We start from the raw sequence: 57,671 nt of genomic DNA, 5'->3' as shown, positions 1-57,671 counted from the left end.
ATATCTAAGGCTTGCCATGGAGTTAAAACTTCAATTTCGCCTTCTAGCTTAGTAATTTGGCCTTCTATAGCGTGAAGCTCATCTTCCTTTTCCTTAACCTTGTTGTAAATTTCAAGCCAGTTAATTTTATTAACTGCATTTTCTAATTCCTCAATAGTTAAGTCTTCCTTGTCATCCTCTAATGCTTTTAAACCTGACTTTTTAGGCATATAGCTATTTAAAAAGTCTAGAGTCATTTTAGCCTTTGATAAATCTTCTTCATACTTTGCTATGTTTGAATCTACTTCATCTTTTGAAAGTGATTTTAAATATTCGTTAGCTTCTAGTAAATTCTCATCTTGTAGATTTATAAATTCTACATTTGAAAATCCTTGTAATCTTTGAAGTAACTCTTCTTTCTTTGATTCAAAGGTTAGCAAAGTGAATTTGTTCATCTTAACTATTGCCATGAATCTTCACTATCCTCTCAACAACTATATTAATAGCATTATCTTTTATTTCTTGAGACATATTTTTTATAGCCTCAATTTCTTTTTCACCCATCTCTAAGATAGGTTTAGCTTTGTTGTTTCCTTCTTCTAAAGCAGCATTTAATAAATCATTTGCTTTTGTTTTTGCAACGCTTATTATTTCATCATATTTAATGTTTGCTTCTTTAGTAGCTTCATTTACAACTTCTTTAGCTTTTTGATTTGCTTCAGAGATCATTTCTTCTGCTTTCTTTTCAGCCTCTTTTATCTCATTAATTGCTTCTAATGCCAAAGTCTCACCACCTTTACTGTAACAACTTGGATAATATAAATATTAATACTTTATATAGTATTAATTACTTTTTATCTCTTTTTATTATACACGGTTTTAACAATTTTTCAACTTTTTTTTGTTAACATTTCCTAAACAATATTTTATTTTTATAAATATTACTATTTTGTGAATATTTTTCTCTTATATTTTTTTGCTGTTATTCCCATTGGATTTTACTTACTTTATTTGTTATATCTATGATATCGCCCTCATATCCTATTAAGAAATAACTTCTATTTTTATTAATAACCTCTTCATCAATAAACTTATTGATATCTACACAAAAACTTTCTATGTAATAATCCTTAAAAGAATACTCCTCTCTAAATATTTCTTTAATTTTATGTTCCTTTTCTTTTTCAATATCGCTTTTTAAGAAATCTGGCATCCCTCTTCTCTTATTAAATTTTAAGTAGTCATATTTTATTATGTCACGTAAAATATTACTATCTAACTTTGTTATTTCACTATTAAAATCTAAAAATACCTTGTAATATTCACTATTTCCTATGTTTCTATCAAAATACCCCTTTAAATCAAAGTAGTTTCCTAGCGCTAAATAAAAATCATACGGAGTGTCAAAGGATTTAATTAAGTATTTAATTATATTATTAAACTTTTGAGAATTATAATACTTATCTACCATATGTTCTACTTTTTTTAATACTAACAATTCATCATAAGATACATCTTTTGTTTCTAAAATTTCATATGGTGGAAATGGTGAGTATTTCATTCCATATTCCTCAGCCTCTTCTCTCATAGAAGATCCTCTAAGTAATTTTAAAAATCCTAATTGAATTTCTTCTGGTTCAATACTGTAAACATCATTAAAAGATTTTTTAAAAGATACTATATCCTCACCTGGAAGTCCTGCAATTAAATCTAAGTGTTGTTTAATATTTCTTATTTCAAGTAACTCAACAACTTTTTCCTTTATATCGCTAAAGTTAACAAATCTATTAATCCTACTAAGTACATCATCATTAGTTGTTTGAACTCCAACTTCAAACTGAAATCTATCCTTTGGCGCTTTTCTTAAAAGCTCTAATTCTTGCGGCTTTAGTATATCTGCTGATATTTCAAAATGAAATTGAGTTTTAGTATCTGCATTTATTAAAAACTCCCATATTGCCATAGAGAATTTAAAATTACAATTAAAAGTTCTGTCAACAAATTTAACTAACTTAACTTTTTTATCAATAAAGAACTGTAGCTCTTTCTTAACTCTATCAATATCTAAGAACCTTACACCATGAGTAGTTGAAGATAAACAATATTTACAATTAAATGGACATCCCCTAGACCCTTCATAATAAACTATTTTATTATCTAAATTTTCATCTTCCTTGTAAGGAAATACTATTTCATTCATATTCATAAGAGGTCTATTACCATTAGCTATAACTTCGTCATTTTCTTTAAAGTATAGACCTCTAATATCTTGAATATTTCCTTTACCTAATTTATATTCAATAAATTCCCTATAAGTTTTTTCACCTTCTCCACAAATAATATAATCACCTTCAAGTTCTTTTAATATATTTAAACTATCATATGATACTTCAGGCCCACCATAAAGTATTTCTATATTCTTATTAACTATTTTAATAAGTGAAGATAATCTTTTTACCATTTCTATATTCCAAATATAAGTTGAAAAGGCTACTACATCAGGTTTTTCTTTAATTATCTCTTCTAAAACTTTTTCATCTCTATCATTTATAGAAAACTCTCTTAAAGTACAGTCATAATTAAGATCTTCTGTAAATGCTTTTAAATATCTTATAGCTAAATTGCTATGAATAAATTTAGAATTTATTGCTGTTAATAAAACTTTCATTTTTCTTCCCCTTGTTAAATAATTTTTTCTGCTTTTATAAAAAATATATCCTCCCATACTTTTTCCTCTTTTATCTCATATATTGGACTTATTATTTTCTTTGTATCCTCTATATTCGACTTGACTATAGGATTTAAATTTTTAAACTCAAATTCTTTTATCTTGCCTCTAGGCAATACTGCCATTACATTACTACTAAAAACTTCCCCCATTTCTTTATTGATATCCCAAATTAAAATTTCTCCACCTTTCTTAACATATTTACTAACTTCTTTAACTAGGTTCGCTCTTTCTCCTTCTCTCCATATGCTACTTAAAGAAAAAAACATAGTACAGGTGTCATATTGTTCTACCATTTTACTTTCTTTAATTTCACATTCCACATAATCTACACAAACCTCTTCTATTACATCTTCAGAAATGTTATATATAACTCCATAGCTTTCCCCAACATCTAAAATATCACCTTTTACTCTAACATCTGTAAGATTTAATATTATTGTTTTTCCCATAAGATTCTCCTTTACATAATATAAATTTTTCATTCTTTATTGTTCAATATAGAACTACTATAAATTTATTATGTAATGAGTAAAATTATGTTATTTTTATTTAACTCCTCTTAAATTTCTCATATTCACATATTACAATACTTCTCCAATATAATGCAAAATTTTTTAATTTTTATATAAAAATTTTACAGCTATGTTTTAACACTATTTACACAGCTGTAAAATCCTTACTAAATCTCTATTATATATTTTTCTTATTTCTTACTTCTTTTGTATTTATACAATAAACATATCAAAATTATTATAAGAAAATTAATTAAAAATATTAGCATAAATTTAGGTATATTAAATCCAGTATTATTATTTGCAACTTCTACTTTATATACACACCCTATGTTATTATCTAATATATAAATACTAGATTTATAATATTTTATCTTTTTTATATTACAATTATCATTTAATGCTATTATTTCCCTAACATATCCATCTTTATCTTTTGCATAAACAATATTTTTCTTACTATCTGCAAAAATAACTGTGTCTTTAACTAAAAAGTTACCATCATCATCTATAGCTAATCCTCTTAGAGATGAAACTGAAGTATGCTGATACATAGGTCCTAATGTAACTTCAGTAGGATGATTTGCTATAACAAAGGAAAGTTTACTATCTTCATCTGCAAATCTAGGTGAAATAATTGGATCTCCACCACTAAAATCTGGCCATCCATACCATGCCTTCTCTTTTATTTCATAAATATAATCAAAGTCATCCTTTACTGGTCTAACACCACTATCCTCCATTCCACCAACTATTGCTATCATCTTTCCCGAACTATCAAAGTCTAATCCTTCTATATTTCTAAGTCCTGTTGAGTAAGTAATTATTTCATTTGATATCAAGTTATATTTTAAAATCGATGCATTACTTAAAGCTTCTTCTTTAATTTTTTCTCCTTCATTTATAATTTTACCAAACTCACTAAATGCACTCGTTTTAGTATTACCATAACTAACACCAGTTGATATCCATTCAAAAGAAGCTTTATCAACCTCTCCACCTTTTTGTTCTACTACTCCTGAGTTAGTATTAGATCCAATTGTAATGTACAAATCATCATTATTTATTATTATTTTAGTTTCTTTATTCAATCCTTTATTCGGCATATTTTCCACTAACTGAATTAACTTTTTATCATCTTTATAATACCTTAAAATATCATTTCCTGTTGCTATTATAATATCTCCTTTATAGCAGGCAATATCATAAATATTAAAGCTATCTTGCTTTAATAAAACTTCTTCCTTGTTATCTTTAATTACCTTTATATAATCTTTATAAGCTATATATATATTACCTTCATTATCAAAATCAAAAGAGACAGCATCTATGCAATCTTTTATATTTATTGACCATTCTATATTTGAATAAATTAAATTTAAATTATATTTATTACTGAATTCATATATACCAAAAGCTAAAGTTATAACTACTGTAGCTAAACATAAAAATTTCAAAAATCTTTTCATCTCAACTCCCCCTCTTTATTAATAATTTATATTTTTAACATATGAATTATTACTTAATACAAAAATTTATATTAATCATATTCCTTTATTTTACTGAATAAGTATTAATGTAATTTAACATAAATATCATTTATATGTATATTACTTATTAAATATAGTTAATTAAGCTTGTATACTCACTTAAGAATTATCTTTTTAAAACTTAAGTTTCATTAACAAGGCTATAATTTAAAATCTTACTTAGGGGGGAATCTATTTGGAAAAGGATAATTTCTTTAAAAACTCATTTTTTTTAACCGCATCAAATATTACCACTGGTATTTTAGGCTTTATTTTTTCTATTTATTTATCAAAGATTAGTGGACCTGAAGGTGTGGCACTTTACGGTTTAGTAATGCCTATATATAACCTTTTTATATGTCTTATGACTGCTGGCGTGATTGCTGCTATCTCTCAACGTTCTGCAATATATTCATCTAAAGGCGAATATAATAATTTATTTAAAACAATACGTACAGTAGCTTCCTTTAATATAATCTGGGCAGTTATAATAGGTATTCTAGTATTTATATTATCTCCTTACATAAGTAAATACGGAATACAAGATACCCGTACATTAAACGCTATTAGAGTTACTTGTCCTGCAATGATATTTATAGCTCTTTCCAACATATTAAAAGGATATTTTTATGGTATATCAAAAATAGTAGTTCCTGCTTTTGTTGACATCTTTGAAAAAGCTATGAGAATAATTATTATAAGCTTATTAGTTTATGTATTTAAAGCACAAACACTTTCTTCTTTAGTTACATTAGCGTACGTTTCACTAGCACTTGGTGAGTTGCAAAGTTTACTTTTGCTTTATGCTTATTATAAAAAAATATCAAAACAACTTCCTAAAAGCTATGAAAAAACAGAAAGTAGAGCTCAATTACTTTTTAATGTTTTAGTAATTTCACTTCCACTTTGTTTAAATGGTTTTTTATCTAATGGCTTTTCAACTATTTCAACACTAATAGTACCACGTCAATTGGTTGCTTCTGGTATTGATTATAGCGCGGCTCTAAATTTAATAGGAAAATTTTCTGGTATGGCTCTTACTATAGTTACTTTTCCCCTAATAGTTGTTAATTCTATAAATTCACTTTTAGTTCCTGATTTATCTAAAAGTATAAGTGAAGGAGATTATTATAATGCTACACAAAGAATTAAAACAGTTTTAAAGATAGCCTTTTTACTAGGAATGGCAACTACTATTATTTGCTTGGTAATACCTGATTCTTTAGGTATGATGTTTTTCGGAAGAGATGACTTAGGACTTTATATAAAACTTTCTTCATTATCAGCACCAATTTTTTTCACCGCTAATACAATGTTTGGTATTTTAAATGGTCTAAATAGACAAAGTATAATCCTTAGAAATTCTATTATAGTATCTGTAGTCGAAGTTATTTGCCTTTATACATTAACTGCTATTCCTAGCATAAATATTTTTTCTTATGCAATAACTATATGTATTACCTCATCCATTAGCTTAATAATAAATTTACATGAAGTAAAAAAGCATATCGATCTAAATATATGCACGGCTAACATTATTATCTTCTTTCTTACAGGAGTTTTAGTATTTCTTATGATAAGATTATTTGCTAACAGACTCTTAGGCGATTTATTTATTACTAAAAACATAATAATTTTAGTTTTAACTTATGGAATTTTTGCTTATTTAAGTAGATTTGGTATAGACGAAGATTTTTAAAAAATTTCCTAGGAAATCTTTTAATCATAAGATTTTATTTCACAAAAAAGAGTTTGTAGTTAATTTCTACAAACTCTTTTTATTATTTAAAATATTACATTTTTTTACGTAAAAATCTTGGTAATAATGTAAATAGCTTAGGTGAAAACCCATCTAAGTCCTTTTTAGTTATTCCACCTAAGAAAATAGAAATTAATAAATATACAATTCCTCCTATAGCAACTAAAAATAATACCATAAAAGTAATTGAAAGCCTTCCACCTTCAAATATATTTATTAATCTATTAAGTGGCATTCTTATACTATAAATAACTATCCCCATTACACAAGATGATATAAAAGGAATTATGGCAAGTCTTATTACAGGAATTTTAATTCTAAATATTCTTCTTAATCTATTTTGATTTATTATTGCTGGAATTAAAAATGTAAAGAAAGTTGCTATTACAGCACCTAAAATATTTATTTCCTTAATACCAACAAGTAAAGATTCTATGACTAATTTAATTACAACACCTATAAAAGCTGTTGTTAATACTAAATATAGCTTATTTATACCCTGTAATATTGTATTTTGAATAGTTGTAATAGACATTAAAATTAATACTACTGACCCATACATTAGTAAATTATATCCATTTGTAGATCCAAATATCATGATATATATTTCTTTACTTAATATAGCAAGACCAAATGCAGATGGAATTGTTATTAAATAAGTTAATTTATAAGTATATGCAATTTGTACTTTTAACTCTTTTCTATTCCTACTTGTAAATGCCTGAATTATTTTTGGGAATACAGCAGAGCTTAATGCAGTTACTATGGCTAATGGAACGTATAATAACGTATTATAAAATACTAAAACTGCATATCTAATACTAGCCTCACTCTCCGTAAAACCTGAATCTAATAATTTCCCTTTTACAACTATAGCATCAACTAATGAACTTGCATTTTGCATACCTGCCACTAATATAATTGGTAATCCATATGCGATAAGCTTTTTTAATATTTTTTTATCACTTAATTGCTTATCACTATTATCATTTTCTATAGCCTCATCTTCATAATCATATTTATTATATATATATATTATGTATACTACAGCTATAATGGCCCCTACAGTAGTTCCTACAGTTCCTCCTGCGCTTCCCCATTCAATACTTACCTTAATTAGTAAAAATGCAAAAACTAAACTTATTACTATATTTGCTATTTGTTCTATAACTTGAGATACTGCTAAATTTTTCATATCTTCAATTCCTTGAAGGTATCCTCTATAAGCTGCTAATATACAGCTAAACAGTATAGTAGGTGCCAAAAATATAAGAGATAACGATGCTCTTTCCCAATCAGTTGCTTTTGCAAGAGGCTTTGCTATCAATATAAATATTACTGTTATGGCTCCACCTATTATAATTAAATATTTTCTTGCAATTTTCATAGCTCTTAATGCATCTTTATGATGTCCCATTGCTCTAAGTTCAGAAACAACTTTAGTAACTGCTGGTTGTGCTCCAAGACTTGTTATCGCCAGTATAAATACAAAATAAGTATAACTTGCTTGATATATTCCTATTGCATCGTCTCCAATAATTGCCTTTAGTACCGGAACATACGCAGCTGATAATATTTTAACTAATATTCCCGCTACAGATAATATAAGAAAACTACGACCCAATGATTTCTCTTCCATAACTTACCCCTTTTATGTTATATAGTTACCCTAAATACATCCTTTCTAATCTTTTTAAACATTGGAGGTAGAGATTCTGCTATTGTCTTATTCTTTAAATATTCAAGCTTTCCTTCTCCACCTTTAAATATAAGTTTATATGCATAAAGGTATTGATAATTTAATCCAAACTTATTATCAAAGAATGAATTAAGTTTTTTATCACCATATTTAAAATCACCTATAATTGGATTTCCTAAATGAGCTAAATGAGCTCTTATTTGATGACTTCTACCAGTTATTAAATCAATCTCTAAAAGTGAAAAACTTCCACAAGTTTGTACTGTTTTAACTTCCATAGCAATTTCTTTTGTATTAGGTTTCTTTTCATCATAAACTTTAGATATATTTTCATTTTCATCCTTAGAAATATATCCTTTATATAATCCGTCTTTAATTTTGCCTTTAACTAACGCATTATAATATTTCTTTACTTTTCCTTCTCTTATCATTTCATTCATAGTTCTTAATGCTTCGAAATTTTTACCAAATATTACAACACCTGATGTATTTCTATCTAATCTATTACAAGGTGCTGGAGTAAATGTTTTTTCTCTTTCTGGTATATAATCCCCTTTATTATTTAGGTAAGATAATACATAATCTGTAAGTGAAGGCTCTGCTCCCTTTTGATCTGGATGAACTAAAACTCCAGGCCATTTTTCAACTATTAATATATTATCATCTTCATAGGTAATCATTAGCCCACTTGCATTAACTTTTATAAATGTATCTACTTTCTTTTCTTGCTTACTTTGAAGATATTTGATTTCGATAACATCACCTAATTCTAAAGAGTAATTTTCTTTCTTTTTAAGCCCATTTACTCTTACATCACCTTTTCTTAAAGCTTTAAAAATTGCACTTAATGGTACATCCTTTAAATACTTTCTTAAAAATTTATCAAGTCTTTGACCTGCTTCATTTGTTCCTATTTCAATTTTCAAAAAATCAACTCCTATAACTTATCTACTTGTATATATTTTCCCCATTGTAATAGATTAATATTATTTTCTCATCTTGTCAAATAATCCACAACAAATTCACATTGTATAGCTACCCCTAAAGATAAACATTCTTCGTCTATATCAAATAAACTATTATGTGCTGGATGAATTATTCCTTTAGTTTCATTCCTACATCCTAAGAAATAAAATACAGCCGGAACTTCATTTGCAAAATATGCAAAACTTTCAACTCCCATTTTAGGATTTTCTTGAACCTTAACTCCTTCTTCTCCTAATACTTTCTTAGCTGAACTTTCTAATAAAGAAACCATAGTATCATCATTATATAAGCAAGGATAAGAATCTTCTATTTCAATCTCAGCTTTAGCTCTAAAAGTCAAACAAATGCCATCAACTATTTCCTTTAATCTTTTTTTTGCAAACTCTCTATCAGTCATACTCATAGTTCTTATAATTCCACTTAAAGTAACTTCTCCTGGAATTATATTAGGAGCTGTTCCCCCATGAATACTTCCTATTGTCACTACTGCTGGATTTAAAGGATTTATTTCCCTACTTACTATATCTTGAAGAGAAGTTATTATATGCCCTGCTATTACAATTGGATCTACTGTATCTTTTGGATATGCCCCATGTCCACCTGATCCTATAATTTTTATGCTAAAAGGATTGGATGCTGCATTAACAGTTCCTCGTCTTACTTTAATTTCTCCAGAATTAAAACATTCATCTACATGAAGACCACAAATAGCATCAACATTTGGATTCTTTAACACACCTTCTTCTATCATATTTTTGGCTCCACCTGTAGTTTCTTCTGCTGGTTCAAAAATTAACTTAACAGTTCCACCAAAAAGTTCTTTATGCTTATTTAACAAAATACTAACTCCTAATAATATAGCAGTATGTCCATCATGACCACATGCGTGCATTTTTCCACTTATCCTAGATGAATATTTACAACTCTTTTTATCTTCAATAGGTAGGGCATCTATATCTGCTCTCAATGCAACAACCTTTTCATTCTCTAATTTCTTTTCACCTCTTATTATTCCACATACTCCTGTTTTAGCAAATTCTTTATACTCTATTCCTTCTCTTGTCAATATTTCTTTTATATATCTAGAAGTGTTTTCCTCTTCAAATCCTAACTCTGGATGTTGGTGTAAATACCTCCTTATACTTATTAACTCTTTTTCCATGCTTATTGCTTCATTCTTAAAATTCATATTGTATCCCCCAATTTAAATAAGATAAAATTGTGTCAAATTATAAATTATATATATTATTTATATTTAAAATTGTATATTATGATAAATTTGACACAATCTACTAAAATTATATATTATCAGATATTATTTTTCAATTAATTGCTTATTTTAGTAACTTTTCCAATTGATAAAGTCTAAGCCTATCACTTTGTTCAAAATTTTCACTAGACCTTCTTTTCTCTAATAACTTCATATATTCATCATATTGCGCATCACCAAGTTTTTCTCTTATTACATTTAATTCACACTCTCTAATATACTCTCTTTCTTCTTGAGAAATCACTTCATAATTATCTAATTTTTCAATTATACCTTCTAAGTTCTTCTTATTTTCATTAGTTAAAAGGCTTTCATTTTTTTCAATAAAATTTTTTATTTTTTCAGCCTCCTTTGGAGATGCATAAGCTCCAATTGTAAATATATTTAAAGTTAGTACTAATGAAATTATAACTAAAATAAATTTATTAGTGTTTTTTCTATTCATAACAAACTCTCCATATCTTTATTTTATAATAATTATTAAATTATTTTCCATTAGTATTCTTAATGAAAAACTTCTAGGAATATCATTTTTAAAATCTAATGTAATTCTATCACCTTCAATATTTTTTACTTTAGCATCACCATATTGCCTATGATATACAAAATCTCCTTTTTTAATTCCATAGTTAGTAACATTACTTTCCTCCTCTAGTTTACTTTCAAAAATAAATCTAGACACATCACTAAATTTTCCTCTAATATTCTTTGGCGTAAATACATACAGATTTTCAATCGCTCTTGTCATCCCTACATAAAATAACCTTCTTTCTTCTTCTATATTAGTATCCATTGAAGATTTATGTGGTATAGTTTCTTCATCACAATTTATTATAAATACATTTTTAAATTCCATACCTTTTACACCAGGAATATATATCTTTGAATAGCTACAATACTGATTATTACTATATTTCCATGGTTCTTAGCTTAAATTACTCCATACACTATATTAAATTATTATTCACAAAATTAGCTTGTTTTAAACAAAAAAGCTAATGCTCGTAAACATCAACTTCTCTATTCAACATTTTACTACTTTTGTATCTCTTTAAAAATAATTTTAGGATATTCACCATAACAATTTCTATTCAATACATCTTGTCCTACAATCCTAACCATATTAGCTATTTTATCTGCATAATCATCTTTATCATAATAAAAAATAGTTGTCTTAGTACTCGGAAACTCTATTAATTCCTTTAATATATCTTTATCAGTAATATCTAACGAATGACCATAAATGTAAAGGTTATTACAATATCTATATTCACCTTCACCATTCAATTCCATTATTTCATTATTTTTATTATCAACACAATATTCCCTTTCCTTTTCTAACCAAATCCTATATAAACATTTTGTTTCTTTGTATATTCTTTGAAAATATTTTTTAAATTTAATAAATTCTATTCTTGTATCTCTATCTTCTTTTAAATATTCGTCTATCCCTAATACCATGTTATTATCTATTTTATCCCTATTTATATCTATATTTCCATGAACATAATCATAATCACAATTTCTATTATTATCATATATTTTTTCATAAGTATTAGTATAATTAAAACTAATCACTTTATCTATTTTAGGTATAATTTCAATATCACTCAACCTTTTTTCAACCTTTACTTTTCCTACAAATTCTCCTAGATATATTTCTAAACATCTAATAAGATTATTTAATTCATTATAGAGTTCATCTATTATAACCTTAGCATCTTCTCTATAAAAATCACTTGCATGAAATTTGTCATTATGATCCTTAATATTCTTATTTTTCATTTTATCAAGAAATTCATCTGCTATATTATACCTTAATGCATTATCTATCTGAACTTTACCTGTTCTCTGTTTATCACTAGTTAATTTAAGTAAATAATCTAAACTTTTAATAATTTCTGATATTTCAAATTCAAAATCAATCCACCCTTTATTTTGCAAATCAAATCTATCCTCAAAATATTCTATAAATATATTATTCCTAACTAAATTATCAAACTCTTTTAGAATATTTGTGTGATTTGAAAAATTAAAAACTTCATCACTTAATAAATATTCTTTAATATTTTCATTCAATTTACAAAAAACAGGATACTTTTCTACTTTTTCACGTGTATTTTCTTTCAAATACTTAAATACTAATACAAATTCCATAAACTCCCAATACTTTGTTGGTAATCCATGTGCTAAATCAAATCCATTTCCTATTACTAATATATTCATAACATATCTCCTTAAAAATACTATTATGTAATATATTATACTATTCTTTTTCTATTTTCCTAATACTTCTAAAAAAGAATCAAAACCTGCTTTTTTTAATTTATTCTGTCGAGCCAAAGCATTATTTCTGTCTTTATAACTGCCACAAATAACTCTAAAGTAAATATCATCAGTTGTATTGTTATTTGTAGTTAACTCTTTACCTATTTGTTTCAAACAACCTCTTGCTATACCTTGTGCTATAGCTTCAAACTTGCTATCAAATAATCTATTATCTGAACTATTATCAATAAATCCCACTTCGATTAATACTGCAGGATTTTTAGTTTCCCTTAATACATGAAAATTAGATACTTTAACTTTCCTATCAACAAATCCAACATTAACTAATTCTAAATTTACTTTATTAGCTAATTGTTCAGCAGCATTACCCTTACTATAAATATGTGTTTCTATTCCTTTAGCCGCCTCTGGTTGATAAGCATTTCTATGAATACTTACAAAATAATCGCATCCATTTTTATTTTCAAATGCACTTCTTTCTGATAAACTTACTGCTTTATCCGATTCTCTTGTATATAATACAGTCTGCCCATTTTTCTTTAACAATTCACCTACTCTTAAAGCTAATCTTAAAACATCGTTAGACTCTTTTCTTCTATTATAAGTTGCACCAGAATCACTTCCACCATGACCTGCATCAATAATAAATTTTGCCATAATATAACCTCCTATGATTAAAGATATGAATTATATAAAAGAAGCAGCCATTTCTGACTGCGAGAGATATGTTGATTATGAATAGAATAATATTTAGAGGATAATATAAAATAAGAGAGAAAAATAACTTTATTCTATCAATTCCTTTTCTCACCATAATATATATACTGTTTAACGCTCTTTGTGTACCTATATATTAGAATTTTTTTCCCCTTTATCTTTTAATACATATATAGCATTAATAATCGTTTCTGGAAATGGTACACCTATCTGCCCTAAGTTTTCAACAATACTTGTCCCTTCATTAGCTATCAAACAGAATAATAAAGCCGATCTTAAAGCACCAGTATCGCCAATAAGTCTATCTAATTGAACTGCAAGAATTACAGCTAACATATATCCACATTTCTTCCATAAGCCTTTCCTAAATAATTTACTTTGGTATTCACCTTTATAATAATACTTAAACATTCCTGTAAATGTATCTAAAACAAGAATTATGCAGAAGACTTCAAGTAAAGTATCTAATCCTCCAAATAAATATCCAATTACAGCACCACTGGCCGCAAAAATAATATTAAATTTTTCATTCATGTTTTGTCACCTTTTATACACGCTTTAATGTGTATATCCTTTTTTAGATTACAACTAAGCTAACAAGTAATCCTCTATTTACATATTTAAAAGTATTTATTATGGCAAGTTGTTTATTTCTATATTTACCTAATAAAACTCTTCCATTTTTATCAATTGTATATTCTTTCTTATCTAATAAACTTTTATATTCAACTGTATCTAAATACAAGCAATATAATGGATCATCTTCCATTATTTCTGCCCCCATATGTTCTTCTTTTATATCTTTTGACATGCTCTCTTTTAATAACCCTTGAGAGATATCCTTTTTAGTTGGTTTAACAATTATTTTCTTATTGTCTTTATCCATTTTATTATATCCTCCGTTAAGTTATTGCCTTGTAGAATTTATAGTAAACATTCTATTATATAAGCTCAAGAAACCATGTTGTACATTATAATCACTATTAATTTCTCTAATTCCTTCAATTATAGAATATGTTTTACTAGCATTACTTGTTTTGCTATAAATAATATTACCTAATAACATATTCGTCACAAGTTGTTGTCCTCTATAACATTCAGTTACTCCAGTAAACATTCTCAAAGCATTTCTAGTATTTCCATCATCACTCACTCTTAACTCTTCTATATGAGTTCTTTTTTCAGTCTCTGACCATTCATCCATAACATTACTAGTAATACATGTAGATATATCCATACTGCATAAATACGCATATTTTTGAGGTGTTAAACTTCTTTCTATTCCTACTACCTTACCCGTTGAACTAATATACATAGGAACAAAAGGTTTAAAGTTAGATACTGAACTACCATTACTAATTACTGTAAGATCATTAGAAGAATTAATATCATATCTGAATATTTTTCTTACATTAGTATAAACTCTTCCAATATAGTTACCTTCTGTATAGTTTCTTGTGTCATAATAAGTTGAATAAATATATCCACCTTTAGCACTCATTCTAAATGTATTAAAATTATAATCATTAAGCTTTATATCTCTACCTACATATAAATCTGCAACATGAGTAACTTTATTATTATATACAAGGTTAGTATAACATTTGTAACTATAGTTAGATGCTGTATTTGGATAAGCATATATAAATTTACCTCTACCTATAGGAAGTCTTATAACATCTTCTCCCATAAAGCCCCACTCTTCTGTAAATAACATATTATCACTTGTAGCATCTGTTTCAGATATTCCTCCTACTATTATGCTACCTTGTGTACATTCTACTTTCATTGATGTTATTGTATTCCATATGTTTATTGACCAATATTCTGCTCCACCACTTTTTGTAGTATCATACGTATAAGAGGTGCTGCCCGTTTTAGTATATAAAGTTACTTTAACTTGAGAAGATGAAGATGAAGCATTAAAGAACTCAAAATAAGCATTTTGATAGTATTTAGTAAAGCCTTTAATATCTACAGATTCACCTTTGTTGAACTGTATACCATCATCAGTTAATGTACCACCATCAAATAATAAATAATCATCAGTAGACTTCTTGATGTAATTATCTCCTAACCCTCTATCAATAGGAGTAGTATTAGCTAGAGTAGGCTTAAAAGTACTATCAGAAGAGTTGTAGTTATCTTCAACGAATAGTTTTAAGTCAACATCTCTATCAGTTTCTTTATTATAACCAAAAGCCATAAAGTTGTTATTAAAATCATTATATTCATTTTTATCGTATACAAATCCTTGGATAACATATTTACTAGCAATAGTTATTTCACCAAAACATTCAAAAGTAGAATTTAATGAATCATACCATATAGCTAAGATACAATCCCTACTATTCTTTCTGCATAATATAAAGAAGTATTCTGGTCTTCTTTCGCCCCAGAATCTATCATTATAACTTAAATACCCTCTTCTATGCATAATTAAACTTTCATTAGTATAAGGATTAGAGTATATTTCTTCTATACCACTTGTATTAGATACAGTTTGAGATATTTGTCCAGTAAAGTCTTCTGAATAGAAGGTAAAGTTTAATTTACCACTAACAACATCAACTTTAAAATGCTTCCATTCTCTATTGAATATATTAATAGCTTGATAAGAAGAATAAAAACCTGCTTTAGTATCTGACATCTTCTTAATGAAACATGTATTAGTATTAGTAGTTGTTAACTTTTCTTTAGCAATACTATCTCCAACATTCCAACCAGTGGGATTATCTGATTCAAGTCTACCAGTAACCCCAAAAATGGTTTTACCTTTTTTAATATAAGCTGCAGGATCTTCTACTCCAAAGCCTTTAAGTATTAATGATGTGTAACCACCTTTAGGAATAACTACATCCATATAACCAGTAGGATAAACAGTAGTTTCACCATTACTAGGCATAGCCCCTTGTTCAGCAACTCCATATTTTGTATACATTTTAGAAGTAGAAATAAAATCTTCTTTAGTAGCAGTAGCATCTTTAAATTTAAGATTATTAATAGCTTCGGTTACATCATCAATAGAAGATGTAGAATCAAGTTTATTAGTAGAAAATAAAGGTGCATTATTTAAGTTATTAATGACTTTTGTTCTAGCTTTAGAAAAATCATCTTCTATTTCATTAACTCTTCTATCTGGATTGTTAAAACCGTCTGTAGTTTTGCCAATAGAGTTAACAATCCAATCTATCTTTCTATTGGCAACGGGAAAAACCTCTTTTACAGCATCTTCAATATTAGTAGCTGAGAGACCCGTATCATAATTACTGAACTTAACATCAGTAGCTTGAATCTTTGCTGAATTAATACCATTATGAGTATGTGTAGATGCTTCATGTAAAGCAGTATCAATTAATAAATTATTTCCATTGAACAATTCATTGTCTGGCCTATCTCCTCTTTCAAATAAAGTCAAACCAATATTAGGTGTTTTATTTGCCATACATTTGTCCTCCTAAATTTATTTTAAGAGTAAAAAATTTGCACTCTTCATATTTACATATATATACTATTAGCCAATAATCTTATAACTTTCTCCCAGGTTTTCTATTTGCCACTCAAATAAGGTATCGCCCTTATTGTAAGTAGAATCTACTGTAGTTAGTGTTCCAGTTACTCCAAATATTATTTTTCCTTTTTGAATGTTTTCTGCTTTTAATTCTGGCTCCTTCGCTACAACATAATCCCTTTCTAAACATATATTATTGATTGAAGTTCCATTAGGATACTTATAAATGTTATTATAGAATTCACTAGGGCTGTATGTTTCCATGGTTCCTACTACCTTTTCTAATCCATTATAAGTCTTTTTATATGCTACCTTACCTTTTACTAAATATTGTGGCAAATCACCTGTAGTAGCTGTATCTAAGCTTACATTAGTTAAATTAGCAGTAGAATCTACAATATCTACAAAGGAGTTATCTACAGTAGCTCCACTATTCATAGCAGCATGGTTCTTAGTTGATTTTGCTAACTTATTCTTACTATCAACAAAGTTATTAATAACTAAATCAATAGATTCATTATCATAGCTTCTACCATTAGTAATAGTCGTAAGCTTATTTCTCTTTTTATCTGTTAATAGCATAGTATTTAACGTTTTGAACTGACTATTAATATCAGAAGTATTACTAAAGCCTAAAGAACTACTCCATACTAAATTCCCATCTATAACTCTATTATCTGATTCAATATCATCATGTAGATTATTTACTATAAGTTCATCTTTAAGTCTATCTACTGTTTCATAATCATAATTAAACTTATCTATATGAAATTTAGATTGAAGTAAGTATTTAGTCATGTATCTGTATTTATCAAAAACATCTGGTTTATTATTAGCTAAGAAGTCTTCAAAAGTAAATAAAAGGTTCATTTCGTCCCAAGTAATAGCATGTTCCCTAATATCATAGAAGGTAGAAACAAAGAATTTATTTTTTAATAAGATATGAGATGGCATTATATTATTTAAATCTAATAGAAGTTGTTTTCTAAGACCTGTATCAACATTAGAATTTTGAGGAAAAGTTAAAGAATAAACATAAGTATCTTCTTCATTAATTTTTATTTCAAAACCATAAAGTTTAGCTAAATCTAAGATGGTTTTATTAGTAACACTAGTTATCGGCATTAATCTTGATTTAATAATAGTTCTTCTTCTATCATAATCATCAGCAGAAGTATCTAATATTAACACTTTGTCAAAAGAGCATCTTTCATATTTAGCATATGGATCAGCATTATAAGGAAATAAAGTAAATCTAATAGTATGATAACCAGCATTTAAATCAATTTTTTCAAAGAATACAGTTTCATATACTTTAGATTGATAGTCTAAATAGTTCTCAGTATATTTTACGCCATCTATTAAGATTTCAAAACCAAAACTTTCAGTAGAAACAGAAGACTTATACATCTTAAAACCAGTGCCATAGAATTTAAATTCAAACCAATTCTTCTTAGTAGAATCAGCTCTCATAACTATACCATTTAGATCATTACTGAATTTACTATCTTCATCTCTTAAATCAACTCTTTGCCATTCACCAAAGTATTTAATAGTAGGATCACTTTCTTGAATGTAGTAGCTAGGAATATATCCATTATTAGCTATTCCTAAGCTTCTTTCCCACCAACTTAATCCCCAAGTTGCTGTATCTACATTGAATTGTTTTAATATATCTTCTTGTACTTCATCTATTAAGTTTACTTCTCGATTCTTAGATGTTAATAATTCTTTAACATATGGATCTTCTGCTATAAAACTTGGTAATTGACTTAACATATTATTAGTTGTAAGCATATATATCAATCCTTTCTAATTCTGCTATTTCAGTAGATGTAAGAGCTAAATCTTGTCCACTACTTAAATTATTTATTTTTACATCCTTATATTCTGCTATTTCAGTTATGGATTCTAATATTGCAATTATTTTGTTATAACTAACGGTTTCTTTAACAAAAGCAACCTCTTTTATATAAGCTTCTACTTTCTCAGTAATAACTTCTCTTATTTCATCAAAAGGTCTTGAACCAAATTGTTTAACACTAATGCTCAAAGTAAAAGGAACAGTAGTAGCTGTATCTACAGTAACCGCTACACCTATTGGTCTATTTTCTTCTATATTTTCAAGCACTTCTGATATTAAAGCAGAATTAGCAGGTTTCTTATTTGAATCAACTATAACTACTTTAACAGTTCCTGGTCCCTCCCAAACAGGTATAACCTTAACAGCACCTACGCCATTAACTTCATATGCCCAGTCTCTATAATGTTGTGCATTACCAGAAGCAGATGGATAATTAATCTTTTCAAATGTTCTAGTTCTTAGTTCTTCATCAGTTTCTAATAATCTTCCACCAACAAATCTTTCGCTATTTTCAACTTTAGTTACTCCACCTATGGATGTATTTAAGCTTTTAATAACATATGATTCTATATTGTATTGTTCTCCTGCTGATATAGCTTGTACTTTAACATCTACTGATTCAGAAATAATGGTAGCTTCTTCAATAGTTTCAAATTGAAGACCAGATATAGTTGATACAATTGTGCTAGTAGGTATTCTAGTACCTGCTGTCCCATAAAAAGTAACAATACCAATAGCTTTTTGAGAATCTTTTCTTTCAACACCAAACTCAAGCGATTTATTAGTAAGTCTTTCACCTTCTGCAGTAACTAAGAAAGCTTGACTAATTGCATAATCCATTTGACTATATAATCTGGCAATCTCATTAGCACTAGGACTAAGTAAGTCATGAGTAAAAGTACCTTCAGCAGTATCTATACCATTAGATATAGATTGCTTCATTCTATTAAGTATAAAACTTTCATTAATATTCTCAAACATTATATATTTACCTCCATAGTAGTATTTCCATATTTGGTTACAGCAACAAAGCTTAATTCCACTTTGTCTTTACCAATATTGGCTTCAAATTCTTCTATCTTAATTATATTTTCATTATCAAATAAAGCCTCTTCTGTCATTCTTTTAGCTTCACTCGTTAATGCAGCGGCACTAAAACCGCTACCAATTAAATCTTCATAATCTTGCCCATAATTAAAACTATAAGCCATATACTTCCCTCTTTGAACTAATAAAGTCTTAAATATCCATATCTTAATAGCTTCTAATCCTTCTGCCCATTGTGGACTACCATTAACCAGAGCAATTTTTCTCTCGGCAAAATCGTATTTATATTCTCTTGGTATAGACTCTGTAGTATCTGTACTTTCTTCTTTATATAAGTCGAACATATTAATTCTCCTTTCTTAATTTCACTCGTTAAAATTTCCGAGTAAGATTTTAACCAGTCAAAAATTGACCCTGTTATATTTTAGCTATAACTACATAGCTTTGTTTATCATTACTACTTAATACCACAACTATATCTCCAGCTTTTATTGCCCAATCAGTATATTCTATAGAGCCAGTAAAGCTACCAGTACCAACTACACTATTTAAACTACTTGCAGTATGACTATGAGAACCATGATTATGGCTGTCATTGTTTATAGTAGTCTTAACTGATACATTAACTGGCTCTAGATTTCCATTAGTTACTGTAGATGTAGCTGTAAGTCCTATGCTTTTACTAGGCATATTGTAACTACTGATAGTAGGAATATATGCAGTATTTAATTTTATATTAAAGCTACCATTTAATTTAGCTTGTCTCGTATGTGGCTTTAAATGTTCAGCCACCCTAACAAATGATTCATTAAGTTCTAACCCATCTACTCCAACAATAAGAGGATTTATAGACTTTATAGTTCCTAATTTAAGTCCTGGTGGATTATTAACAGCTCCTTGTAAAGCCATAATACCTAATAAATCACTATATGGATTATTAACCGTTGCCATAATATCTTCCTCCTATCTTAACCTGGGTTAACATCTGCACCATGCCCAGGAATATTAGTGTGATACCAAGTGTTTAATGTAGCATTATTTTTAATTCCAGAATCACTTCTTGATGAACTATCACTTGAATTATCTCCACTATCATTTTTTTGTAATTCTTCTTCAAGCTCCTTTTCATCCATTAAATTCTCAAAGTTTAAAGTAAGTGTCATATTATGAACACCTTGATTCCAGGTATGACTATCACTATCTATATAAAACTTGCCTATAAGACCTGTATGTTCATCTCTAACATAAACAATATTTCCTGCAATACAACCTGGATGCCCAAATGCTTTAGCTTCTGCCTTTCTCTCCAAATCAGAAAGTTGTTTCTTAGCTAAAGCTCTATTATCTTTTTCTTCTTCATAAGTCAATGTTTTTTGAAGTTTACCATACTTATTTATCCATGTACTGTTTTGTTCAGTAAGAACTATAGTTCCATCATCTGATTTATAAACTATAACACTATTAATCATCTTCTCTAAAGATTGGTCATATTTAATGTTTTGTAAATTATATTTTGGGTCAAGTATTACATTAGCTTGAGATGTTCCTTTTTCTATTACATGAAGCTTACCATTCATCATTCTAGGCATATATTTTTTACCATTTTGTTTAGATGCATGTGTATATGAAGCTTGAATAACATCATAAGGAGTTTGTCCTAAAGCAATATAATTTCTACTGCATCCTGTAGAAGCTAAACTTCCTGCAGTAATATTAAATTCACTACATAATTGTTTAGTAACAGCTTCTGGAGTAACACCAGTATATACTTTAGCAATTTGGCTCTTAGTCATGTAGATTAAATCATCATAGCAAGTTATCTTTAAAAATTGAGAAGAACTATCTATATTTTTCGACCAAACTATTCCTCTGAACAATTCTAAATCATATTCATATAACCTAACCTTATCTCCTACTTCTATATTAACTCTGTCATAATTCATATCATTAGTAGGGTAAAGAATACCTATATCTAAAGTCCTAGCAACTTGTTGATAATCTCCAGACCAAGTTATGCCATCTACATAATCAGTAATATCATAGGAGACATTTGATTGATTTTTGTATAATATTATCTTCATATCTAATCCTCCTATGGTATTTTTACTATTTCCCCACGATAAATAATATTTGGGTTTCCAGATTTCATAGGCTTATTAGCATTCCATATAGTAGACCACTTAGAACCATCTCCATAGTATTTCTTGGCTATTCCCCATAAAGTGTCATTGGCACCTACTGTATGAGTTCTAGTACCTACACTTGTAGCTTGATTAGTTATGCTAGGTTCTGTTTTATTAGATGTAGTTTGATTAACTATAACATTATTATTTTCTATTACTTTAGGTATAGTAACCTTTCTATATTGTCTAAAGGTAATGATAAAATTAACATCATTGATACCATTGTCTACACCATAATCAAATTTATCTATAAGACATTCCATATTAATATCAGTATCAGTAATTAACAACTTAGTAGTTTTACCACTATCTCTCCATCTATTAATCATTTTAACAACATCCCAAGGCTCTCCATAAGAACATTTATATTTTCTACCAGTCTTAGGATTAGGAAAGAAAGATTGAATTGTAATAGTATCCAAGTTTTTAGGCCCCCATAGTGCTAAATCTCCAGTTTTATAAACATTAACATCTTGATGATTATGTGAACTTGTTAGTGTAAATTCAGAAGGAGGAGCAGGTAGTTGATACTTTTCATTACCTTGTATAAACCAAAATTCCATATTAATTCTCCTTTCACTTTGTATAGAAGAGAAAGCATTTTTACTCTCTCCTCTATACAAATATATATACTTCTAAATAAAAGATTTTACAGAAGTATTCTCCAAAGTTTCTTTAAGTCTTTGAACTACAAGTCTAGCAGTAGCATCTGGATCTCCACTACCATTTACACTAATAGATATTGTATTAGTAATATTCCCTCCAGTACCTAAAAGACCTGCATCCATTTGAGTAGCTTGTCTTGATGTTAAGATTCTTTCACCTTCATGTAGAGAAGCTTTATATCCATCATAAGGAACTCTATCTTTACCATAAGCATTTTGAGAGCTATCATCTTCACCACCAAACCAGTTAAATGGATTCCATTTAGAATCTTTAACTTTGTTCATCAGATTGCTAAATCCTTCTACAGCTTTATCTAGCCATCCACATATTTTTCCAAGAATATCAGCTATTCCTTCAAAGATTGGATCGATTATATTCCATAATTCTTCAACTACTCCTGCAATTGGAGGCCATGCTACTACAAATATATCAGCTATTAATTGTGCTAAAGAACTAAATAAATCTAGTGCAGGTTGTAGATTGTTCCATACATTTAATATAGTTTCTTGAATACTAGGCCATATATCAGCAACAGTTTGTCCTATCACTTGTATGATTTGGTCAACAGCACTAAATACTGGTTGTAACTTTTCAACTACATCTTTAATTATTTGAGCAGCTACATCTATAACACCTTGGACTACAGGCCATACTGCTATAGCTGTTTCTTTAAGTGTATTAAATATTGGAGCAACAAGCTCTAATATTGGTGCTAATCCAGAAATGATATCAGCTATAAATTTAGCTGTTCCTTCTATAATTCCACCCATGCCACCAAAGCTTTCAGAAGCAGAATCAAATAGTTTACCATACTGTTCAATTATTGTATCAAAAACTGGTGATACAGCCTCTCTTAATTTTTCTGCAGCATTTAATAAGTTTTCTATGATAGGGAAGTTAGAACTATCTCCTGCCATTAAATCACCTATAAATGAAGCAATAGTAGAAAATGCTCCAGTAAACTTAGTTGCAAAATCTCCATTAATAAAGTCAATAGCTTTTTCTAAAGTATTTTTCAATATATCTTGAAATGGAGTAACTGCATCAACCATCATTTGTCTGAATTGACCTGTGAAAGTAGACCATCTACCTGCCAAAGTTCCAGCTAAAGCATCTGCTCCACCATCAAATGTTTCAAATAAAGCTCCTCCAGAAGATGTCATCTTGCCAAATGCAGTTAATAATTGTTCATTAGTTAATGAATCTGATTGTCCTGGAACTCCTGCAAGAGTTTTTAATTCATCTTGAGAAATCTTAAAACCAAACTCTTTCATTCTCTCTGTTTCTCCTACAGCTAAGTCAGCTATAGCTTCTGCAGCATCACTCATAGTCTTACCTGGATTTAATGCTGCCATATCTCCAACTAATTTAACCATTTTTTGAATTTGACTACCATCTGTACCATATCCAAATATTTGTGTCATTCTATTAATAGCTGAATACACTTCTGCATTACCAAATGGAGTAGAATTAGCAAATTTAGTTCCCCAATCAAATAACCCAGTAGCTCTTTCTTTAGCTTGATCCATAGTAATAGTATTAGTACCATTAGTTTTAGCATCATCTACAGATATAAAGTGTGTCATAGAAGTAATGTATTGTTCTTGAGTAGCCATATCTTTAACACCAACAGCTACTGCTGCAGTAAATGCTGCTGCTATTGCTTTAGCAACTCCACTAGCTATAGATTTTACTTTATTAAATGCAGAATTTAAACCACTAACTATTGCAGAACCTGCTGCTCCTGCTGCAGATTTAAATGCTGACATAAACTTAGAAGCTGCATTTTTAGCAAAATTAGTTACTTTAGAGAAAGCATTTTTAATTGGTTGAGGTATTGCACTAGCTACTCTACTAGCTGCACTCTTAACTGAATTGAATGCAGAAGATATTTTTGATTTTATAGCATTAGCAACTGTAACTATAGGCTTAATTGCTTTTGTTGCAAAATAAGTGAAGAAATAAACTCCTCTATCACAAGCGTACTTGAATGAATAAGCTAATTGCTTTGCTTTATTACTAATAGCTTCGATTTTAGATATGGCTGTTTGCTTTAAGTCGTTGAATGCAGTTTTACCTCTTTGAATCATTTGTGAGAAAACACTATTATTCCATTTTTGTCTAACCCATTCAGCAGCAGTTCCTAATGCTTGTTTCGCATCTTGAACCATTTCTTTAAATGCTGATGCAGACCAAGCAGCCATTTTAGCAGTAGATGATTGCCATTCTCTAAAGAATCCTATATCACTAGGAGCAGTTTTCCAATTTTTTAAAGGATTTAATTTGCCTAACTCTTCCAACTTTGTCTTTTGATGTTCAATCATTTTGCCTAATTTTCCATCAATATCAGCGAATATACCATCAGAGTCAATACTTATGTTCCCCCATCTTTGAATCGCACTTCCAATTCTTCGAGATCCAGAAGCCATTGCATCAGCAAATCCACTTGTAAAACCTGTTCCAAGTCTTTTTGCAACATTCATTATACTTGACCCCATATTTTTTAATCTGTCTAATATAGATAGATTGTTAGTATTTGTACTAACAGGAGTATTATTTACAGTAGTATTTCTTCTTAAAGCTGCTACACCTGCAAGTCCAACTCCTGCACCAGCTAAAGCACTAGCACCAGAAGCAGCTTTCATAAGTCTACTTGTATTAGCTATAGCTGCCATAGTATTAGACATAGCTTGTAATTTAGGTAAAGAAGCTGATAATCTTGTACTTAAACCTTTCATGGATGAATTTATAGTAGAATTCATCTTATTAGACATTTCAAACATATTTCTGCTTATATTGTTCATTGTCTTAGTCACATTTTCAGTGGCTTCTATCTTAATAGTTTTAGATTTAGGTGTAATTCTATTTATATTAGCTTCTACATTTTTAAAACTTGAACCAAGTTTAGCTTCTACTTTAACAGTAGTTTTAGATATATTATTTAATTCAGTCTTTAATTCTTTTGTCTTTTTAACGGCTTGATTAAGACTTTCTATTAAACCTTTATTCTTTAGCAGCAATTCTGCTGCATATGTTTTTGCCATATCAATCATTTCCTTTCTTAAATTTAGTTAATTTTAAATATATAAAAATAAGAGGCACTAACTCTCTATTAATGAGAATCAACGCCTCTTTATATATGTTAGCTTAATTGCACGTATAACATATTAAATAATAGTTGCCCTATAAGAGAATATGGATCTTTACAATCTTTAACCATCTTAGCTGCATTTTTAAACTGCTCTTGATTGTCCTCTTCTCTTTTTTCTATAAATACTTTTAATATATCTTGATCTATTAATTCCATATTAAAATATTCACTAGGCTTATTTATATAATTATGTTTCCATAACCAATAAGCATGATAAAACTCAACATCTTCTACTACTTTTTTTTAATTTTCTTTTTCTCCTCTGGAGTTAACTTAGAAATATCCATAATAGCTTCTGATAACTCCATTATTTCACCAGTTAAAAACATTTTATTCATTAGCTCTTTATAATTAGGTGCATTAAAATGTCTTTGTAATTCCTTATCAGTAAGTTTTGGGTCAATAAGTCCCATTTTAACAGCTAATTGAGCTGCCTCTATACTTGATTCAGCAGAATGATCTCCAGTTTCTCTCAAAATCTCTTTAAACTGATTCATATCTATAGCTTGTACAGTACATAAAAATGGTTCTCCTAAAGCTTCTGATAATCTTGTAAGTTCAACTTCCTTAGTAGGCTTTTTAAACTTATCTGTATTGCTTGATAATAATAATGATAGTGCTTTATTTGACATATTATTGTCCTCCTAATTTTTATCCTCTATTCATATCTATATATATACTTTTCAGTTATTTTTTTGTACCTTCATAAAAAACATATAGGTTATTAAAAATACTTTCAGCTATTTATTTCTAAATATAAGATAAATTTAATCTCTCATATCTTATATTTTATTATTAAATTCTACTTATATTAACAAAATTATCATTTTATAGTATAATATTGTTAATACTTTTAAGGAGGATACTACTATGGAAATACTTGATTACAAATTAGATTTAATTGAATATAGATTAAAAGGATTTAATAAATGCCTTGGTTATATTAATACACGTCCACTTCCTGATAGAGTTATAGAGCATCTTTTCAAAAAAATGTGTGAAAAACAACCCTGGGAAGTAAGTTATGTTGATAGTTGGGGTATGCCAGAATATGATTATTCACCAAAAAAATTCTTTATTCACTTTGTTTCAATTGATAAAACAGTTCAAAAATTAGATATTTTTTATGATATTATAGAATTGGATACACTAGCTTCAGTATATTATGGACAAGAAACTTTAAGATTCTATGTAAAACATGAGAATGGTGATTTATTCAAATCATTTGAGTATACACGCTATTCCAAAGAAACTAAACTAGATTATGTTTTAAATTATAGTGGTGAACTCATCGGTGCCATTATTGAAGTCATTCCTCAAAAAGAAAAATCTACTTTAAGAAGTTCCTCTTATTCAGATTATGATATATATTCCACTGATGACTTTATGAGAGATAATGGTTATAATCCTGATAATGATACAATAGAAGATATGTATAATTTAGATTAAATATAAAGATCAGACAAGCTATATTTTATTACTTGTTTGATCTTTATATTTTCCAACCTTTTATTTTAACAACTCTTCTAATATCTTTACTTTTTCTTCATCACCCATACTTTTAGCTACGTTTAATACTACTTTTATTAACTTCCCATTTGGCTCTAATCCTAAAGCTCTCTTTTCACTCCAACCTCGTTTTAATCTTAAATCAACTAAATCTCTGTTTAAATTAAGCATCCTACACCAATCTGCAATAGAGCTGCCTCTATAATAATGATTATTGCTTCTGTTATTTGCTTGTTCTAACTTAGTTGCCCATCTACAATTTTCATAATTATAATTCCCATCTACATCTATTCTATCTAAAGTAGTATCTTTCTCTCCATACATAGAAACATGTTCTTCATATTCTTCTCCCATATCTTTATAGAATTCTTTAAAATCCTCCCATCTTGGATCATATGTTATCCCCCTTCCACCATATCTATGATAATTATGATAATTTTCACTATTACATCTATATTTCATAGAACACCAAGACCTATATATACTCCTATACCTCATTCCATGTTCTATTCTACCTTCTCTACATCCACAACTTATTACAGATTCATTTTTAATAGAAGTATATAAAATACTTTTCTCTGTTCCTGCTTTACAATCACATTTACATATCCAATATGTTTTTCCATTTCTTTTTCCATCATACCTAATAGCAGTTAAATGTCCTGATACTAATCCTGTTATATCATCAAATCTACATCCACAAGTTTTATTCTTAGGTTTTCTTTTTGTTAAATAATCATAACTCCTGATACATTTATTATTACCACAATCACATTCACATAAATATGTCTTATCTCCATTATCTTTTAATACTCTTAAATGTCCTATTTTTTGTCCTATTTCTATTTTTTTCATTATATACACCACCTAATTAAAATTAGATGTTCTTATAGTTATAGTTAACAAAAAGTAGGCTTACTAGAATCTACTCTATTAAACCTACTTTAACTTTTTCAGCTATTACATCTGGTAATAACCTTATTAAATATTCTTTTTTTATATTATTAGATAAAGATATTTTTTCAACAACTATAGCTGGTTCAATATGGTCTTTCATTATTAAATCTAACATATCCATAATCAAATCTATTCTAGTTTCTTTATCTAATATATCAGTTTCAGTAATATATTTTCTTTTATCCATATGAAACACCTCCATATGAATTCTTGCCAATATATATATAACTATTCAATATTTCACAATAAACTTAATTTTGCTTTTTTTATTAACGAAGATCTACAAACAAAGCTTCTAGTTAACTTGATACAAAAATGTATTCTCTATCTTTTACATTAATATTTTATTCCAGATTATTATCTACAACTTCAAACTTTGGTAAGTTATTAATCAAATCTACAGTTTGAATTGATACATTAATTATTCTTAATAATAAATTAAATATGTACTGTTCATCATCAGAAAATAAATTAGGATCATCAACAATTCCTGATGCTTTATCTATTTTTACTTGATATTGATCCATAATCCATTCGATAGCTGATTTTCCATTAACAACATACTCATATGCCTGTATTGGTATATTTGAAATTGTAATATCATTATTAAATATAATCTTATCTAGTTCTCCCTTTTTAGGATGTTTCATTTTCTGAACCTTATATGAAGGATTAATCTTTGTATCTATTTTAACATTCAAATATGGTTCTACTTCTTCGTAATTCAAATGCAAATTAGCTAATTGATATCCTGTCTGAATATATTCTTTTTTGTTCTTTAAAATAGGAATTCTAGGTATTTCTTTAAATAAATCATTTTTATATACTTTCTTATATTGTGGAGAATGTAGAACTGCATATATATAATAAAACAACTCTTCTTTATTCATTCCAAAATGTTTAACAACTGAATCCACTTCATTATTATAATAATCCCTATTCTCATTTAACTCTTTATTTATCTGATTAACAAAAACTTTTCCTGTATCCATAAGATGAAAATTAGGAATATAATTACCCATAATTACTGAAAATTCTCTCTTAGAGCCTAATCCTAATGTTTGTATATATTTAAAGTTTTTATGGTCAATATTAAAGTTATGATATTTGCTAGGCATTTCAATAATATCATTTTGATAATATAACCATTTCTTACAGAAAGGTCTATATTGACTTAAAACAACATTACTACTATCAGCATTAATAATTTGCGATTTTTTAAATTTATTTTTTAATGCTCTACTCCAATTTATAAATGTTCCATTAGTATTTACTAAATCAATATTACCACTTTGCCCTATATTTTGAAGACGTTCAATTTCTGAGTTATAATTTTCAATCATATACTCAGCATTTTTAATTGTTTTTTCCTTGGAGAATCCATAAACCCAATAATCTCTACTAGTTGTAACTCCAATCATCATTTCATTGAATATCTTATTGTTTAATTCAGAGTACAATGGTAAATATGATTGAAAACTATCATCTCTTTGATTTAACCAATCATTATTTTTATCGGGTATTATTTTACTCCACGAAATCGCATCAATTGTTTTTAGCCTAGAAATAGTCTCTAATTTTTCATTTCTTCCTAAATAATCTCCTATATCATGATAATAAATTTCGTGCTTTTCAGATTCATCTTTAACAAGTATCGTAATAGCAACGGAAGTTCTACTTCCATCTCCAAATATATTACCAGCTTCTTTTCTTCTTTGCTCTCCAGCTGTTCTAGCATCTCCTCTAAGATTAAAAATATAAATATAATTAAATTCATCATACCAGCATTTTCTTAGACCATCAGTCGCTTGACTATCTATAAATGATCCATTTGAAATAAATCCTATAACACCTTTTTTCCCAATTCTATCAGCCGCCCATCTAAATGCTCTAATATAGCTATCATAAAGAGTTTTTTTCATTTTAGCCTTAGTATATTTAGCATATGTATTTGCTATTCTTTCATCTAAACATGGGTATTCATTATTGGCATTATTATCATTTTCATTGGATTGACCTGCTGAATATGGCGGATTACCAATTATCACATATATATCTTCTTTCTGTTGCCTTTCAATTCTTTTATTATTTTCCTTTAACAATTCATCATCATATCTCGTATTGCTTTCAGTTGTTTGAAATGTATCAGTCAATACAATTCCTTCAAAAGGCTTATAATCACCTTCTGTTACTGAATGGAAAGTTTCTTCAATATTAATTGCTGCAATATAATAACTCAAAAGTACAATTTCATTAGCATGAAATTCTTTCATATATTTTCTTAATAAATCTTCCTTAGAAATCAATCCACTTTGTAATAATCTAACTATAAATGTACCAGTTCCAGTAAATGGATCTAGTATATGAATTCCTTCCTCGCTAATATTTTTTCCAAAATATTTTTTTAACACATCATTAATAGATTTAATAATAAAGTCAACAACTTCAACAGGTGTAAAAACTATTCCTAAACGCTCAGTTGTTTCTTTGAATCCTGTTCTAAAGAACTTATCATATAACTGAATAACAATGGCTTGCTTTGCTTTAAGATTATCAATTCCTTGTGCTCTCACACGAACACTTTCATAAAAGTCTTCTAAACATTTTTGTTCTTTCATAAGTCCGTTCTCATCCATAACTTTTAATACAGAATCCATCGCTCTTGAAACAGGATTATCTTTAGCGAAACTATAAGTTTCAAATAATGCTTCAAATATTGGTTTTGTAATTAAATGTTGTGCTAACATCTCAATTGCTTGTTGCTCTGAAATAGAATTATTAATGTTATGTCGCAATTCGGCTAAAAACTTATAAAATTCATTATACTCCTTACTATTTGTATCTTCTATCATTATTTTAATACGCATAATATGTTGTTGAGCAATTTTGGCAACATCTTTCGACCACTCTTCCCAATATCTTACATTACCAACTTTTTTAACTATCTTCCCATATATTGCACGTTCTACATCTGAAATTTCTTCCTCATTAAAATTAAATGCTATTTGTTCGTCTTTACCTGTTTGAATTTGAAATCCGCCTTCACTCTCATCCGGTGCATCTCCTACACCAATAACTTCTAATTGTTTAGGTTTATTCTTGTTTAATTCTAATTTATTAATTATTGCATCAAAACGCTCGTCTATAGACCTTAAAGCATTTAAAACATCCCATACAACCTGATATCTTTCATTTTTATCCAATACCGAATTTTCATCAGCACCTGCTGGTATTCCAATTGGAAGAATAACATAACCATATTCTTTTCCATCAGCTTTACGCATGACACGACCTATCGCCTGTGCAATATCAATACGTGATTTACGTGGTTTCAAAAACATAACCGCATCTAAATCTGGAATATCAATTCCTTCTGTTAAAAATCTAGCATTAGACAGAATACGACATGTGTTAGGAGGTACATAAGCTTTAAGCCATGATATTTTCTGATTTTTCTCTAATGCATTCATTGACCCATCTGCATGATCTATTTCTACCTTCACTACTCCAGGTTTGTACTCCCCGCCATTAAGATAATGATCTACAACTTCAGTAAACATTTCCTTTATTAATTTTGATTCTCGAATTGTTCCTGCAAAAGCAATAGCACGTTTCATTGGATTATATTCAATTATATTTGAATTACTCTTACGTTTAATTAATCCATTCCAGCAACCAATAATCTTGGTAACATCATCAAATTCGAGTTCATTGTCTTTATTATTTGCAAGCAGGTTTTGAAACTTACGAGCAATAACATTTTCATCCACAGCTAAAACCATTACTTTATAATCGGTTAATATACCATTCCTTACTGCATCCCCAAATCCAATTCTATAAAACTCTGGTCCATATATCTCTTCATCATTCATATCAGCTATAACTATTGACATTTCAGTAGCTTTTTTTCTTGCATCTTCACCGTAAATTCTCGGTGTAGCAGTCTGATATAAACGTTTTATTCCCTTTACATTATCTTTATTATGTATTTTTACAAACGCACTAGCCTCCTTTCCACTTTCTGTTGCCCCAGTAGTACGATGGGCTTCATCACAAATTATTAAATCAAATTCATAGAAGTCATTCTTTTGTGCTTCAATTATTACATCTATAGATTGATATGTAGAAAAAACAACCAAAAATTTACTTTTATTGTTTGAAGCTTCTAGTTTTCTTTGATATTGTAAAAGTTTACTGTAATCAGTAGTTGCCGGATATCCTAAATCAACAGCAGTTATATCTTCGAGATCATTTTCACCTGTTGTATTTTTTGTTACTTTTCTATCTGAGCATACTGCAAAAGTATCCATATCATCATTATACTTTGAATCTGCTGTCCAACTTCTTAGTGATTGTGAAAGTAACTGAATGCTAGGTACTAAATATAGTACTCTAAATACTCCCTCTTTTTGCTCCGCCATCTCCTCAGCTATTACCATGGAAGTATATGTCTTTCCTGTTCCAGGTGCCATAATCAATTTTCCTCTATCATTATATATAAAACCATTAATTACAGCTTCTATTGCTGGTATCTGATGTGGCCTAGGTTTTTTTGATGATTTTAGCTTAACTTGTTCTGGTTTTTCAAATGAAAACTTCGACCAATCAATTTGACTATAATATAATTGTGATAATCCAATTCTTACAATGCTTTTATCTCTATTTAATAAAGCTTGATTAGCATTTTTGCTCCATTTATCAGTTGTAGTGATTATTATACCCTCAGAATAGTAGCTTTTACCTACTTCATTCAAAAATGAATCTATATGATATTTTTGTATTCTCGTGTCCTTTGAATAATACTTACATTGAATTGCAACTAACTCTCCATTCTCCCTATTTAATGCTACTAAATCTACCCCTGTATCGGCCTTTGGAATATTATATTTCTCTGGTACATCCTTTAACATCCACACTTCTTCAAATAATCTAGCATACATAGGTTCTGTTTTAAAATAAGCCTTTACTAATATCTCAAATAATGTTCCACGATCACGTTGGCTCATATCTTTGTGTTCTAACTCTCTAATAATATCATCAAAGGTTTTATTGTCCATTTTATATTGATTTGATTCCTTCATTGTTACCTCTCTTACATACTTTTTCTAAAATATATTTATAAATTATAAATATGTTAAATATTCCGGCTATAATCACTAAAATATTTAATTTAATACATATAAAAAAAGAATACTCTATTAACCAAAAATTTTCAACTATTCTGCATTTATACTCATTTGTGTATTAATATTATATACTATTCTGTTACTAACTAATCTTTAATTTAAAATAAAAAAGACCTGCATTTTCTGCAAGTCTTAAATGTTATTATATTGAATCTAAATAATCATAATTAGAAAAACTAAATGGTATTTCAAGCTTCATTGTAGCTCCAACTTCTAAATCAACAATTGTTAAATCATCAAAGCATACATCCTTTAGTACAACTCTTTCTTGTCCATCAACTGCTGGATCATTCAATTTATATATTAATGTATAGTATCTTTCTTTACCAGTTTTCATTGTATCAGCAACAGCTTTTTGAAATCTGGTAGATACTTTATGCATTGATAATGAACCTGAACCTTTATATCCAACTACTTTTCTATGTTGAAAAAGATCACCAGCAAACTTTAAATCTTCTGTTTGAAACTCAACTTTTGCTTGTAATGCTGTAGCTTCTGCTACCATTTCATCATCTAACCAGATTTCAACAAATGTTCCGTTCAATACATTTTGTCCTTTTAAATTGCCCATTATGAGTTACCTCCGTACTTCTATTATTTTAGTTTCTAAAAATAACTTTCACATTATAAAGCTATTATTATTTGAATATCTTCCATAACATCTAGTGGTCTAATAGTAGCTTTTAAGAATACTTTATCTCCAGAATTGGCTTCTTTAACTTCTACATCGCTCATACCATCAACATATCTGTTATTAGCCTTTAAGTAAGATATCTTAGAATCTAAGTCATATTCACAAATATTTTGTCCACTTGCAAGTAAGCTTTCTTTTTCTAATTCAGAGAAGTACCCATTAATTGCAGATATTAAAAGACAAGTGTTATCATAACTATTCGCTACTCTACCTATATAATTATCTTCTGCAGTATATCTTATATCATCAGATACTAAATCTAAGATATCTATAAGCTTTATCTTTTTAAATTCTTCTGGCTTATCTTCTGAAACAGTTGTTAAAGAATTAATAGCTCTTGCTATTTTGCATTTTCTACCATCATTAACAACTATAAGTTTACCAGCATCAACTGCAGCATCTTTTTCTTCATCAGTTAAAGCAGGAACATCATCAACTTCAGCTAAAGTGAAGAATGTAGCTGATGTATTCATTGGAGTACCAGCTAATATACCAGCAATTCTTGCAGTATATTTAGAAGCAGTATAAGTTTTGGAACCAACTACTATATTATCAGTAGCGAAGTTTATAATACCTTCATGATTAGCTGCACAATTAGGTAAAACCGCCTTTATTTTCTTTCTTTTATTGTCTCTTTGAGCCTTAACCCATCCTGCAACTGATTGAACATCAGAAGTAGTAACACCTGGAACAGCTAAGTAATCAAATGTTAAAGTTTCTAAAGCTTTAAATGCCTTAGTGTAGTCAGCTTCACTAGTAGCAATTACAGAAGCAATTACTTTTCTTGGAGCATTAGTTCCACCAATGAATGCATCTTGTATATATTTCTTATTATCAGCTGATAAACCTTCTGGAATATCTGAAACTGAATCAATGTGATAAGTGCCAACTGCTGTATCTTTAAGAATTAAAGCAACAATCCCTCTATCACCTCTTTTAACTGCATTAGCAGCAATGCCTTTAAATATTACACTTACTTTTGGGAATGCCATTATAAGTACCTCCGTTATCTTTTAATTTTGCTATGAGTATACTTCATATGAAGTTCTTGCATAAGTTCATATAACTCTGTAGAACTTAAATGAGTATCTGTAATTGCATATCCAAACTCTAATCTTAGAGTCATATATAAGATATCATCTCTGATTAAAAATTCAGTAGATGTAATTTTCTTATAATCTTCTTTATCAACCTTTAATGTTCTGTAAAAAATCCTTTCTAATACATTCCACACAGGATATATTTCCAATGTAGATACATTATTAAAATCATCTTTTTTACCAAAATACATTATTTGAAATGTCATTTGTCTATTTTGTGCTGTAAAGTTCCAATCTGTATCTCTACTATTCACAAGCTCTATATAAAAACTTGGTCTAACAAAGCCTTGTGGTAAATTATCTATATATATTGGACATTTAGGATATTCTTTTGCTATAGTTTCACATATAGCATTTAATATATTAATCATATAATCACCTATTTAAATATCGGTAAATTTTCTATAAAGTCTTTAGCTTGTCTATCTAATTTAGATTCTGCATTGTTCATCCCATTTTCAAACATATGAGATCCTTTTATAAATTTAGTTTCTATCATCTTATCAAGAACAGGAACAAATCTCTCCTCTTGCATATGTCCATATTCAACATCATCAGCGTAATCTTCACTAGAATCTATAACTGCTTTATTACCAAATATAGTTGCTTGTATACTATTTTTAAGCTTTCCTGTTTTAACAGGAGTAACAGCTTGAATTTCTTTCTTAGCTGTTTCAGCCATATCTTCTAAAATCTTTGGTGTTTGCTTTTCTATATAATCAATAGCTTTTTGTAAATCACTTATTACTGAATCTAATCCACTCATAACTAAGCCTCATTTATTATAGATAATTCTACTTCAATATGATGATTCATTGGTTTATACACTAAACCAACTAAATACTTCTCATTATCTACATATATTACATCTCCAGTTTTTATTTCAGTATCTATTTCAAAATAACCTCTGAAATTTATAGATATTTCTTTATGACTTTCAGTGTTATATATGTAAGATGAACTTTTTCTGGTTAATCTACATGGATATTCTATTTCTTTCTTTATTGATTCTGGACGATTATATTTGTTATCATATGATGTTTCTATCTTTATAATTTTAGCTATTTGATACAAAGTAGATGCAAATATCTTATCTTTATTCATATTTGTCACCTCTTAATAAAATCTTACATGCCTATAATTAACTAATTCTTCATCATATTTATCTAAATGAAAAGTTATAGAATCTGATAAACTTGTAGTAGTATATGTTGTTGTCTTATTTTCGGTTGAATATTCTACCTTATAATCACCTATAGTTACAGATTTAATTGGTCCACCTGGTTTAATTTCTTCATCTGTTACTTCATCACTTACTACCGTATGATTTGGTTCATAGGATATATATACATCTGCTGCTATTTGTGCTATCAATAATTGAAAATCATAATCTTCTAATACTTTAATATTATCTTTATCTATATTACATAATGCTTTTACCTTCGCTATTACTAACTCAATTACTAATGATAATAATTCATCTTTACTATAATCATTTACTTTTATCTGTAACAATCTCTTTACATTATTTAATATCATTTATTCAACCTCCCTATTTAGGTTGTATATGAAGAAGAGGGATTATCTCCCTCTAAATTAATTACTTACTTCTTGTAGCTTTAGCTACTACTGGCTTTAATACACCAAATGCTTCTGGTTTTATTACTAAGAATCCAACTCTCATAGTAGCTCTTATTGCAACCATATCTTGTTCAAATAAATTTATATCTCCAACTGTACCTTCTTCTGAAACCTTATATTCAATTTCATCTAAAATACCAACATAAACTTTATCAAAATCTCCAGCTATTAATTCTGCTTTACTTCTATCAAAATGCTTAGTATAAACAATTGCTTCTCCATGCATTCTTGCAGGTTCTCCACTTACCTTATCTTCCACAACATAATTTAAAGCTGCAGTTTTATCATTTCTTATCTTAGCTTTTAACGTTCTTGGAGCAATAAACCCATTTGGTTCTAAATCTTCCGCTTCAATTAATCCCATTAAGTTAGAAGCATCTTCAAATACTTGACCTGTAGCAGTTAGTGCATTACCTTCTGCTAATTCAAATATAGATTTTCCTTCACCATAAAACTCACTTGAATCAAATAAAGTACATGAATCAATTTTTGCTGCAAAAGCATTTGCTATAGAAGTTCTAACCTCTTGAGGAATATTTATAATTCCATCTGCTAAAGCTTCTCTTGTAGCTGGTACTATAACAGCAACTTTCTTAGCTTGTAATTCAATGTTCTTCCATGAAGCCTTATCTACAGTTATTTTTTGACCTTCACCAATAACATAAGCACCAGGTTTATCTAATTCCACAGGGAATTCCATAGTAGGTGCATCCATTTCCTTTACTTGTGCTAATTGAAGCATTACTGAACCTTCAGCAACATCCTTTATAATTTCTGTTGTTAATTCTGCAGGTATTAACCCTTGAAGTTCTTGTGTTGAAATATTATTTGTAGCCATCTTGTCTACCTCCGTATAAAAATTTCTTATCTTACTCTTTTAGATTTTATAGCATCCATTAGGCTTTCTCTTTTTTTATTAGAAAAACCACCTGTTCCACTTTTAGGCGACGGTGTAGCAATTCTTTCATTAACTTGCTTATTTACAGCATTATCAAATAGCTCTTTTAACTTAGCTATATTATCTTTTATTTCTTCTGCTGTATTTGCAATTACATAATTCGCAAATCTTGAATCTAATCCAGTTAAAACTAATTCTCTTTCAGTTTGATTTAAAAGCCTTTCCTTTTCTAATTTTTCTTTTTCAGCGAAAAATTCTTGCTTCTCTTTTTCGAACTTAGCCTTTTCTCTCTCAGCTGCTGTCATTTTTGCTAACCTATCAGCTTCCTCAACAGCTTTAGCTTTTTCCGTCTTAATTATTTCTAATTGTTGCTCTTTCCACTTCTTATGAGCTGATGAAACTCTTCTATCTCCCTCTCTTTGCAGTAGAGCTTCTAATTCCTCTTTAGTTTGTGGTAATACTACTTGATTATCTATACTTTCCATCCCTTCTAATTGAGTTACATCTTGTCCCTCTTGTGAAGTTATATTATTATCCATCTTATAGTCCTCCATATTAAATATTATGTTGAGTTAAAAAAGGAGATTGAAAGTAATATCCACTCTCCTTGCTTATTCGTTTATATATATATACATTATTTTTTATTTATTTCACTATTAGTTTGAAATTTTAGTTTTTAACTTATTGAATACTACCTTTTATACCTATCGCCACTCTATTAGGATCTTCAATAATTGTTACTTTACTTAACACATCAGTTAAAGCCTCTTCTGTCATAGTATCAACAGTTAAGCCAATCATTGAAAGAATTTCTGCATCTTCTTTAACATTTGTAGGTAAATTCCTTGAAAATCTAAGACTAAATGAATTTGAATCTTCAACTATATTCTTTTGAATATTTAAAGCTCTCAAAACTAACCGTAACCTTTGGAATAAGCCTTGCTCTAGTTTTCTTTCCTTAGCTCCAATTAATTGTTCAAATCCCCACGTTCTTTGCTTTATAGCTACACCTGAATCATTAGTATTGGTTTCTGTATCTACAAAATTAGGAACTTGAGAAAACTTATGAATATTGTCAATAAGCTTGTCTAGGTGGGCGTGTACAGAATCTGTATTTAAATCTTTAGTAATAAAATCTACTCCTGCATCACATGATTGAGTTGTAGGTAATACAAATGCTCCAGTTTGTCTAAATTTAGCTAAAGTTTTATCATCTATCTTACCCATTCCTTTAAGAACTAAATATGCATTTCTAAAATATTCTATCTCATCTGAATCTGCTGATATTACCTTATCAAAATCATCTATTAAACTTAATATTTTTTCAAAATCTCCAGTTAATTCTTCATTATTCTTATAATGAATTATAGGTACTTGACCAAATATATGAGTATATTCTTCTTCAAGAACAAATGAATTCTTATTAGCTAAACTATAATATTCAATAGTACTATCAGTATAAACTTCAACTTTTTGTATCTCATTACTATATATATCAATTACATCATAATATCTTATGCACATTATTGGTTTTGGTTTTAAGCTATTATCATAAATCAGAATAGTTTCTTCAGCAGGAAGTTGTACAAACTCTATTTCTTTATCTTCATTTATATACACATACTCAAAAGCCTCTCCACATATACTCATAGTCTTTAAAATTTCTGAATTTAAATCTTCTTCATCATTGCTATAATAAATATCTAAAACCTGCTCTAATAGCTCTTTATTCTCGCTAATATATTTAACTGGTTGTCCAAGCAAGTATCCTTGAACTGTATTTACTATTAAAGCTGGAAATGGATTTATTACTCTATTATTAGGCTTAAATTTATCACTTTTTTTGCTTACTATGGCATCATGCTTTCCTTCATAATACCTTTTTAACTTTTTAATTCTTGATTTATAATTTTGCTCATGATGAAATATTAAAGTTTTAATAACTTCTTTTCTATCTTCTTCTAAAATTGATTTATTAAATTGAAATATCATATATTTACTTTCCTCCATATTCTACAGAATTATTTAAAACCCTAAGCTACTTAAATCATATGCATAAGCTCTAGTGTCAAAATCAAGGAATGTCTTACATGCGTATCTAAGAGCATCACAACAGTCATCATTTAACTTAATAACTACATCTTTTCCTTGAGATATTGATTTTTTATCATCCCAACTATATGTGTAAAACTCTTTAATCAAATTTTTACAACTCTTATGAACGAATAACCTATTCTCTCCTATAAGTTGTGTAACTAAGGTAATTCCATCAACTACTTCTTTATTACAATCTGTCGTATAAATACCTCTTTTATTAAACTCAAGAATTAAAGAAGCTGCAGCACTATCTACAGTTATTCCATCTACTGAATATCCATCTATAAAGTTAATAAATTCATCTGCTAATTCTGAATTAGTCCTATTTGATTGACAGAACTCCTTTATTACATATACTTCTCTATCTTTAACTCCAATCATTATAAAAGTAGCAGGGTGAGTTACCCCATGGTCTACTCCAACGTAAATTTCATCAAACTCTTCTGGAAGTTCCTCCACTATACATTCATCTGTAAAGTTGTCATATACTATTCCTTCGGCCAATGCCCATTGACCGAGTACATTTCGCTTATAAAATACGCCAGTATAAGTAGTTTCCGCTTGTTTTATATATTCTGGATTTGTTTTAACAAGATAAGGATTATCATACATTAAGAAACGCCAATGTTTAATTAATGGCTTCATATTAGGGTTTTCAAGATATTCTTGCTTTATGAAATGATAAGGGCTATCTGGGTTACAGTTCCAAAAAAGCATAGAACCTGCTACTGAACAACGCCCTATAAGCTGTTCAATGAATGACTTTGGAAATAGAGTAACTTCATCACAGAGAGCCCCTGCAAGTGTCATACCTCTTATTTTATTTTCTGAACGTTCATCTGATGCTCCTATACAGATTATCTTTCTACCTGCTATTTCAAGTTCTCCAGTTGAACCATTATATTTATAGTTTCCTTCTCCTACTAGATCAAATAATCCATTTTCAGTCTTCAATACATTACGCTCTAAAGTTCTAATAGTCTTACCTGCCATAAGAAGAGTTCCTTTAGGTCCATTTACTATATAATCAAGCCATCTTAAATTAAAAACGAATGTCTTACCACTTCTAATAGCTCCATCGGCTATATTAATTCTTGCATCAGATGATAATAAGAAATGTAACTGCTTTTTACTTAACTCTGGTTTCATAGCATCTATCTCCTTCCTACTCTTCAAGAAGGGAATCGACATCAACTGATACTTTTAATTGTTTAATCATATCTGTATACGCAGTTAATTGAGTAAATTTCTTATCATCTTTAATAGCTCCTTGATGACCTTTTTGGATTCTTTCTACTACTTGTGAAATATCGACTAAGGATTTAGTCTTAGGTTTGCCCTCATGGGTAAAAAAGTTTTCTGAATTATTTAGCATTCTCATTACTATAGTTGATAATTTATCATACATTTCAGTATGAAGTTCATTTCTATCTTCTGGTATCTCAATCGTTATTTCTGAAGATATAATATCGTCTTCTATTAAATCAGATATAAATTCTTTATCATTTTTCCATCTAGCTGCCCGTTTTCTCATATAGCCATATTCAACACCATATGAAGTAGCTAATTCTCTTAAAGTTGGATATTTATTATTCATATAATCTAATTTAATTTTATTCCAGTCATATTTCTTTGCTGCCATAAAAGCCCCTCCTATTCCTTCTATCTTATTGACGGACTGACATAGAAGCTGCTCAATGCTGATTTTATTTTATATTTCTCTTTTGTTGTTACTATAACTTGATAATCATAATTTCCTGCATAACATAAATCTTCTGCATCAAAATAACATATAGCTATTTGATCATCTATATTTACTACTACTGCATCTTTAGTTACTTCATGCTCTCTTCTTTTTATCTTTACCAATACTTCAGCTCCATCTAGCACTCTCTCTTCATTAAATTCACTCGTGTCAATTTTTATTTTTAAATTCCCATTTGAATTTTGAATAAACATATTTACCTCCTCTTTCAAACAGAAAATTTTAATTTCCTTACATGATTTTATAAATTATTATTTACATATTCATAATTGCTATCTATTTCATACAACAGACCTTTTCTTAGTACAAATACTGCTGTTAATGTTGTTGCCGTCTTTGAATTTTCTACTTTTCTTTCTGTATCTACTTTTAACTCTACATATGCATTTATTCCCCTATGGGTATCTGCTACAGCTTCTATTGTTTGTGCAGCTTTTCTTTCTGTACTATTTAAATATATATACTTTGAAGTTACTTTTTTTATCATATCGCTACAAATATTATTCTTCTTAACGACTTCTCTATTTCCATCTATTAATATGATTGGTTTATTTACCAACACTCTTTCAGTCGCTTTTAAGTTTATATATTCCCTGCTAACTTTTCTCTCTGTCTTACCTGTCGATTCTGTATCTTTAGCTATAATCCTCTTAACATCTAATGATTTTCCATCCCTTATTCCTACTATTCTTGCTAAGTTACTTCTGAACCATTTGAATATAGTTACTGGTCTTTCTACATCTATACTAATAGCTTTATCTATTACAACTCTCCTGTTAATATCTATTGCTTTATATTTTGAATTTACTACTCTTCTTTTTATAAATGCATATCCAGATATATAATTTATTATTACTCGTCTACTAGTATTTGGCTTTATTAATGTTTTATTAACAGCATGTCTATTAGAATCAATTAACAAATCAGTATCTTTAGCAACATTTCTTCTAGTTAAAGCATTAATACATATAGAATTATTAAAGATGATTCGTCTAATAAGCTTAGGCTTAACAGAAACATAATTAGAAGTAGTTCTTAATGTATTAAACATTTTAGTATCTTTAGTTGTAACTAATCTTTTAGTTAAAGTAGCCTCTTCTGCACCTATAGAAACTCTTCTCAATAAAGAGTTAGATAAATATAAGTTTTTAGATATAACTCTCTCTAAAGACGATTTAGGGGCAAAAGTCTTTACTTTAGTCCTGACAGCACTAATATTAACAGTAGAAAAAGCAGTAATAAATCTAGTTGTTTTAATAATCGTGTCATAATCAAATATTCTATCTATCCTTCTTAATGTCTTTATCTTTTTGTTAATGCTCTTATGAATAATTCTAAAAGTATTTAAATAAATTGGGCTACCATCATTATCTTTATATATCCATACTACTGGTCTTAATATATTAGGAATAGTTGCACTAGCATTAATAGCTACTTTTCTTAGAAGAGGGCCTCTACTTCTCATAAAGTTAGTTATTACAAGCTTTGTATCTATCCATTTCCATATAGCTTCTCTTCCTGTTACTACTTGTCTCCTTGTATTTATAACTTTCTCTACTTTTACAATAATTTTTCTTCTTGTTTTAGCTTTTCTTATTAATCTCTCATAAAATAATAATTTAGCATCAAGCTTAAATACTCTCTGTCTTACTACTTTTCTTAGAATATTATTAACTTTAGCTTCACCAGTTATAAATATCTTTCTAAATACTCTTCTGCATCTAGTTTCACATGGCATGATTACTTTTCTTAAAGTATCAACTTTAATTTTTTTAGATACAGTCTTTTTAACTTTTCTTTCAGTATCCAACTTAATAATAACTGGAAGTGAATCTACTTTTTCTAATACAAATATACTTTTAGATGCAGAACAACCTATTCCATACTGATTCATATCTAATAATATATCATCTGTAGTAGATGTTCCTCTTGTGTAATATAATCCATCTTTCAAAGTATAATGATTATACATATATCCAAATCCAGATGAATCTATAGATGAAAATGTCCAAGATAAGAATCTTTTACTATATAATTCTTGTGGCCCTTTAAATAAAGCTTTATGGTCAATTTTTAATACTTGTTCAAGTTCAGCATCACTATAGTACCATTGTGAATATTCTAATGGGATAGCATTAGTTTCGTTTATATGTTCTGTTATCTTAGGCACAGACATATCTATATATTCATACTTATTTTCATCTTTATTAGAAGTAGTAACTGTATAAGCTGTTGCACTTATAGAATTATAAATATATTCTCTTCCTAATGTTGTTCCATCATGTTTATATGCAATATAACTTTTATTTGATTGCATAGATAGTGATGTAGTAACAAGAACAGTAATTAAATCTGATTGTGCAAATATAGGTTGAATTGAACTACCTGCCTGTATAGTTCCTATATATAGTTTACCAGCATTAACATCATAATGGATTCTTGGTCCTGGTCCAGCTTCTTTTACTACAGCTATTCCTTTTTGACTTTTACTAAAATTAAAGGAAGGGTTATTTAAATCAATTACTGCTGAATAATAAAAATCTGTATCATCATCCATTACACCACCTGTAAAGAAACAAATATTTATGTTCTTTCCTAAAGAATCACAAGATGTAACCATAGGCATTCTATAGTATATAGATGATGGATATTCTTGAGTTAAAATATAAGAATCATGAACTGTAAACTCTAAACTACTATCAAAAGATACTAATTCATATACTGTAGTATTATCATTTGGAGTCTTTATTCCTATAAATAAGTCTTTAGGTAGAGCTGTTAAATAATTATAATCTGATTCTTTATAGAAAGTTAAACTATTATTGTTTATCTTATAAATACTACCGTTATAAATTCCTTCTCCAAAGAATAAGTAATTAGGCCTAATCATCTTAGGAGCTAAATAAGGAACTGATATAAAATCATTAAAAGCGACTATAGAAACTCTCGTGTCACTGCTAATATCATACTTAAAGACTTCTTTTTTTGCTGTATCATACCAATAATCGATTTTATTAACTGCACCTATATGATATACATTACTGCTAGATGTAATAGCAAATTCAATAACTGCTTTTATTTCTTTTTCTTCATTACTTTCTAATGTAAATAAAATAGTATCTTCAGCTTCATTTAAAGATGTATTAAAAGCTATTAATGAATCATCTTCTAACGTAATTCTTGGAATAATAGTGGATACAAGCTCTTTATCCTCATAAACAAATATTTCGCCCGTTCTTCTAATATCTATTCTTGCATCTACTTGCTCTTCTTTATAAAGTTTTATTGCTACTTGGTTAGTAGTTCCTTCAAAACTTATGATATTTGATGCTTTATCTTCCTCTTCCAATTTATGAGCTGTACTATTATTAGTTTTTGTAATCAGCTTAAAACTAATATCATTTATAAAAACAGTATTAATATTATTATTCATAATGTTTCTCCTTTCATATAATAATATAGGTAGGGATTTTTCTCCCTACCTAATGTATATACTAATCATTAAAAATCTTGTTTAGTTAGAATTAATTTACCTTTAGATAATTTAAAATTAGCATTTAATTGTGGAATGTATAATGTTCCTGATTTATATACTACTCTCTTTGTATCTATAGCTATATCAACTTTTACCAGAGCATTTACTACTCTATTAGTATCCAATTGCTTAATTTCCTTAGCAATCACTTTTCTATTTAAATCATTTGATATATTAATTATCTTAATTATGTCTCTTAAAGTATCTATATCAAATATCAATTCATTATTATAACTAACCCTACGTAATGTATCAAAACTACCAATAAGATATTTTACAACTCGTCTATAGTTTCTTACTGCCATTATATAGTCTTTTATTACATTTACATAAGTATCAACATTAATAGCTACAGACTTAACTACTTTCCTCTCTAAACCAGCATAAGATGTAATAACTTCTCCATTTTTAATATTTTCTGGTTTAATTACTATAGATTCAAATGTAGCATCAACTACATCATCTACAGAAGCTTTAGTGTATAAAGACTTAATTCTAACATTGTCCACATTAGGAAGTGTGCCGTCAAACTCTATCCACTCTGAATCATCTACAGAATAGAAATACTGTTCAGTTAATTCACGTGTAGATTGTAAATCAACTGTTTCTATAGAGCAGTCTACATCAGAAGGATATGAAGAAATATTAACTGGTCTAGTTTCAACATATGAATAATCTGTAGGAGTTATTGAACCAATTGTGTAATATCATCTATTAATAAACTATAAGTTCCACCTACATAAGAACCATATATCATCCATACAACTGAATCTACATTTTGGTCCAGCTCTATTGTTCTTGTTTCAAATTCATCACTAACCTTTGGATAAAAGGATAACTTAGAATTATTATTTACGTATACATAGAGTATTTGATTACCATTACCTCTTGTACATTTTGTTTTAAAGGTTAACTTATCACTTTTAACAGTAAACTTTATTCCTGGTATAGAAAATACACTAGTGCTACTAAAAGATGCATTATATAATAATTCACAACATCTTCCGCCTGAAGCTAATTCATTTTCTATAACAGATGCCTCACCATAAGAATCTGTTCCTGTAAATTCATAAGGAATTACTGGTACATCTCCAAAACTCTCTGTAGTAATTGATCCATCTTCAAATAATAGCTTATATCTACCATCTGGATTCATAGTTATAGTACTGTTCTTTAGTGGAACAGTTTTTATATCATCTTTGTTATATATCTTTCTTGATGTATCTGCATAAGATACATATTCAAACTCTCCAGGTTCTACTGTTACTGAACTGAATTTAACATAAGCTTCCTCTTCTACAGTAGGTTTAGTAAATACAGCTTTTAAAGTTATACTATCTACATTAGGAATGATGCCATTAAACTCTACCCATTCAGCTCCATTATCTATAGAGTAGTAAACTGTTTGAGTGACATTAGATGATACTTCTAAATCATTAAATATTATACTTGCACCTTGAGGTGAATCAAACATGCCATAATCAAATGTTTTAAAGTATATTACAGCATTCTTTTCTGGTATTGGTACATTACATGTTAAATTATCTATAAAGAAACCTTTATCATTAGATGGGTCTACTGTTGAATCTTCATAGAATATCTTTACTGTATTAAGCTTATTAGGTATAAGATCAATAGAAGTATTCTGCCATGAAGTGGAATTATACGAATCATTAAATGCTTCCACATTATTTACATAAACCATAAGCTTTTGATTATATTGAGTAAAGCTATTATAGTAATCAAAAGTAACTTTATCTCCTACTACTTCAAATTCTGAATAGTAATCTGGCACAGATGAACCCCCTTTAGTTTCTCTACCCATATATCCAGAATAAGTTCCATCTTTAGCTCTTATATTACTTTTTACTAATCCATGTTCATTATAAGTAGAGTTTGTCCACTTGATTAATGTATTAGGATAATCTTCAAAAGTTTCTGTATATTCGCCCCAATGAGCAAAGTCTAAGTCGTATTTATCATCTACTTTATTAAAGATTGTAGCAGTTTCATTTATAGATAAGGCAAATATGCTATTACTTGCTATTCTTTTTGTATCAACTACAGAAGTAAAGATATTAAAATCTCTTTCCTCTTCTAATATATATTGTTCATTAAAGTAGAGTAAAGCAGATGAGTATGGTCTTATTTCTATGTCAGTATTTTCTGATACAGTAAGAGAAGAGGATACTATATTATCTCTTTGATATAATTGATATATACTATAAAGCTCTGTGAATAAGAACTTTTTACCTTGAATAACTTCTTTCTTTAAGAATATAGGATTTTTATTTGTTAATGATACAGAGTTTGAAGAAGTTGAATCAAAAGGTATTATATAGTCATCTTTTACTGTTGGTCTTATAGTTCTCTTTGCTATATCTTCATCTTTGAAAACATCCCAACCATCTAAATCAGATTTCCTATCTACAGATCTTCTACCTGCATAAGCTCCTGTTGCCCACATTTTTTCTAAGAACCCTTTTGATTTAATTATCTTAGCTTGTTTAAGATTTATTTCAACTATATCAACAGAAGAGCAGTTATATATTGTTTCATATCCATATAATAAGTCATCTTTTAATAGTGTTAAAGGTTTTATAGGATAAGAATATGAACCACTAATAGCTTTTCCATCTACATAATATTTTCTATCTGTCCAATTAAATGTCAAAGTATATTCATCTTCATACACTAATGTTTGCATAGGTTCTATATTAGTAAAATCAAAGCGTTTATTAACTTTATCTATTTTTGCAGACATATACTGATCTGTGGTAGTTGGTACATAGCTATTAAAATTATAAGAATAAAAACTTATAGCGATTTTATCGTTGTAGTCATATATCTTAATTGGTGTATAACAGTATTCAGATGCTGATTTTCCTACGTTTATAGTATGAGTGTCTAACACTTCATAAGTAGCTGTTTCTACATCAGTAAATTCTATTAGCTTAAAATCATATGAGTTACCATTCTTGTATGATGTTACCCATATGTTATCATATAGATATGTCATCCCGAAGAAACTTGTTTCATCTTTTATCTTAGTAATGCTTGAACCATTTATCTTAAAGAAACATTTTTTATAATTACTAAAGAATACTGTTTCAGATACCATTGCTGGTGAAACATATAAATAATTAGATGTAGCTATATGTGATGATGTTAATGAAGCTATTAATGTTTTATTATAATATTTGTCTATACCATATATCTTTCTATCAGTTAAATCAAACCAATAATCAAGTTCTCCAAATGTTCTTAAATAAGCCATAGTATCAGATGTAGATTCTATATAAGAGCCTAATTCAACTACAATAGTAGCTTTATCAACTTGTTCTTCTATAATGACTTCTACAACATTCTCTTGAGATTGTATTGAGCTTCTTAAATTATTTCCCTCTTCATCAATAACTTTAATAGCTGTTATTTGAGCTATAGGTTCATCTTCTGAATAGATAACCATTTTATTAGCATCTTCTGATATTAATTCAATATCATCTGCATCAACTGTAAATAATAAAGAATTAGTATAAGTAGTTGCTTGTACAATAGCTGAATTATCTAAGCTATAAGCATTTAAAAGATCCTCTTCAGTAATATCTTTAGTTAGTAAAGCAGCATTATTAATATAAAAAGATACAGTTTTACTTAGCTCTCTGTCATATAAATCAATATGGCATGAAGAGTAAGTTTTCTTTATATTTATATCTATATTACTTGTCATATTGTTTTCTCCTTTCGTATAGTTAAAGAAAAAGGCCCAGAGACCTATATAGAAGAGGCTCTGAGCACTTATTAAAATATTAAACCGCTTGAATTACAGCCGCTATTTTAATTGATACTGATGTATCGTTCTTTGGCATTTCATCTGCTGTAGCTTGTGCTTTAACATATACTGTTAAACCAGATTCAGTTATTAAATCAGTTATTGTTAAATTTGATGCATAATCCCCATTTTCAGTTTTACAAATTGACCATTTTGAAGCTGTTGTTCCTTCAAAAGAAATGCTTGTACTTCCTAATGTTTTATATCCAGAATCACATTTTAATTCTATTGCTATTGGAGCTGATGATTCATTATCAGAAGCGTTAAGAGGGCCAACTACTAATGGATTTGATAAATCCCCTTCTGATATTAATTGGCCATTATAATAAGCGTGTATCATATTCTTATCCTCCTATTGTATATATCTTTTTAAAAATTATGTTTACCTTATAATCTATTTATATATATATACAAAATAAGACTAAGTTTTCACTCAGTCTTTTAATTACTTAATTTTTCCTTCAAATCTTCTTTTCCTTTTAAAACCCATTTATGAACTGTTCTCATTGATATATTAAACTCCTCTGATATCTGTTTTAATGTCATTCTATCTATCAAATATTTTTTTATAACTTGTTTCTGTATTTCTTGATAATCATTTAGTGCAGCATCTACTGATATTAATAAAGAATTATATGCTATATCATTATTATAATCTTCAAATAATTCTGATTCATCTTCAAATCCAACTGCATTAATTGCAGCCAAACTCTTTTTAGTATTTCTTCTTTTTAACTCCCTTCGTATATTAGTATTTATTATAATAGATGCATAATTTAAAAATTTATCACACTTTAATACATCATAATTTACTGCTGCTATACATAAACTTTCTAATGCATAACTCTGTAATTCTTCTCTATCTATAGCACATTTCTTATTCCATTCATTTGCCAAATTTATAGCAAATCCTATATTATTATTAAATAAATCTTCCTGTTCCTTATTTCTAAACTCTAACTTTTTCATAAATTTAACCTCTCATATAACAGCCTTTACTGCCATACTCCTTCTCTTATTACAAAATGTATTTTTCCATCTTTATAATTATCTACATAGCTTCTTGTACAGCATCTCATTATCTGTATATATTGGTCATCTACTCCATATTCTTTACATAGCTTGTCTATAAATGTCTTATGCAGATTAGCTACATCATATTTTGCCTCATGTTCAAATTCTAGCCAGATGTAAATAGGATTGTTAAAATTGAATTGATTTTTAGGGATTTGGTTAGTTGGAAAGTTTCTCTTCCACGTATTATATGCTGGTGTTGCTACTATTACTTTTTCAACTGCCATAGTACAACAATTAACTGTAAAAGGATGATAATCTATTGTTTTCCACTCTTCCTCAAGAGGCTCTAGTTGATATAATTTATTCTGAAGATTTAATATCTCTTTATTTGCTTTACCTATTTTGGAACCATTAGATCTATTTGATGAATTCGTGATATCTTTCTGAATGCTTTTTATTTCCTCGGCAATAAGTAATGCTAAAGGAGCTGATCCATTATTAATGGCTACTTCTTTTCTATTTTCTAATACTTTAACTATTTCTTTTTTAATCTTTATTTTATCTTTAGCCGATTTTCTTTTATGATATTTTAGGCAATTCTTATATGTTTCTTGGAGTTGTTCAACTGGGCATGTTAAAAAAGTTTCTTTTCTAAATCTTGGTGCTGAGAATGCTTTTAAAGCCTCTTCCTGTTCATTTGTTATATTATCAGCAACATAACCTCCATTTTGTCGTATGCTTGGTAATACTTCTTCTGTTACCCAATCCATAAATTTGTCTGCAGCTTCTGTATTAGACTTCATTATAAATTTATATAGCTGAGATTCTCTTAAATATGTGTGACCAGCATCGGTCACAACTATTATATTATTATTTTTCACTATTTCATCTATTCTTGATTTTCTAGGATATCTTTTTCCTGTTGCATTTGCTCTTTCATATCCAAGAGCTTGTCCTACTGAATATAATTCAAATAAAATATCCTCTTCATGCATAATTATTTTCACATTATTATTTTCAAATTTAACTAAATTATTCATACCCTTGTACCTCTAATATCTTTATTTATATCTTTACGCAGCCATCCTTGAAGTTAAGCTTAATATTTTAGCTGTATTTACCCTTTCTAATACTTTTCCTCTTAATAAATTGAAACTATAAACAGTTAATGCACCAAGTAACTCTTCTTCTGTAAGCATAACTCTATATAATTCTTCATTAATATATAATCCATAAGATAATTCAAGTTTTAATCTTGCTTTAACCGCCTCTTCTTTTGTTTTGAACGTTGCACAATATATTGCAGTTTGCCCTTTCCTTAATCTAACTTGATAAGTTCCATTTTTAAGCATTGTTATTCCAGCTATACCTGCTATTGTAGAGTCAATCCTATTCATATTATTTTCTGAACCAGTTACAACTCTTAAATTGCACCTTCGGTTATCTAAGCTATCTCCTGAAATATGATCTACTACAAGGCCTTCTGGTGAATTCATTAGAAATCTATGTAAGTAACCCAGCTTTTTATTTTTCATATATGTCTTACCTTGCTTAGTTGTATTAGGATTCCATCTATACTTAGCTACCTCATTTACATCCTCTAAACTTATTAAGGTTTCTGTAACAAATCCTGCTTTGCTCATGTATTGCATAACAGCATAATCTCTACCCACATTTATTCTTAAATTATCACTTATCTTAATTTCTTTAATTATTATCATCTTTTTGTCTCTCCTTATTATCACTTAATTTTCATTATCATATATTGCTTTTAAAATAAGAGGGATAAGCTCCCTCTAAGTTATTAAAACTCTAAATGTTCTAAAGCTTGATTGCATTCCTTTTATTAAAATGCAATTTCTACTATGTCTACTTTTAATACTCCTTTTAGTATCTCTATTACCTTTGTTATATTCCTCTCTATAAAATTTTCTAAGGAATTACATACTACACCATAAAAGTTAATCTCATACGCTTTACCTGAATTAGTATCCCTGAAGTTTAGAGCTATACTATTACCAATTCTATGAGCTTGTACTAATATTAATTCTGCACAATTTAAAATATCAATCTTTATATATAGATGCTTTAAGGCTAATTCCTTTAAATATTCTATAGCCTCTTCAACATCAATTTCATTCTTAACCGCTATAAGTAAATCCTCTTCATAGTAAAATTCAACTGTATAAGTTCCATCCGCTTCTTCTATAATCTCAATATCTCTTGTATCTATTAAAGTTATCTCTCTCATATACTTTACCTTTTCTTTCTCTTTGTTATGTTCTCTTAACGCTACTACTTTATTTCTCATATTTTACTTCTCCTATATTTCATAAGCTTTTTTAAGAAATCCTTCTGTTAATTCTTTATCTCTTTTTGCAGCTAATTCTTTTAAAGCCATAATAGCTAATCTCTGTTCAATTGCTTCTGCATCTCTTAATGCTAAATCACATGCATCTATAGCTCCTTGAAAATAGTTGCATTCCAAACATCTTAATGCTCGTGTTATTCTTTTTGATGTTACTTCTTCCTTTTTTAAAGTTTCTTTAATTTTTTCAATTACTCTCTCATCCATTTGCTTATTCCTCAACTTTCTGTCGTTATGCTTTCATATTAATATTGGGTTGTCATAATTTTAATTTACATTTTTTTATCCTTTCAACATTTTGGAGAAATTCTCCAAAAAAACTTACTCTCTGTTTTATAAGTTCCTATGATTCCCATTTGTTATATACAGGTTGTCCTATTGCTTTCATCCATAGATTTAAATATGCTGTCATTACTCTTCTGTTAATAACAATTAGTTTCAATATTGGGTTAAGTTCTTTCATAAGATATTTCCTCCTGTGCTTGGGGCTCTATTTATTTAATACCTACTTTTATATTTCTTTTACACATTAAAAAACAAAAAAATTAAAATATTTTTGAAAAATTTTAAGATACTGCTTCACTATGTTCCATTAATCTAATCTCATTAGAGAACTCATGAAACGTTTGTGCTGATATGTTATTCCTATATTTGAAGTGATATTGCTTATGAAGATTATGTGTTATTGGAACACCTAACCCATATTTAAAATGTAATCTTAGTATTTCTTCTTTAATCAATGTAAGCTGTACTAATGAATAATTAGTTAATGTTCTATGTTGTTGGATATTAAGATTAAGATGTGCTTCTGCCACGATCTCCTGAAATGTTACATTGATATGATGTACTTCTAAATTATATTTAGAATGTGTAATGATACATTCGTTATTATATTCTTCTAAAGAAGCTTGTCTCCACTCAGTTAAGTGTCTTCTAAAGTAATTATTAACAACAGCATCACCTGTAGATGAAGTGAATTTAGTATTGAAATTCTTTCTATATTTTGCTTTAAGTTGTTTATTTGCATTTTTATTATTTCGGCCCATTTCTAAGCCCTCCTTTGTAATATTATTTTTCTGTACTGACTGTATACCCTAATATTACGTAGGCAAATAATGTATTTAAACAATAAATACACATAAAAATCAAAAAAAAAAAGAGATATTAATCTCTTCTTTATCCTAATCTTTGTAACATAAAATAAGGTGTTCTTGCTGAACTATTATAATCTGCATCTAATTGCTTAAAATCTTTTAACCAACTTGGATATTCTGGATCAATTTTCTCATTTGTCCTTAATCCATTTGTAATTAAATCATTTATTAATTCTACCATAAGATCTTCAATCGCAGAACATCCACCCGTATTAAAAATGCATTCCATATTCTTTTTCATTCTTTTATAGAATTCTTTATTATATTTCCATATTCCAAATATAAGTATTTTAATATCATCTTTATGATATGTTCTTGAAGTTCTTTCCACATATAACATAGCTTTATAAACCTCACTAATAATTTGATTTAATTCCCTATCCTCTTCTGGATGATTCCATCTTCTCTTTTTTATCATTCCTGCATGATCAGTTGTTTCTCCTGGTATTAATGTTCTAACAAAAAAACTAATGGCTCTACATCTCTTTTCTCTACCATATCAATATAATGTTTCACAAAATTATACATAATATCCCCTATCTCGTGTTCTATCAACGTGTAAATTGTATTATATTGATAAATACTCGTAAACATTTTCTACATTCTTTTCTTATTATTATATATAATTCCATATCTTCATTCCATTTTATAAGTTCAACTAAACATTATACAAAAAGAAGCTTAACATCTTTAATTCCACCTACTCTAATTTTAATCCTAAGGTAAGAAAAAATCTATTCTATAAGTAAGTATAGGTATTTGAGTTATTATTTTTTTCATTAGGAAACATATCCCTTAATACTTCTTCAAATTTAAATTCAAATCTTGATCCTCTTACATTATGTCTGTATTTGGTAAACATTAATTCTTTTGCTTTAGCTGTTAGATAATATCTTTTTCTAATCTTTCCTCTACCATCTTCATACCAGCATACGATAAATTCTTGTTTATGTTCTGGATTTCTTAATACATAATTTCTTATATCTATTAATACATTTTCATGTTCTTTTTTTTGTTTCTGCCGCAAAATCTGTAGTAAACATTCCTTTTTCTTTTACTGTTTTTTCTATAGCTTGTACTATATTCATCTTCAATTCTCTCTCTTTATCATTTATATATTATAATTACATACTTAAAAATTGTTCTGGAATATAAGTTGCTTCTTCTTCAAATCCATAATCATTAATAATAGGTTTAGTAATTGATACATCAACATTTAATGTAGGGATATTTACTTTAGATAACTTTTTAGGAGGGTTAGAAGGAACAGGTATCTTTCTACCATTTACATTTACAGTAACAGTTCTTTGAACATCTGAATAAGTAATTACTTTAATTTCTTTCTTATATTCTTCTTTAACTAATGATGCATCTAATTCATTTAATAAATCTTCGTCAATTTCATCTTCAATAGTTTCTTCTGCAGTTAATTTATTTACGTTGCTATAAGACACCTTTGAATCTAATCTTGCCATTAAAGCTTCATAGCTACTCATATATTCTGTTATTTCAGCATCTACTTTAGTTTCTAATCTAACTGGTATATTGTAAGAATCAGCTACTTTAGAGAATATTTCTGTAGCACCTTTTGCTGCTTGTAAGTTAGTTATCTTCCCAGAATTATAATCAGCTTGTAATTGTTTGAAATCAGCTCTTTTATCCATCATCCATTTGAAAGCATAATTAGCCATTTGTTCATATCTGTATTTAAAATCTTTATTCTTCTTAGCCATTTCTTGAAAGCTTTTAGCAAACATAAAGAATAACTTAGGAGAAACTCCTTTACCTGCACATTGGAATACTGGATTGAAGTAGTACAATGTATCTATTTGTTTAATCATACAGTCTTTAGATTCATATTTAAAAATAAGGCCGCATTCTATTAAGCTATTCATACATGCTTTGTATCTCCTACCTTCATCTTTGTATCCTAACATTACAGCTATTTGACTATCTATAGCAGGAGGCATATTATCTAATGATTCTCCTAAAGCTATTCCTTCTGTACATACTATTTGATTTTCTTTATTAATAGCTTCTGATAATATTAAAGCTTGAGCTAAATATTTCTTTTCTACTATATCAGTCATTCTAAAACCTGCCACTTTTTTCATCATCTCCTTATCACCATTCATCATGTTATAATCTTCTGTCTTTTTATTGAAGAAGCTCATTGGATCTGATTCAGTTATTGTGATTACTTCATTACCTATTTTAGTCATTCTTACTTTAGTTACTGGTTTCATCATATCTTTCATAGTTGATTCATCATAGATATTTACTGCTGATTCTTTTGTAACTTTTAATGCTAATTCTGCTATAGTATCAGATGTTTCTAAAGCCTTCTTTGAATATCCTTTTCTATTTCTATCCCTATAACATGCCCCACATTCTGTTTTAACTCCATTCATTACTGTTCTTATTGCTTCTTTTTTTCCACATGCAATACATATACTCATTATTAATCTCTCCGTTTCATTCATCTATATTCTTAGGGAGTATCACCCCATATCTCAAAAAACATATTACGTACCTTCATTTCTTTTTTTCACATCCAATTAAAATATCTTTTAATTTTCTTTATCTTTTTCTAATTGTTCATCTATATAAGCTTCAATAAAATCTTGTAACTTTATATTATTAGATCTTAAATAAGCATCCAATGCTGCAGCTTTTTCTTCTGATAACCAGAACTTTTTTTGTTTTGGTTTTGTTCTGTTAGCCATAATAATACTCTCCTTTACTTTATTCAATTTTAATTATAAATTATCATAGAATGTCTCTCTTGACCTTGTATTAAACATATAATTGAGAAATTTATAGAATTGACTTCACTACATCTACTTAGCGATCTTTTGGAATGCTCCTTTTGATTAGTTCCTCGTCTTTATTTTAATTTTTAGCTTATATTAATTTGAAAATATTATAGATTGTATTTACTAACTTCACTATCTCTACTCGCAATCTTGTGCTTAGCTTTTCGACCAGTCCCTCGTTTTCAATAAAGATTATTTAATTCATATAAATAGATTTGTTAATAGACTTCACTTAACTTCCTGGCGATCTTTTAGAATGCACTCAAGTTAGTCCCTCGTCTTTAATTTTAGATTCGATTAATTAAGAATTGGTATTTGCTAATGTCTCTGCATCTACTTTGACTTTCTTTTGGTCAGTCGCCTTCGATCAGTTCCTTATCTTCAATTACCTTATGTGTATAATATAACATATGGGTACTCACTTGTAAATAGTTTTTTATAAAAAAGTTTAAATTATTTTCTTTATTTTGGGCCCAGTTCTTGATGTAGCTTTTATTAATGTTGTACGTATAAAGTGTATAATACGTAGTATAAGAGTGCTATATATAAATAGATATTACTGCATAGGACTAACCAGGATAAGAATTAGTATTTGCATCTACTGAAATTATTCTAAATACATATATAGTAATCAGCTATTAAAATAATAATAACTAGAGTAAGTGCTGCCGCCCATATGTTAATTACATTAACTAAGTAGCTTTAAATTATAATATTAGCTGTGGCCCAATCTTTTGTTTATTAATAGCTTATATGCTACTTCACTTTTGTCGCTTAAATTCTTATAGTTGTTGCATTGTATCTCCATATATATTTTTTGATTAGTATGAATGTGTCACAAAAAAATATAAACTTTGGCTCAACTAAGCCATTTATCAACTGTGACAAAAGGACACAAGTGTACCATATTATCATAAAAGAGTTACGTCTACGTCCAATTTTGTGACAAAGAATAGAAATTCTTACTTATGGAAACATATATGAAGAAATTATGACGGCCCAACATTGGATTATCCTATATAGATTCTACACTTATGGAAAAATATCCTTTAAAGATGAAAAAGTCGTCATACTAAGAAGATCTATTCTACTTTGGGAACTGATTAGATAAAAAAGCCGCACCAACTATATTGATATGCTCCCTTTATAGTAGACAGTTAAAATAATAAAACTGTCATTACTATAGAGGGAGCAATTTTTATGGGAAG

55 protein-coding genes (1 of these 55 running past the window's edge) are annotated in these 57,671 nt (G+C 28.4%); 2 read left to right on the top strand and 53 right to left on the bottom strand.

The annotated features are described in order from the left end of the window. From LPC13_RS02985 to LPC13_RS02965, 5 genes are all read right to left on the bottom strand, one after another. Window positions 1-449, bottom strand: partial view of a V-type ATP synthase subunit I gene (locus LPC13_RS02985; RefSeq protein WP_005213891.1) — the 5' portion only. 1,501 nt of this gene lie to the left of the window's left edge; the window shows 449 of its 1,950 coding nt (coding positions 1-449); the start codon lies at window positions 447-449; its stop codon lies off the left edge, out of view. Beyond that, window positions 436-762: a hypothetical protein gene (locus tag LPC13_RS02980; RefSeq protein ID WP_005213890.1), complete on the bottom strand. Its 327-nt coding sequence runs from the start codon at window positions 760-762 to the stop codon at window positions 436-438. The genes LPC13_RS02985 and LPC13_RS02980 overlap by 14 nt, the downstream gene beginning before the upstream one ends. A gap of 199 nt (window positions 763-961) precedes the next feature. After that, entirely contained in the window at window positions 962-2,647 is a 1,686-nt protein-coding gene (locus tag LPC13_RS02975) for a B12-binding domain-containing radical SAM protein (RefSeq protein ID WP_040419654.1), read from the bottom strand. Between the two features lie 14 nt (window positions 2,648-2,661). Further along, a complete protein-coding gene (locus LPC13_RS02970) occupies window positions 2,662-3,159 on the bottom strand; it encodes a hypothetical protein (protein WP_040419620.1) in 498 nt (165 codons plus the stop codon). A gap of 254 nt (window positions 3,160-3,413) precedes the next feature. Continuing rightward, complete coding sequence (locus tag LPC13_RS02965; RefSeq protein WP_234088584.1) at window positions 3,414-4,691, bottom strand: hypothetical protein; 1,278 nt, start codon at window positions 4,689-4,691, stop codon at window positions 3,414-3,416. Between the two features lie 256 nt (window positions 4,692-4,947). Here LPC13_RS02965 and spoVB point away from each other — a divergent pair, with 256 nt between their 5' ends. After that, window positions 4,948-6,450, top strand: coding sequence for a stage V sporulation protein B (gene spoVB / locus LPC13_RS02960; protein ID WP_234088583.1), 1,503 nt, complete (start codon window positions 4,948-4,950; stop codon window positions 6,448-6,450). Between the two features lie 94 nt (window positions 6,451-6,544). Here spoVB and LPC13_RS02955 read toward each other — a convergent pair whose 3' ends face one another. From LPC13_RS02955 to LPC13_RS02865, 19 genes are all read right to left on the bottom strand, one after another. After that, window positions 6,545-8,149 (bottom strand): putative polysaccharide biosynthesis protein, encoded by a 1,605-nt coding sequence (locus LPC13_RS02955; RefSeq protein WP_005213885.1) that lies wholly within the window; start codon window positions 8,147-8,149, stop codon window positions 6,545-6,547. Window positions 8,150-8,166: 17 nt separating this feature from the next. Continuing rightward, complete coding sequence (locus LPC13_RS02950) at window positions 8,167-9,135, bottom strand: RluA family pseudouridine synthase (RefSeq protein WP_005213884.1); 969 nt, start codon at window positions 9,133-9,135, stop codon at window positions 8,167-8,169. Window positions 9,136-9,203: 68 nt separating this feature from the next. After that, window positions 9,204-10,385, bottom strand: coding sequence for a M20 metallopeptidase family protein (locus tag LPC13_RS02945; protein ID WP_005213883.1), 1,182 nt, complete (start codon window positions 10,383-10,385; stop codon window positions 9,204-9,206). A 145-nt stretch (window positions 10,386-10,530) separates the two neighbouring features. After that, a complete protein-coding gene (locus tag LPC13_RS02940) occupies window positions 10,531-10,911 on the bottom strand; it encodes a hypothetical protein (RefSeq protein WP_005213882.1) in 381 nt (126 codons plus the stop codon). A gap of 18 nt (window positions 10,912-10,929) precedes the next feature. Further along, a complete protein-coding gene (locus tag LPC13_RS02935; RefSeq protein ID WP_234088582.1) occupies window positions 10,930-11,322 on the bottom strand; it encodes a 3'-5' exonuclease in 393 nt (130 codons plus the stop codon). A gap of 179 nt (window positions 11,323-11,501) precedes the next feature. Then, window positions 11,502-12,692 carry an AbiH family protein gene (locus LPC13_RS02930; protein WP_234088581.1) on the bottom strand — a complete coding sequence of 397 codons (1,191 nt, stop codon included), beginning with the start codon at window positions 12,690-12,692 and terminating at the stop codon, window positions 11,502-11,504. 51 nt (window positions 12,693-12,743) lie between these two features. Then, window positions 12,744-13,412, bottom strand: a complete 669-nt coding sequence (locus LPC13_RS02925; protein WP_234088580.1) for an N-acetylmuramoyl-L-alanine amidase — start codon at window positions 13,410-13,412, stop codon at window positions 12,744-12,746. A gap of 189 nt (window positions 13,413-13,601) precedes the next feature. After that, window positions 13,602-14,006: a phage holin family protein gene (locus tag LPC13_RS02920; protein ID WP_234088579.1), complete on the bottom strand. Its 405-nt coding sequence runs from the start codon at window positions 14,004-14,006 to the stop codon at window positions 13,602-13,604. Window positions 14,007-14,049: 43 nt separating this feature from the next. Then, entirely contained in the window at window positions 14,050-14,358 is a 309-nt protein-coding gene (locus LPC13_RS02915; RefSeq protein ID WP_234088578.1) for a hypothetical protein, read from the bottom strand. 21 nt (window positions 14,359-14,379) lie between these two features. Then, window positions 14,380-16,917 (bottom strand): hypothetical protein, encoded by a 2,538-nt coding sequence (locus tag LPC13_RS02910; RefSeq protein ID WP_234088577.1) that lies wholly within the window; start codon window positions 16,915-16,917, stop codon window positions 14,380-14,382. Between the two features lie 69 nt (window positions 16,918-16,986). Further along, entirely contained in the window at window positions 16,987-18,780 is a 1,794-nt protein-coding gene (locus LPC13_RS02905; RefSeq protein WP_234088576.1) for a putative phage tail protein, read from the bottom strand. Next, complete coding sequence (locus tag LPC13_RS02900; RefSeq protein WP_234088575.1) at window positions 18,767-19,828, bottom strand: baseplate J/gp47 family protein; 1,062 nt, start codon at window positions 19,826-19,828, stop codon at window positions 18,767-18,769. Before LPC13_RS02900 ends, LPC13_RS02905 begins: the two co-directional genes overlap by 14 nt. After that, a complete protein-coding gene (locus tag LPC13_RS02895; RefSeq protein ID WP_234088574.1) occupies window positions 19,828-20,238 on the bottom strand; it encodes a DUF2634 domain-containing protein in 411 nt (136 codons plus the stop codon). Before LPC13_RS02895 ends, LPC13_RS02900 begins: the two co-directional genes overlap by 1 nt. Before the next feature lie 73 nt (window positions 20,239-20,311). Then, entirely contained in the window at window positions 20,312-20,845 is a 534-nt protein-coding gene (locus LPC13_RS02890; RefSeq protein ID WP_234088573.1) for a DUF2577 family protein, read from the bottom strand. Between the two features lie 17 nt (window positions 20,846-20,862). Beyond that, the gene (locus LPC13_RS02885; RefSeq protein WP_234088572.1) at window positions 20,863-21,975 is read right to left on the bottom strand and encodes an XkdQ/YqbQ family protein; all 1,113 of its coding nucleotides are present in this window, start codon (window positions 21,973-21,975) and stop codon (window positions 20,863-20,865) included. Window positions 21,976-21,986: 11 nt separating this feature from the next. Next, the gene (locus tag LPC13_RS02880) at window positions 21,987-22,640 is read right to left on the bottom strand and encodes a LysM peptidoglycan-binding domain-containing protein (RefSeq protein ID WP_234088571.1); all 654 of its coding nucleotides are present in this window, start codon (window positions 22,638-22,640) and stop codon (window positions 21,987-21,989) included. A gap of 72 nt (window positions 22,641-22,712) precedes the next feature. After that, window positions 22,713-25,787: a phage tail protein gene (locus LPC13_RS02875; protein ID WP_234088570.1), complete on the bottom strand. Its 3,075-nt coding sequence runs from the start codon at window positions 25,785-25,787 to the stop codon at window positions 22,713-22,715. Between the two features lie 98 nt (window positions 25,788-25,885). Then, on the bottom strand, window positions 25,886-26,050 hold the full coding sequence (locus LPC13_RS02870) for a hypothetical protein (RefSeq protein WP_234088569.1): 165 nt from the start codon (window positions 26,048-26,050) through the stop codon (window positions 25,886-25,888). Window positions 26,051-26,127: 77 nt separating this feature from the next. Continuing rightward, window positions 26,128-26,526 (bottom strand): phage tail assembly chaperone, encoded by a 399-nt coding sequence (locus tag LPC13_RS02865; protein WP_234088568.1) that lies wholly within the window; start codon window positions 26,524-26,526, stop codon window positions 26,128-26,130. 238 nt (window positions 26,527-26,764) lie between these two features. On the opposite strand from LPC13_RS02865, the gene LPC13_RS02860 reads away from it, so the two are divergent. Then, window positions 26,765-27,343 carry a hypothetical protein gene (locus LPC13_RS02860; protein ID WP_234088567.1) on the top strand — a complete coding sequence of 193 codons (579 nt, stop codon included), beginning with the start codon at window positions 26,765-26,767 and terminating at the stop codon, window positions 27,341-27,343. A gap of 60 nt (window positions 27,344-27,403) precedes the next feature. Here LPC13_RS02860 and LPC13_RS02855 read toward each other — a convergent pair whose 3' ends face one another. The 29 genes from LPC13_RS02855 to LPC13_RS02715 form a co-directional block, all read right to left on the bottom strand. After that, entirely contained in the window at window positions 27,404-28,258 is an 855-nt protein-coding gene (locus LPC13_RS02855; protein ID WP_234088566.1) for a hypothetical protein, read from the bottom strand. Between the two features lie 70 nt (window positions 28,259-28,328). Beyond that, the gene (locus tag LPC13_RS02850) at window positions 28,329-28,547 is read right to left on the bottom strand and encodes a hypothetical protein (protein WP_234088565.1); all 219 of its coding nucleotides are present in this window, start codon (window positions 28,545-28,547) and stop codon (window positions 28,329-28,331) included. A 157-nt stretch (window positions 28,548-28,704) separates the two neighbouring features. After that, entirely contained in the window at window positions 28,705-33,441 is a 4,737-nt protein-coding gene (locus tag LPC13_RS02845) for a DEAD/DEAH box helicase (RefSeq protein WP_234088564.1), read from the bottom strand. A 247-nt stretch (window positions 33,442-33,688) separates the two neighbouring features. Next, window positions 33,689-34,117, bottom strand: coding sequence for a phage tail tube protein (locus tag LPC13_RS02840; protein ID WP_234088563.1), 429 nt, complete (start codon window positions 34,115-34,117; stop codon window positions 33,689-33,691). Window positions 34,118-34,170: 53 nt separating this feature from the next. Continuing rightward, window positions 34,171-35,232, bottom strand: a complete 1,062-nt coding sequence (locus LPC13_RS02835) for a phage tail sheath subtilisin-like domain-containing protein (RefSeq protein WP_234088562.1) — start codon at window positions 35,230-35,232, stop codon at window positions 34,171-34,173. Between the two features lie 14 nt (window positions 35,233-35,246). Then, complete coding sequence (locus LPC13_RS02830) at window positions 35,247-35,711, bottom strand: phage tail terminator family protein (protein WP_234088561.1); 465 nt, start codon at window positions 35,709-35,711, stop codon at window positions 35,247-35,249. 8 nt (window positions 35,712-35,719) lie between these two features. Next, entirely contained in the window at window positions 35,720-36,106 is a 387-nt protein-coding gene (locus LPC13_RS02825; RefSeq protein ID WP_234088560.1) for an HK97 gp10 family phage protein, read from the bottom strand. Window positions 36,107-36,108: 2 nt separating this feature from the next. Then, window positions 36,109-36,444 carry a DUF3599 family protein gene (locus LPC13_RS02820; RefSeq protein WP_234088559.1) on the bottom strand — a complete coding sequence of 112 codons (336 nt, stop codon included), beginning with the start codon at window positions 36,442-36,444 and terminating at the stop codon, window positions 36,109-36,111. A gap of 12 nt (window positions 36,445-36,456) precedes the next feature. After that, window positions 36,457-36,879, bottom strand: a complete 423-nt coding sequence (locus tag LPC13_RS02815; RefSeq protein ID WP_234088558.1) for a head-tail connector protein — start codon at window positions 36,877-36,879, stop codon at window positions 36,457-36,459. Window positions 36,880-36,940: 61 nt separating this feature from the next. Further along, complete coding sequence (locus LPC13_RS02810; RefSeq protein ID WP_234088557.1) at window positions 36,941-37,819, bottom strand: phage major capsid protein; 879 nt, start codon at window positions 37,817-37,819, stop codon at window positions 36,941-36,943. A 26-nt stretch (window positions 37,820-37,845) separates the two neighbouring features. After that, window positions 37,846-38,418, bottom strand: coding sequence for a DUF4355 domain-containing protein (locus LPC13_RS02805; protein ID WP_234088556.1), 573 nt, complete (start codon window positions 38,416-38,418; stop codon window positions 37,846-37,848). Window positions 38,419-38,560: 142 nt separating this feature from the next. Next, complete coding sequence (locus LPC13_RS02800) at window positions 38,561-39,871, bottom strand: phage portal protein (RefSeq protein ID WP_234088555.1); 1,311 nt, start codon at window positions 39,869-39,871, stop codon at window positions 38,561-38,563. Between the two features lie 33 nt (window positions 39,872-39,904). Beyond that, complete coding sequence (locus LPC13_RS02795; RefSeq protein WP_234088554.1) at window positions 39,905-41,125, bottom strand: PBSX family phage terminase large subunit; 1,221 nt, start codon at window positions 41,123-41,125, stop codon at window positions 39,905-39,907. Between the two features lie 16 nt (window positions 41,126-41,141). Next, window positions 41,142-41,618 (bottom strand): hypothetical protein, encoded by a 477-nt coding sequence (locus tag LPC13_RS02790; protein ID WP_234088553.1) that lies wholly within the window; start codon window positions 41,616-41,618, stop codon window positions 41,142-41,144. Between the two features lie 20 nt (window positions 41,619-41,638). Continuing rightward, complete coding sequence (locus LPC13_RS02785; protein WP_234088552.1) at window positions 41,639-41,935, bottom strand: hypothetical protein; 297 nt, start codon at window positions 41,933-41,935, stop codon at window positions 41,639-41,641. Between the two features lie 47 nt (window positions 41,936-41,982). Then, window positions 41,983-45,174, bottom strand: coding sequence for a hypothetical protein (locus LPC13_RS02780; RefSeq protein ID WP_234088551.1), 3,192 nt, complete (start codon window positions 45,172-45,174; stop codon window positions 41,983-41,985). A 68-nt stretch (window positions 45,175-45,242) separates the two neighbouring features. After that, window positions 45,243-45,785, bottom strand: coding sequence for a hypothetical protein (locus tag LPC13_RS02775; RefSeq protein ID WP_234088550.1), 543 nt, complete (start codon window positions 45,783-45,785; stop codon window positions 45,243-45,245). 176 nt (window positions 45,786-45,961) lie between these two features. Continuing rightward, window positions 45,962-49,006 carry a hypothetical protein gene (locus LPC13_RS02770; RefSeq protein WP_234088549.1) on the bottom strand — a complete coding sequence of 1,015 codons (3,045 nt, stop codon included), beginning with the start codon at window positions 49,004-49,006 and terminating at the stop codon, window positions 45,962-45,964. A 79-nt stretch (window positions 49,007-49,085) separates the two neighbouring features. Then, the gene (locus tag LPC13_RS02765) at window positions 49,086-49,448 is read right to left on the bottom strand and encodes a hypothetical protein (RefSeq protein ID WP_234088548.1); all 363 of its coding nucleotides are present in this window, start codon (window positions 49,446-49,448) and stop codon (window positions 49,086-49,088) included. Window positions 49,449-49,549: 101 nt separating this feature from the next. Beyond that, entirely contained in the window at window positions 49,550-50,077 is a 528-nt protein-coding gene (locus LPC13_RS02760) for a sigma-70 family RNA polymerase sigma factor (RefSeq protein ID WP_234088547.1), read from the bottom strand. Between the two features lie 26 nt (window positions 50,078-50,103). Further along, window positions 50,104-51,165: a BRO-N domain-containing protein gene (locus LPC13_RS02755; protein ID WP_234088546.1), complete on the bottom strand. Its 1,062-nt coding sequence runs from the start codon at window positions 51,163-51,165 to the stop codon at window positions 50,104-50,106. A gap of 33 nt (window positions 51,166-51,198) precedes the next feature. Then, window positions 51,199-51,846: an HNH endonuclease signature motif containing protein gene (locus LPC13_RS02750; RefSeq protein ID WP_234088545.1), complete on the bottom strand. Its 648-nt coding sequence runs from the start codon at window positions 51,844-51,846 to the stop codon at window positions 51,199-51,201. Between the two features lie 125 nt (window positions 51,847-51,971). After that, entirely contained in the window at window positions 51,972-52,436 is a 465-nt protein-coding gene (locus tag LPC13_RS02745) for a hypothetical protein (protein WP_234088544.1), read from the bottom strand. A 12-nt stretch (window positions 52,437-52,448) separates the two neighbouring features. Then, window positions 52,449-52,700, bottom strand: a complete 252-nt coding sequence (locus LPC13_RS02740; protein WP_234088543.1) for a hypothetical protein — start codon at window positions 52,698-52,700, stop codon at window positions 52,449-52,451. A gap of 359 nt (window positions 52,701-53,059) precedes the next feature. Further along, entirely contained in the window at window positions 53,060-53,539 is a 480-nt protein-coding gene (locus LPC13_RS02735; RefSeq protein ID WP_234088542.1) for a hypothetical protein, read from the bottom strand. Between the two features lie 130 nt (window positions 53,540-53,669). Next, the gene (locus LPC13_RS02730; RefSeq protein WP_234088541.1) at window positions 53,670-54,065 is read right to left on the bottom strand and encodes a hypothetical protein; all 396 of its coding nucleotides are present in this window, start codon (window positions 54,063-54,065) and stop codon (window positions 53,670-53,672) included. A 321-nt stretch (window positions 54,066-54,386) separates the two neighbouring features. Next, window positions 54,387-54,674, bottom strand: a complete 288-nt coding sequence (locus tag LPC13_RS02725) for a Rha family transcriptional regulator (protein ID WP_234088540.1) — start codon at window positions 54,672-54,674, stop codon at window positions 54,387-54,389. A gap of 97 nt (window positions 54,675-54,771) precedes the next feature. After that, window positions 54,772-56,106 (bottom strand): hypothetical protein, encoded by a 1,335-nt coding sequence (locus tag LPC13_RS02720; RefSeq protein ID WP_234088539.1) that lies wholly within the window; start codon window positions 56,104-56,106, stop codon window positions 54,772-54,774. Between the two features lie 111 nt (window positions 56,107-56,217). Beyond that, window positions 56,218-56,373 carry a hypothetical protein gene (locus LPC13_RS02715; protein WP_234088538.1) on the bottom strand — a complete coding sequence of 52 codons (156 nt, stop codon included), beginning with the start codon at window positions 56,371-56,373 and terminating at the stop codon, window positions 56,218-56,220. Window positions 56,374-57,671 lie beyond the last annotated feature (1,298 nt).

The organism is Clostridium celatum (assembly GCF_021412605.1).
GTDB lineage: Bacteria > Bacillota > Clostridia > Clostridiales > Clostridiaceae > Clostridium > Clostridium celatum.
This window is presented reverse-complemented; position numbering and strand designations above follow the sequence as displayed.

What these genes read in the sequence shown, in the direction of transcription:
- LPC13_RS02845 (WP_234088564.1), bottom strand. Translation starts at nt 33,441, where the DNA reads ATGAAGGAATCAAATCAATATAAAATGGACAATAAAACCTTTGATGAT.
- LPC13_RS02945 (WP_005213883.1), bottom strand. Translation starts at nt 10,385, where the DNA reads ATGAATTTTAAGAATGAAGCAATAAGCATGGAAAAAGAGTTAATAAGT.
- LPC13_RS02790 (WP_234088553.1), bottom strand. Translation starts at nt 41,618, where the DNA reads ATGGCAGCAAAGAAATATGACTGGAATAAAATTAAATTAGATTATATG.
- LPC13_RS02840 (WP_234088563.1), bottom strand. Translation starts at nt 34,117, where the DNA reads ATGGGCAATTTAAAAGGACAAAATGTATTGAACGGAACATTTGTTGAA.
- LPC13_RS02925 (WP_234088580.1), bottom strand. Translation starts at nt 13,412, where the DNA reads ATGGCAAAATTTATTATTGATGCAGGTCATGGTGGAAGTGATTCTGGT.
- LPC13_RS02855 (WP_234088566.1), bottom strand. Translation starts at nt 28,258, where the DNA reads ATGAAAAAAATAGAAATAGGACAAAAAATAGGACATTTAAGAGTATTA.
- LPC13_RS02745 (WP_234088544.1), bottom strand. Translation starts at nt 52,436, where the DNA reads ATGAGAAATAAAGTAGTAGCGTTAAGAGAACATAACAAAGAGAAAGAA.
- LPC13_RS02910 (WP_234088577.1), bottom strand. Translation starts at nt 16,917, where the DNA reads ATGGCAAATAAAACACCTAATATTGGTTTGACTTTATTTGAAAGAGGA.
- LPC13_RS02940 (WP_005213882.1), bottom strand. Translation starts at nt 10,911, where the DNA reads ATGAATAGAAAAAACACTAATAAATTTATTTTAGTTATAATTTCATTA.
- LPC13_RS02935 (WP_234088582.1), bottom strand. Translation starts at nt 11,322, where the DNA reads ATGGAATTTAAAAATGTATTTATAATAAATTGTGATGAAGAAACTATA.
- LPC13_RS02830 (WP_234088561.1), bottom strand. Translation starts at nt 35,711, where the DNA reads ATGATTAATATATTAAATGCTATATGTGAAACTATAGCAAAAGAATAT.
- LPC13_RS02890 (WP_234088573.1), bottom strand. Translation starts at nt 20,845, where the DNA reads ATGGCAACGGTTAATAATCCATATAGTGATTTATTAGGTATTATGGCT.
- LPC13_RS02975 (WP_040419654.1), bottom strand. Translation starts at nt 2,647, where the DNA reads ATGAAAGTTTTATTAACAGCAATAAATTCTAAATTTATTCATAGCAAT.
- LPC13_RS02765 (WP_234088548.1), bottom strand. Translation starts at nt 49,448, where the DNA reads ATGATACACGCTTATTATAATGGCCAATTAATATCAGAAGGGGATTTA.
- LPC13_RS02730 (WP_234088541.1), bottom strand. Translation starts at nt 54,065, where the DNA reads ATGATAAAAAAGAGAAGATGGAATCATCCAGAAGAGGATAGGGAATTA.
- LPC13_RS02865 (WP_234088568.1), bottom strand. Translation starts at nt 26,526, where the DNA reads ATGTCAAATAAAGCACTATCATTATTATTATCAAGCAATACAGATAAG.
- LPC13_RS02920 (WP_234088579.1), bottom strand. Translation starts at nt 14,006, where the DNA reads ATGAATGAAAAATTTAATATTATTTTTGCGGCCAGTGGTGCTGTAATT.
- LPC13_RS02800 (WP_234088555.1), bottom strand. Translation starts at nt 39,871, where the DNA reads ATGATATTTCAATTTAATAAATCAATTTTAGAAGAAGATAGAAAAGAA.
- LPC13_RS02930 (WP_234088581.1), bottom strand. Translation starts at nt 12,692, where the DNA reads ATGAATATATTAGTAATAGGAAATGGATTTGATTTAGCACATGGATTA.
- LPC13_RS02905 (WP_234088576.1), bottom strand. Translation starts at nt 18,780, where the DNA reads ATGCTTACAACTAATAATATGTTAAGTCAATTACCAAGTTTTATAGCA.
- LPC13_RS02810 (WP_234088557.1), bottom strand. Translation starts at nt 37,819, where the DNA reads ATGGCTACAAATAATATTTCAACACAAGAACTTCAAGGGTTAATACCT.
- LPC13_RS02760 (WP_234088547.1), bottom strand. Translation starts at nt 50,077, where the DNA reads ATGAAAAAGTTAGAGTTTAGAAATAAGGAACAGGAAGATTTATTTAAT.
- LPC13_RS02870 (WP_234088569.1), bottom strand. Translation starts at nt 26,050, where the DNA reads ATGGAATTAATAGATCAAGATATATTAAAAGTATTTATAGAAAAAAGA.
- LPC13_RS02860 (WP_234088567.1), top strand. Translation starts at nt 26,765, where the DNA reads ATGGAAATACTTGATTACAAATTAGATTTAATTGAATATAGATTAAAA.
- LPC13_RS02965 (WP_234088584.1), bottom strand. Translation starts at nt 4,691, where the DNA reads ATGAAAAGATTTTTGAAATTTTTATGTTTAGCTACAGTAGTTATAACT.
- LPC13_RS02720 (WP_234088539.1), bottom strand. Translation starts at nt 56,106, where the DNA reads ATGAGTATATGTATTGCATGTGGAAAAAAAGAAGCAATAAGAACAGTA.
- LPC13_RS02970 (WP_040419620.1), bottom strand. Translation starts at nt 3,159, where the DNA reads ATGGGAAAAACAATAATATTAAATCTTACAGATGTTAGAGTAAAAGGT.
- LPC13_RS02825 (WP_234088560.1), bottom strand. Translation starts at nt 36,106, where the DNA reads ATGAGTGGATTAGATTCAGTAATAAGTGATTTACAAAAAGCTATTGAT.
- LPC13_RS02770 (WP_234088549.1), bottom strand. Translation starts at nt 49,006, where the DNA reads ATGACAAGTAATATAGATATAAATATAAAGAAAACTTACTCTTCATGC.
- LPC13_RS02835 (WP_234088562.1), bottom strand. Translation starts at nt 35,232, where the DNA reads ATGGCATTCCCAAAAGTAAGTGTAATATTTAAAGGCATTGCTGCTAAT.
- LPC13_RS02815 (WP_234088558.1), bottom strand. Translation starts at nt 36,879, where the DNA reads ATGATATTAAATAATGTAAAGAGATTGTTACAGATAAAAGTAAATGAT.
- LPC13_RS02715 (WP_234088538.1), bottom strand. Translation starts at nt 56,373, where the DNA reads ATGGCTAACAGAACAAAACCAAAACAAAAAAAGTTCTGGTTATCAGAA.
- LPC13_RS02895 (WP_234088574.1), bottom strand. Translation starts at nt 20,238, where the DNA reads ATGTTCGACTTATATAAAGAAGAAAGTACAGATACTACAGAGTCTATA.
- LPC13_RS02750 (WP_234088545.1), bottom strand. Translation starts at nt 51,846, where the DNA reads ATGATAATAATTAAAGAAATTAAGATAAGTGATAATTTAAGAATAAAT.
- LPC13_RS02740 (WP_234088543.1), bottom strand. Translation starts at nt 52,700, where the DNA reads ATGGATGAGAGAGTAATTGAAAAAATTAAAGAAACTTTAAAAAAGGAA.
- LPC13_RS02880 (WP_234088571.1), bottom strand. Translation starts at nt 22,640, where the DNA reads ATGGAATTTTGGTTTATACAAGGTAATGAAAAGTATCAACTACCTGCT.
- LPC13_RS02735 (WP_234088542.1), bottom strand. Translation starts at nt 53,539, where the DNA reads ATGGGCCGAAATAATAAAAATGCAAATAAACAACTTAAAGCAAAATAT.
- LPC13_RS02850 (WP_234088565.1), bottom strand. Translation starts at nt 28,547, where the DNA reads ATGGATAAAAGAAAATATATTACTGAAACTGATATATTAGATAAAGAA.
- LPC13_RS02805 (WP_234088556.1), bottom strand. Translation starts at nt 38,418, where the DNA reads ATGGATAATAATATAACTTCACAAGAGGGACAAGATGTAACTCAATTA.
- LPC13_RS02755 (WP_234088546.1), bottom strand. Translation starts at nt 51,165, where the DNA reads ATGAATAATTTAGTTAAATTTGAAAATAATAATGTGAAAATAATTATG.
- LPC13_RS02785 (WP_234088552.1), bottom strand. Translation starts at nt 41,935, where the DNA reads ATGTTTATTCAAAATTCAAATGGGAATTTAAAAATAAAAATTGACACG.
- LPC13_RS02900 (WP_234088575.1), bottom strand. Translation starts at nt 19,828, where the DNA reads ATGTTTGAGAATATTAATGAAAGTTTTATACTTAATAGAATGAAGCAA.
- LPC13_RS02820 (WP_234088559.1), bottom strand. Translation starts at nt 36,444, where the DNA reads ATGAATAAAGATAAGATATTTGCATCTACTTTGTATCAAATAGCTAAA.
- LPC13_RS02780 (WP_234088551.1), bottom strand. Translation starts at nt 45,174, where the DNA reads ATGAATAATAATATTAATACTGTTTTTATAAATGATATTAGTTTTAAG.
- LPC13_RS02885 (WP_234088572.1), bottom strand. Translation starts at nt 21,975, where the DNA reads ATGAAGATAATATTATACAAAAATCAATCAAATGTCTCCTATGATATT.
- LPC13_RS02955 (WP_005213885.1), bottom strand. Translation starts at nt 8,149, where the DNA reads ATGGAAGAGAAATCATTGGGTCGTAGTTTTCTTATATTATCTGTAGCG.
- LPC13_RS02795 (WP_234088554.1), bottom strand. Translation starts at nt 41,125, where the DNA reads ATGAAACCAGAGTTAAGTAAAAAGCAGTTACATTTCTTATTATCATCT.
- LPC13_RS02915 (WP_234088578.1), bottom strand. Translation starts at nt 14,358, where the DNA reads ATGGATAAAGACAATAAGAAAATAATTGTTAAACCAACTAAAAAGGAT.
- LPC13_RS02875 (WP_234088570.1), bottom strand. Translation starts at nt 25,787, where the DNA reads ATGGCAAAAACATATGCAGCAGAATTGCTGCTAAAGAATAAAGGTTTA.